This window comes from Corynebacterium anserum (genome assembly GCF_014262665.1).
Lineage (GTDB): Bacteria > Actinomycetota > Actinomycetes > Mycobacteriales > Mycobacteriaceae > Corynebacterium > Corynebacterium anserum.
Window position 1 is genome coordinate 57,672 of the sequence record NZ_CP046883.1, and the last position, 57,671, is coordinate 115,342.

Annotated in this window: 41 protein-coding genes and 2 rRNA genes (1 of these 43 only partly in view); 28 read left to right on the forward strand and 15 right to left on the reverse strand. The window is 55.2% G+C overall.

Annotated features, from left to right (window positions below):
- The first annotated feature begins 8 nt into the window (after nucleotides 1-8).
- A complete protein-coding gene (locus tag GP473_RS00235; RefSeq protein WP_246394806.1) occupies nucleotides 9-350 on the forward strand; it encodes a transglycosylase family protein in 342 nt (113 codons plus the stop codon).
- Nucleotides 351-786: 436 nt separating this feature from the next.
- Nucleotides 787-1,506, forward strand: a complete 720-nt coding sequence (locus tag GP473_RS00240; RefSeq protein ID WP_186276923.1) for a hypothetical protein — start codon at nucleotides 787-789, stop codon at nucleotides 1,504-1,506.
- A gap of 142 nt (nucleotides 1,507-1,648) precedes the next feature.
- On the opposite strand, the gene GP473_RS00245 is transcribed toward GP473_RS00240, so the two are convergent.
- The gene (locus GP473_RS00245) at nucleotides 1,649-2,461 is read right to left on the reverse strand and encodes a PaaI family thioesterase (protein WP_246394807.1); all 813 of its coding nucleotides are present in this window, start codon (nucleotides 2,459-2,461) and stop codon (nucleotides 1,649-1,651) included.
- Between the two features lie 16 nt (nucleotides 2,462-2,477).
- Complete coding sequence (locus tag GP473_RS00250) at nucleotides 2,478-3,500, reverse strand: ABC transporter substrate-binding protein (protein ID WP_186276924.1); 1,023 nt, start codon at nucleotides 3,498-3,500, stop codon at nucleotides 2,478-2,480.
- 114 nt (nucleotides 3,501-3,614) lie between these two features.
- On the opposite strand from GP473_RS00250, the gene GP473_RS00255 reads away from it, so the two are divergent.
- Together GP473_RS00255 and GP473_RS09600 are read left to right on the forward strand one after the other, a co-directional pair.
- Entirely contained in the window at nucleotides 3,615-4,832 is a 1,218-nt protein-coding gene (locus tag GP473_RS00255; RefSeq protein WP_186276925.1) for a glycosyltransferase family 87 protein, read from the forward strand.
- A 43-nt stretch (nucleotides 4,833-4,875) separates the two neighbouring features.
- Nucleotides 4,876-5,712 (forward strand): HNH endonuclease family protein, encoded by an 837-nt coding sequence (locus tag GP473_RS09600; protein WP_343061440.1) that lies wholly within the window; start codon nucleotides 4,876-4,878, stop codon nucleotides 5,710-5,712.
- A 149-nt stretch (nucleotides 5,713-5,861) separates the two neighbouring features.
- Here GP473_RS09600 and GP473_RS09535 read toward each other — a convergent pair whose 3' ends face one another.
- Entirely contained in the window at nucleotides 5,862-6,518 is a 657-nt protein-coding gene (locus tag GP473_RS09535) for a sugar O-acetyltransferase (RefSeq protein WP_281381131.1), read from the reverse strand.
- A gap of 260 nt (nucleotides 6,519-6,778) precedes the next feature.
- On the opposite strand from GP473_RS09535, the gene GP473_RS00270 reads away from it, so the two are divergent.
- The 5 genes from GP473_RS00270 to GP473_RS00290 all read left to right on the forward strand — a co-directional run bounded on the left by GP473_RS00270 (nucleotide 6,779) and on the right by GP473_RS00290 (nucleotide 11,516).
- The gene (locus GP473_RS00270) at nucleotides 6,779-8,005 is read left to right on the forward strand and encodes a cystathionine gamma-synthase (RefSeq protein WP_186276926.1); all 1,227 of its coding nucleotides are present in this window, start codon (nucleotides 6,779-6,781) and stop codon (nucleotides 8,003-8,005) included.
- A gap of 181 nt (nucleotides 8,006-8,186) precedes the next feature.
- Complete coding sequence (locus tag GP473_RS00275) at nucleotides 8,187-8,753, forward strand: GNAT family N-acetyltransferase (RefSeq protein ID WP_185770620.1); 567 nt, start codon at nucleotides 8,187-8,189, stop codon at nucleotides 8,751-8,753.
- Between the two features lie 36 nt (nucleotides 8,754-8,789).
- On the forward strand, nucleotides 8,790-9,779 hold the full coding sequence (locus GP473_RS00280; RefSeq protein ID WP_185770820.1) for a quinone oxidoreductase family protein: 990 nt from the start codon (nucleotides 8,790-8,792) through the stop codon (nucleotides 9,777-9,779).
- Between the two features lie 201 nt (nucleotides 9,780-9,980).
- The gene (locus GP473_RS00285; protein ID WP_185770621.1) at nucleotides 9,981-10,751 is read left to right on the forward strand and encodes an SDR family oxidoreductase; all 771 of its coding nucleotides are present in this window, start codon (nucleotides 9,981-9,983) and stop codon (nucleotides 10,749-10,751) included.
- An 84-nt stretch (nucleotides 10,752-10,835) separates the two neighbouring features.
- A complete protein-coding gene (locus GP473_RS00290) occupies nucleotides 10,836-11,516 on the forward strand; it encodes a prolipoprotein diacylglyceryl transferase (protein ID WP_186276927.1) in 681 nt (226 codons plus the stop codon).
- A gap of 54 nt (nucleotides 11,517-11,570) precedes the next feature.
- Here GP473_RS00290 and GP473_RS00295 read toward each other — a convergent pair whose 3' ends face one another.
- Nucleotides 11,571-11,894, reverse strand: coding sequence for a YbjQ family protein (locus tag GP473_RS00295; RefSeq protein ID WP_185770623.1), 324 nt, complete (start codon nucleotides 11,892-11,894; stop codon nucleotides 11,571-11,573).
- Nucleotides 11,895-12,206: 312 nt separating this feature from the next.
- On the opposite strand from GP473_RS00295, the gene dcm reads away from it, so the two are divergent.
- Nucleotides 12,207-13,454, forward strand: coding sequence for a DNA (cytosine-5-)-methyltransferase (gene dcm, locus GP473_RS00300; RefSeq protein ID WP_185770624.1), 1,248 nt, complete (start codon nucleotides 12,207-12,209; stop codon nucleotides 13,452-13,454).
- A 13-nt stretch (nucleotides 13,455-13,467) separates the two neighbouring features.
- Here dcm and GP473_RS00305 read toward each other — a convergent pair whose 3' ends face one another.
- Entirely contained in the window at nucleotides 13,468-14,241 is a 774-nt protein-coding gene (locus tag GP473_RS00305; RefSeq protein WP_185770625.1) for an Eco47II family restriction endonuclease, read from the reverse strand.
- 204 nt (nucleotides 14,242-14,445) lie between these two features.
- On the opposite strand from GP473_RS00305, the gene GP473_RS00310 reads away from it, so the two are divergent.
- Nucleotides 14,446-15,279 (forward strand): NAD-dependent protein deacylase, encoded by an 834-nt coding sequence (locus GP473_RS00310; RefSeq protein WP_186276928.1) that lies wholly within the window; start codon nucleotides 14,446-14,448, stop codon nucleotides 15,277-15,279.
- Nucleotides 15,280-15,343: 64 nt separating this feature from the next.
- Here the strand turns inward: GP473_RS00310 and GP473_RS00315 are convergent, their stop codons facing one another.
- The gene (locus GP473_RS00315; RefSeq protein WP_186276929.1) at nucleotides 15,344-18,001 is read right to left on the reverse strand and encodes an acyltransferase family protein; all 2,658 of its coding nucleotides are present in this window, start codon (nucleotides 17,999-18,001) and stop codon (nucleotides 15,344-15,346) included.
- Nucleotides 18,002-18,032: 31 nt separating this feature from the next.
- On the reverse strand, nucleotides 18,033-18,593 hold the full coding sequence (locus GP473_RS00320) for a gamma carbonic anhydrase family protein (RefSeq protein ID WP_185770821.1): 561 nt from the start codon (nucleotides 18,591-18,593) through the stop codon (nucleotides 18,033-18,035).
- Nucleotides 18,594-18,636: 43 nt separating this feature from the next.
- On the opposite strand from GP473_RS00320, the gene GP473_RS00325 reads away from it, so the two are divergent.
- Nucleotides 18,637-19,116, forward strand: a complete 480-nt coding sequence (locus GP473_RS00325) for a flavodoxin family protein (RefSeq protein ID WP_186276930.1) — start codon at nucleotides 18,637-18,639, stop codon at nucleotides 19,114-19,116.
- A 146-nt stretch (nucleotides 19,117-19,262) separates the two neighbouring features.
- Here the strand turns inward: GP473_RS00325 and GP473_RS00330 are convergent, their stop codons facing one another.
- Nucleotides 19,263-19,592: a hypothetical protein gene (locus GP473_RS00330; protein WP_185770629.1), complete on the reverse strand. Its 330-nt coding sequence runs from the start codon at nucleotides 19,590-19,592 to the stop codon at nucleotides 19,263-19,265.
- Between the two features lie 263 nt (nucleotides 19,593-19,855).
- Here GP473_RS00330 and GP473_RS00335 point away from each other — a divergent pair, with 263 nt between their 5' ends.
- The gene (locus tag GP473_RS00335) at nucleotides 19,856-20,947 is read left to right on the forward strand and encodes an NAD(P)H-dependent flavin oxidoreductase (protein ID WP_185770630.1); all 1,092 of its coding nucleotides are present in this window, start codon (nucleotides 19,856-19,858) and stop codon (nucleotides 20,945-20,947) included.
- A 300-nt stretch (nucleotides 20,948-21,247) separates the two neighbouring features.
- Nucleotides 21,248-21,544, forward strand: coding sequence for a GlsB/YeaQ/YmgE family stress response membrane protein (locus GP473_RS00340; RefSeq protein WP_185770631.1), 297 nt, complete (start codon nucleotides 21,248-21,250; stop codon nucleotides 21,542-21,544).
- A 204-nt stretch (nucleotides 21,545-21,748) separates the two neighbouring features.
- Here GP473_RS00340 and GP473_RS00345 read toward each other — a convergent pair whose 3' ends face one another.
- Nucleotides 21,749-22,477: a LuxR C-terminal-related transcriptional regulator gene (locus GP473_RS00345; protein ID WP_186276931.1), complete on the reverse strand. Its 729-nt coding sequence runs from the start codon at nucleotides 22,475-22,477 to the stop codon at nucleotides 21,749-21,751.
- Nucleotides 22,478-22,480: 3 nt separating this feature from the next.
- Here GP473_RS00345 and GP473_RS09540 point away from each other — a divergent pair, with 3 nt between their 5' ends.
- Nucleotides 22,481-22,615 carry a hypothetical protein gene (locus GP473_RS09540; RefSeq protein WP_281381132.1) on the forward strand — a complete coding sequence of 45 codons (135 nt, stop codon included), beginning with the start codon at nucleotides 22,481-22,483 and terminating at the stop codon, nucleotides 22,613-22,615.
- 2 nt (nucleotides 22,616-22,617) lie between these two features.
- On the opposite strand, the gene GP473_RS00350 is transcribed toward GP473_RS09540, so the two are convergent.
- Entirely contained in the window at nucleotides 22,618-23,913 is a 1,296-nt protein-coding gene (locus tag GP473_RS00350) for an ATP-binding protein (RefSeq protein ID WP_186276932.1), read from the reverse strand.
- A 196-nt stretch (nucleotides 23,914-24,109) separates the two neighbouring features.
- Between GP473_RS00350 and GP473_RS00355 the strand changes: the two genes are divergently transcribed.
- Nucleotides 24,110-25,375 carry a PspC domain-containing protein gene (locus GP473_RS00355; protein ID WP_222104955.1) on the forward strand — a complete coding sequence of 422 codons (1,266 nt, stop codon included), beginning with the start codon at nucleotides 24,110-24,112 and terminating at the stop codon, nucleotides 25,373-25,375.
- A gap of 73 nt (nucleotides 25,376-25,448) precedes the next feature.
- Here the strand turns inward: GP473_RS00355 and GP473_RS00360 are convergent, their stop codons facing one another.
- The gene (locus tag GP473_RS00360; RefSeq protein WP_186276934.1) at nucleotides 25,449-28,334 is read right to left on the reverse strand and encodes an ATP-dependent helicase C-terminal domain-containing protein; all 2,886 of its coding nucleotides are present in this window, start codon (nucleotides 28,332-28,334) and stop codon (nucleotides 25,449-25,451) included.
- Nucleotides 28,335-28,447: 113 nt separating this feature from the next.
- Between GP473_RS00360 and GP473_RS00365 the strand changes: the two genes are divergently transcribed.
- The 6 genes from GP473_RS00365 (at nucleotide 28,448) to GP473_RS00390 (ending at nucleotide 37,733) form a co-directional block, all read left to right on the forward strand.
- Nucleotides 28,448-29,125, forward strand: coding sequence for a DNA-3-methyladenine glycosylase I (locus GP473_RS00365; protein ID WP_185770636.1), 678 nt, complete (start codon nucleotides 28,448-28,450; stop codon nucleotides 29,123-29,125).
- 400 nt (nucleotides 29,126-29,525) lie between these two features.
- Nucleotides 29,526-34,115, forward strand: coding sequence for a glutamate synthase large subunit (gene gltB, locus GP473_RS00370; RefSeq protein WP_186276935.1), 4,590 nt, complete (start codon nucleotides 29,526-29,528; stop codon nucleotides 34,113-34,115).
- Nucleotides 34,115-35,659 (forward strand): glutamate synthase subunit beta, encoded by a 1,545-nt coding sequence (locus GP473_RS00375; RefSeq protein WP_186276936.1) that lies wholly within the window; start codon nucleotides 34,115-34,117, stop codon nucleotides 35,657-35,659. The genes gltB and GP473_RS00375 overlap by 1 nt, the downstream gene beginning before the upstream one ends.
- Nucleotides 35,660-35,738: 79 nt before the next feature.
- Nucleotides 35,739-36,476: a LysE family translocator gene (locus GP473_RS00380; RefSeq protein WP_246394808.1), complete on the forward strand. Its 738-nt coding sequence runs from the start codon at nucleotides 35,739-35,741 to the stop codon at nucleotides 36,474-36,476.
- A 10-nt stretch (nucleotides 36,477-36,486) separates the two neighbouring features.
- A complete protein-coding gene (locus GP473_RS00385; protein WP_185770640.1) occupies nucleotides 36,487-36,819 on the forward strand; it encodes an RNA-binding S4 domain-containing protein in 333 nt (110 codons plus the stop codon).
- Nucleotides 36,819-37,733: a VOC family protein gene (locus tag GP473_RS00390; protein ID WP_185770641.1), complete on the forward strand. Its 915-nt coding sequence runs from the start codon at nucleotides 36,819-36,821 to the stop codon at nucleotides 37,731-37,733. Before GP473_RS00385 ends, GP473_RS00390 begins: the two co-directional genes overlap by 1 nt.
- Nucleotides 37,734-37,791: 58 nt before the next feature.
- Here GP473_RS00390 and GP473_RS00395 read toward each other — a convergent pair whose 3' ends face one another.
- A complete protein-coding gene (locus tag GP473_RS00395; RefSeq protein ID WP_186277222.1) occupies nucleotides 37,792-39,885 on the reverse strand; it encodes a M13 family metallopeptidase in 2,094 nt (697 codons plus the stop codon).
- A gap of 362 nt (nucleotides 39,886-40,247) precedes the next feature.
- On the opposite strand from GP473_RS00395, the gene GP473_RS00400 reads away from it, so the two are divergent.
- The 3 genes from GP473_RS00400 (at nucleotide 40,248) to GP473_RS00410 (ending at nucleotide 44,120) form a co-directional block, all read left to right on the forward strand.
- Nucleotides 40,248-41,048: a hypothetical protein gene (locus GP473_RS00400; RefSeq protein ID WP_185770642.1), complete on the forward strand. Its 801-nt coding sequence runs from the start codon at nucleotides 40,248-40,250 to the stop codon at nucleotides 41,046-41,048.
- The gene (locus GP473_RS00405; RefSeq protein WP_186276937.1) at nucleotides 41,041-42,363 is read left to right on the forward strand and encodes a PrsW family intramembrane metalloprotease; all 1,323 of its coding nucleotides are present in this window, start codon (nucleotides 41,041-41,043) and stop codon (nucleotides 42,361-42,363) included. Before GP473_RS00400 ends, GP473_RS00405 begins: the two co-directional genes overlap by 8 nt.
- A gap of 227 nt (nucleotides 42,364-42,590) precedes the next feature.
- Entirely contained in the window at nucleotides 42,591-44,120 is a 1,530-nt protein-coding gene (locus GP473_RS00410; protein WP_185770644.1) for a glycoside hydrolase family 25 protein, read from the forward strand.
- Nucleotides 44,121-44,781: 661 nt separating this feature from the next.
- Here the strand turns inward: GP473_RS00410 and GP473_RS00415 are convergent.
- The 3 genes from GP473_RS00415 to GP473_RS00425 form a co-directional block, all read right to left on the reverse strand.
- Nucleotides 44,782-48,267, reverse strand: a complete 3,486-nt coding sequence (locus GP473_RS00415) for an arabinosyltransferase domain-containing protein (protein WP_246394809.1) — start codon at nucleotides 48,265-48,267, stop codon at nucleotides 44,782-44,784.
- A 455-nt stretch (nucleotides 48,268-48,722) separates the two neighbouring features.
- Nucleotides 48,723-50,789 carry a galactan 5-O-arabinofuranosyltransferase gene (locus tag GP473_RS00420; RefSeq protein ID WP_186276938.1) on the reverse strand — a complete coding sequence of 689 codons (2,067 nt, stop codon included), beginning with the start codon at nucleotides 50,787-50,789 and terminating at the stop codon, nucleotides 48,723-48,725.
- 211 nt (nucleotides 50,790-51,000) lie between these two features.
- Nucleotides 51,001-52,341 (reverse strand): NYN domain-containing protein, encoded by a 1,341-nt coding sequence (locus GP473_RS00425; protein ID WP_186276939.1) that lies wholly within the window; start codon nucleotides 52,339-52,341, stop codon nucleotides 51,001-51,003.
- Between the two features lie 171 nt (nucleotides 52,342-52,512).
- On the opposite strand from GP473_RS00425, the gene GP473_RS00430 reads away from it, so the two are divergent.
- The 3 genes from GP473_RS00430 to GP473_RS00440 form a co-directional block, all read left to right on the forward strand.
- Complete coding sequence (locus GP473_RS00430) at nucleotides 52,513-52,887, forward strand: GntR family transcriptional regulator (RefSeq protein ID WP_186277224.1); 375 nt, start codon at nucleotides 52,513-52,515, stop codon at nucleotides 52,885-52,887.
- 876 nt (nucleotides 52,888-53,763) lie between these two features.
- Nucleotides 53,764-55,290 (forward strand): 16S ribosomal RNA (locus GP473_RS00435).
- Between the two features lie 301 nt (nucleotides 55,291-55,591).
- Nucleotides 55,592-57,671: ribosomal RNA gene (locus GP473_RS00440) — 23S ribosomal RNA — on the forward strand (it continues 1,000 nt past the right edge of the window).
- The 16S and 23S rRNA genes sit together here, the layout of an rRNA operon.

Here is a 57,671-nt window from a genome sequence, read left to right on the forward strand (position 1 = left end):
ATAACCTGATGACTTCCATAAAGACTGCACGCAATCTGTTAATCGGTACAGGAATTGCAGCCGGCGCAGCACTCGCAGTAGCACCAGGCGCTAGCGCGGCAACTGTCTCACAATGGGATCAAGTGGCAGCATGTGAGTCCGGTGGCGATTGGCACATCAACACCGGCAACGGTTACTACGGTGGTCTGCAGTTTTCCGCTAGTACATGGAGTGGTTTTGGTGGCCAGCAGTATGCGCCAACCGCTGACCAGGCAACTAAGGAACAACAGATTGAAATTGCCGAAAAGGTTTTGGCATCACAGGGAGCTGGCGCGTGGCCCAATTGTGGTGGTCCCGTAGCAGGTGGCTAATTTACACAGCGAGTGAGAGGCACCTGGCTACCAAATGAGAGTTGGCTGTTTCTGCTCAGTCTGAGTTTCGTCGACGCTCGACAAGAGATTCACACCCGTGGGAGACAGAGGTGTGAGAATCTCTTGCCGAGCGTTTTACTTGGTGCAGGGCGTATGCCCCGCGCAACGGGTAGGGAAAGCTGTCAGGAGCATGAGCGAGAGTTTCGCGATGGTTTCCACCCTCCTTCTAGCTGCATTTGTGCGATGGCGAAACTGGCATGTGTGTGGTGACTTGTGGGACGGAAGTTACAACTGCCGGAGGAATCGGTAGCATCGGAGGACGAACGCGAGGCGAACGCCGGTGTATAAGCACGTGGAAACGTGTGAACGTAGAAACCAAACATGGTAACTGCGATATTGGCGTAGATGACTTCCTCATGAAAGGAACGCGAAGACAATGAGTAACCCACATAACTACGATCGCTACGCCGATTATGACGACCAGACTCGGCAGTTCAACCCTCATCAGGGAGGCTCGGGTGACTATCAGGGTCAGGGTCGGGAATATCCTCAGCAAAACTATGATGGCTATAACGGGTACGGCAATGGTCGCCCAAACTACGGTGGATCACGGAATGGGTATCCGCAGAATTACGGTCCTGGCCCCCAGGGTGCCCCGCGGAGCCCACAGGGTGTTCCTCAGGGAGGGTCTCAAGGGCGTCCACAAAACTGGGGTAAGCAGGATCGTTCCGGTTTGATCGCTGGGCGTTTTGATGCCAAGAAGGTCATCGTCAACCTCATCGTGCTTGGCATCTTGGCTGCGGCTGTCACGTTCGCTGCCGTTTTTGTGGTGGATCTCATCGTGAGTCAATTCAGCGGCTCCTACAGTATGGGCACTCCAGGTGAGGCAATCGTGGTTGGAGCTATTGCTGGGTTGGTTGGTGTATTTGCTGGTCTGCTCTACATACCGGTTGTGGGCACTGGTAATGAGCACCTATTCGGTTTGGCCGTGATCGCCTTAGCCGTGGTAGCCGCGGTGGTGTGGGTATTATTCGGTGGGTTACTTGATGGCGATTGGACTACTCTCATCACACTGACTGGGATCATCGGTACAGCGACTACAGCACTGGCGACGCGTGCTCGCATCGAAGCCGCCGATGTGACAATACGCCGCTAATTCCGATGTGACTATGCCTCATCCGTGTCGTCCGTAGGTATCCGGTATGAACTAGGGTGTAAGCCGATACGGACTAGGGGCTGTATTCAATACAACTCTGTAGCCGGGAGCCGCCGGGGGGAGCGGCTCGCCTATGGAACCCCTACGGCAGGTATTCCTCCGGAATATCCAGCGCCAGCAGATCGTCCCGGGTCTTGTTGGATTTTTCCAGCACAGCTTTGCAGACGTGTTTCATTTGTTCTTTAGGGTGAGGGATGCGTCGCTGTTCTGACATCAAAACGGTCAGCACCTCTGGCTGTTCTTTGAACGCGTGCCAGATGAGAGTGGTTGCCATCGCTTCCAGCACCATTCCGCGAGGTCGTTTCGCCTGCTGCGGTTGTTCTGCGCGTTGACCACCACCGCGCGGACGGACGTGCATATCCTGCTGCCCGATGCCTGCCACAGACCCATCGCGATTCATCACCATACAGGTGTAGGCAACGTTGCAGTACCCATCTTGTTCGATGGTTTCGCGTACCCACTGTTCATGCTCTGAAGTGAACTCGATATCCATGTAGGCTCCATCGCGCCCAGGAGCCAGGTATTGGAACTTACCTGTCCGAGTCCATACTTCGAATTCCTTGCCCATAATGCGTGCGGCGATGCCGCCGAAAAGGAAATCAGTCATGGAATAGAGCGCGCCGCCGAATGCCGCTCCATGCATGTTGGCGTTCCAGAATTTCAGGTTCAGCTCCACCCTTGCCCGACGCCAATCTTCCGAAATCTCAGTGATCCGAATACCTGAGCCAAGTAATGGTGGCCAGATGTTCATCAGACGCTGCAGCTTCTTCGGATCTTCCATTGCCTGAGCGGTGAGTGTGCCGGGAAGGTCATGGAGCGCCGCTTGAACATCCGTGATGAGCTTCTTCGGCTTATTCAGCAGTGAGTGGAGAAAAGTGTTATTTGTGGAATTCATGGGTAGAGCCCCTTGATCAGAGAGATGCAACATCGGGGAGTTGCTGCACCGCCGTGCCGTCATTGATGGACTTTAGCGCAGGGATGATGCGATCCATTGCCCACATCAGGGATGCCGCAGATGACAGGGAAGTGGCGTTCGATTCATTTTCGCCGATACGTAAGGTGCGCTTGTCTTTCACCACGGGCAATTCTTTATAGCCGGGGACATTATCTGGGTTGCCGTCAATAGCCCACATGAGCATGAAATCTGCGTTGAGCAGGTCGACGTTTTCCGCGGAGATGGAGGTGCGTGCATCACCCTTCGCCGCCTGAACTTGCTTCTCTGGCACCTTCATACCCAAGGAGGAGAGGATTTCGTTGGATGGGTCGTTTTGATCAGCCACCACGCTGAAAGATCCACCGACGTACATTCCCCAGGTGAAGGTCTTGCCTTGAAGGTTTGGCAAGTCTTTCTTATTCTCGGCAAATTTGTCGTCGACGGTTTTTACGAGTTGTTCGGCTTGCTCCTCCTTGCCGGTGATGCGACCGGCTAGCCGAGTGATCTCGTGCCAATCATCCACACCAGTATCCTTTTGAAGCACAGGCACTGTGGGGGCAATGTCGCTGAGCCGGTCATAGAACTTCTTGTCCGGTACCCAACCCGCGAGGATCACGTCAGGTTTCAAAGCCAGGATCTTCTCGATGGAGACGTCGTTCATATCCATGCCGTATTCGATCCGTTCCGTGTCCGTGAACGCGGAAGCATCTTGCCATGGGAAGCGCTGCGTACCATTCATGGAGGTGGATACCACTTCAGCGGTGATCGGTACGTCAAGAGACATGAGGGCGTCTGTCCATGTCGAAGACATCGTCACGATGCGCTTGGGATTCTTAGGAACGTCGGTTTGTCCCATGCTATGCGTGATCGTGATGGTGGAGTTGTTGGCTTCGGCGTTGGTGTGGTTGGTGGCGTCGCTGCAGGCCACAGTGCCGAAGGTGACGGCGCTGACAGCGAGCGCGGCGGCGAGTGCGCGGCGTGTTTTGGAAGCAAAAGTCATGCTGGGATTATATCTACTTGCTGTGTGTATGACCGTTGAACCTGAAAAGATTCACAGGTTTACTCCGGCCGAATAGATCGCTAGATAGATCCGGCTGTGGTTATTGTTGCTGATATGCCAAGTAGATTTTCGGTTGATGAACAGGCCGCCGCACTGGGAACGTATCCGCGTTGGCTGCGCCTGGTACAGCCCCTCATTCTGATCGCGGGAGTGATTATTGGCGCAATCATGGTGACCCGCGGTGTTCGGCACGCTGAAACTCAGTATCTGCTGGATGTTGGTGTGTTCCAGGATGCCGGCCGTGCATTGCTCAACGGAGATCCTTTTTATTCGGATGCTTTCCCCACGCGCAGTGGTTTCCGCTTCATCTATCCTCCGTTTGCCGCCCTACTGTTTGTGCCTCTGGCATGGATGGATGAAGAGACGATGGAGTTTGTGTGGACACTGTGCACGTATGCGGCGGTGTTCCTCGTTGTGTGGATGGGGACGAAGCGAATGGGTTTGCGGGGCTCCTTCCTATGGGCACTGGGACTGGCTGGTTGTGCTTTTGCTTTGGAGCCGATTCGCTCGCACGTGATGTATGGCCAGATCAATATTTTTCTGATCTTGTTCGTTACCGCAGATGTGCTGGGGTTCACGCCACGGAAGATTCGTGGTATTGGCATCGGAGTTGCGGCGGGAATCAAGATCACCCCGGCAGCGTTTGCGTTGGTTTTTTTGGTGCGTAAGGATTATTGGTCACTGCTGCGCTCTTTCCTGTTCTTCTTCCTCACGGCTGTGATTGGTTTTGTGGTTCGTGTGAACGACTCGGTGTACTTCTGGACCACTGAGTTCTTTTCATCGGAGCGTGGCGGACCTCCTCCATATCCACCGAACCAGTCTTTGACTGGACTAATTGCTCGTCTAGGTGTAGACGAGCATGTCGCTTTGGCCATCATGAAGCCGGGCTTTGTTCTTATTGCCGTTCTGTGCGTGTGGGGGGCATGGCGTTTTGAACGAGCGGGACATCCAATGCATGCGTTGGTGCTGGTGATCCTGGGGATCGTATTGGCTGGACCGTTGGCTGTGACGCATCACTGGGCTGGAATTGTCTTGCTGCTGCCATTGCTGTTCCGCCCGATCAATAGGTGGGTGGCTTTGTTCATTGTGATCAGCCTTGTTGCCCACTTTTGTGGCTTCCACGATGTGTATCCGGAAGGACAGCCGTTTTATAGTTTCAAGTTCCCGCAATATTTCATCGGCAATGCTCAGGGGCTGACTGGCCTGGTGCTGTTTATCGTGTTGTTGTGCTCTGCGGGAAGAGCCAAGCCAGTAGCGAAATGTGACAACTGAGGAGCCCATCGGTGATGTCTTGATGGTTTATTAGGGTGGGTGCATGACGAATAGAAGTCACACACGTTATCGCATGGAAGGCAATAACCCTCTAGGGGCTACGTGTATAGCCCTGTGTGCAGCCATTGTCGCCGCCGGCATAGCACTTGCGGGGTGCGGTGAGCGTGAGGGCCAGGTTCCGCCAGACGCTGCGCGGACATCGGCACAGCTATCAGAGCGATCTTCTTTCTCAGAGGGTGGCGGCGAAGCGATGGGTGTGGGGGAGGCTTCAGAAGATCCGGAAGGTAGCGCTGCTGAGCAGAACGGCCCAGAGCAGCCTGCTTCGGGGGATCCTGGTGCCTTGGCACGTCAAGAGTTGGGCACGTTGCAAATTAAAGGCCGCGCACCAAAGCAGGGATATTCGCGTGATCAGTTTGGTCAGCGGTGGAAAGACATTGACCATAATGGCTGTGATCAGCGCAATGATGTGCTTGCGCGTGATTTACAGGATGTGGATGCGCCGGGCGGTTGCAAGGTGCTGAGTGGCGTGCTGCATGATCCGTACACGGGGCAGACCATTAACTTCGTCCGTGGACAGGAAACCTCCGCGTTGGTGCAAATTGATCATGTGGTGGCGATGGCTGATGCGTGGCAAAAGGGGGCTCAGGGGTGGACGCCCGAGCGGAGGGAGGAGTTCGGCAATGATCTAGAGAATTTGCTGGCGGTCGATGGGCCGCAGAATCAGAAGAAGGGTGCAGGAGACGCGGCGACTTGGCTTCCGCCGAACAAGAATTTCCGCTGCCAGTACGTGAGTAGGCAGATTCATGTAAAAGCCAAGTATGGCTTATGGGTTACCCCTGCGGAACACGACGCAATGATTCGCGAGTTGGATCAGTGCTGACGGTTGGTAGTGGCCGACTTTCTTGAGAGAGTTGGCCTTTACTTTTATCTACAGTGGCTCCGGCGCTTGTCGTGGCCATTATCTGGTCTGGCGGGGTCAGGAGTGGAAAACCGTAGAGGAAAAAATTACCACTGAGTTCCTCGTTCTTTTTAGAGTTTCCTCATCACCTTTGCTGGAGTGCCTGCGGCAAAACAATGATCAGGAATATCGCGTGTCACTACGCTTCCTGCGCCAATGACACTGTTGTTCCCAATGCTTACGCCGGGGCATATCGTTACACCCCCGCCGAGCCACACATTGTCACCGATGGTGATAGGTGCTCCATATTCCCAGCCGGATGCTCGGAGTGCGTGATTATCCATGGGGTGTAACGCTGCGAGGAATTGTGCCCGAGGACCGATTTGGCAGTCGTTGCCGATCGTGATCGGGCAGATGTCCAGGAAGATTGCGTCGAAGTTGATAAAGACGTTTTCTCCGATATGGATGTTGTGGCCGTAATCTACCGTAAGCGGCGCCATGATTGTTGCTGACCGGGGATAGGTAGCCAGTAATGATTCGAGGGTTGCCTCGCGGCTGTCTGTGTCGGTGAGATCCAGGCGATTGAATTGTTGAGCAGAGGACTTCCCGCGCAAGCTCAATTCCTGGATGTGCGGGTCGCTCGCGTGATAGAGCAACCCGGCGTTCATGCGTGCGAGCATGGCCTGCGGGTTGTCTTCTTTTTCCTTATCGACGCGTGCAGTCAGCTCCTCTGGTGTGAGTTTCAGTTCTTCGGTTAGCTTGCGTGACACGTTTCCGGGAGTGTTCATGCGTGCCATTGTTCCAGAAGGTGGACGGGCGAGAATGGACAGAGCGGTGAGCTTTTGTGCGCGCGGATGGCCATTGCTGCACAACATTGATGTGGGATCGGGCAAAGTGAGCTTTTGTGCGCGCGGATGGCCACAGTGATGTCTTACGCCGTCGGATGTGCCAAAGGAATGCACAAAAGTGAACAGCTTGGTCTATTCTGGGTGGAGTGTTTCCACCGTGGAGACGGTAACAACCACCTTCAAGGAGAATGACGAGAGACATGACCGATCACATCAGCGACACAACTCGCCACGGTGACGACATCACGAAGTGCGGCGGTGGCTTTGATACTGCGGCCATCCACGCCGGTTATGAACCCGATGAGTCTATGGGGTCTATCAACATCCCCATTTACGCTTCCACGACTTTTGCACAAAACGCTCCGAATGACCTTCGCGGAGGTTTTGAATATGGGCGGGTGGCAAATCCGACCGTCGTTTCTCTCGCGAATACAATCGCCGCACTTGAAGGTGCCCAGTACGGCAAGATCTTTGGCTCGGGGATGGCTGCCACTGACCTGCTGTTGCGAGCACTGCTTCGTCCCGGTGATCACTTGATCATGGGGCACGACGCCTATGGAGGTACATATCGGCTGATCGCTTCGGTGTTTGCGGATTGGGGGGTGGAATTCACCGTGGTGGACACCACCAAACCAGAGCAGGTGGGCGCCGCGATTCAACCCAACACGAAGCTGGTGTGGATCGAGACGCCAACGAATCCGCTGCTCGCCATAACGGACATCGCAGCGGTGGCGTCGGTAATAAAGACCAGTAACGCAGTACAGAGCGCCAACGCAAAGCTCATCGTCGACAACACATTTGCTAGCCCGTACCTACAACGTCCGTTGGAGCTGGGCGCGGATGTGGTTTTGCATTCCACAACGAAGTACATTGGCGGCCACTCGGACGTTGTGGGTGGTGCGGTGGTGTCCAACGACTCACAGCTAGACGAACAACTCGACTTTCTGCTGGGCGGAGCTGGACCTATCGCTAGCCCTTTCGATGCGTATCTCACGGCTCGTGGAGTGAAAACCCTCGGCGTACGGATGGACCGTCACTGTTCCAACGCACAGATAATCGCGGAGTATTTGGCTGCCCGGAACGAGGTCGTAGAGGTACTGTACCCGGGCTTACCGTCCCATCCGGGCCACGAGGTGGCCAAAAAGCAGTCCACCGGTAAAGGTTTTGGAGGAATGGTTTCCATCCGTTTGCGGGACGAGGCCACTGCACTGAAGTTCGTACAATCCACCAATCTCATTTGCCTTGCAGAGAGCCTGGGTGGGGTGGAGTCCTTACTGGAACATCCTGCGACGATGACGCATCAGTCTGTAGCAGGTTCTCAACTGGAAGTTCCACGGGATCTGGTGCGTATCTCTGTTGGTATCGAGAATGTAGAGGACTTGATCGCGGACTTGGATACTGCTCTTGAATCCCTGGGTTCGTCCTAACACTACTCCCCACGATCGCGGTGTCACCACGGCGTCACTATAGCGTCCTGAGACGGGTGACCCTGCCTCTGGGATTGCGCGTGATTGAGCTTTGTGAGCCAGCTGACGTGCGGCGGCAGCGTGGCAAAAGCCTGATTGCCCATAGGCAGCGGGTGCGGGGTAATGGGAGTAACGTGGGTGTATGGCTGATCCAAATGAGAACACAAATCTGGCATTTGATCCGACTCATGTGACGCACATTCGCCCGGAGCGTAAAGCGGAGGTTGGCGTGATTAACGCGTTGGTTATGCAGGCCTTCGCAGACCTCCCTGACGGCGACGGTCACCAGAGCTTCGTGGTGGAGAAGCTACGCAACGATGGGGATCTGACGTTTAGTTTCGTATCCATTAATGAAGGCCGTCCGGTGGGGCACATCGCCGTATTCCCCGTGGAGGTCACTGCTGAGGATGGGAAGACCAAGATTGATGGCGTGTATGCACTTGGTCCCGTGGCTGTGCTCCCGGATTTGCAGAGCGCAGGACACGGCTCTGCACTGGTCAATCATGCGATTGGAGCCTTGCACGGACTTGGTGCCAAAGGCGTGGTGGTCTACGGAGACGTAGACTTCTTTGCTCGGTTTGGTTTCTCTAAGGCAGAGACTCTGGTTTACCCAGGCCATGATGCCGATGCTTTCCAAGCTCTGTCCCTCGACGGTGAGAAATTGCCACAGGGCACTGTGAGATTCCCCGCTGCCTATGAAGGTGAGTAGTTTACGATTGGTGTCATGGTTGATCTTCCACAGCACATGACAGCGATCCGCCAGCGTGCTCATGGCGGCCCCGAGGTTCTCCAGGTGGAGCATGAGATTGAGGTTCCTGTTCCTGCTCCGGGGCAGGTTCTGGTTCGTCTGGAAGCCACGGGGGTGAATTTCATCGATACCTATTTCCGCGAGGGACTGTACCCCGCGGAGCTGCCATTTATCCCCGGCCAAGAGGGTGTGGGCGAGGTTGTTGCTCATGGCCCTTCATCCGTGAACAAGACTGAGGAAGACTTTCCGCCGGTGGGCTCGCGCGTAGCGTTTTGCGACGCCATCGGTGGCACCTACTCTGAGTACTGCCTCGTGCGGGCAGACCGTGTGGTGGAAGTACCGGAAGGTATGGATAAGGAAGTTGCGGCGTCGGTGACATTACAGGGGATTACAGCGCATTATTTGGCGCGGGGTGTCTACCCGTTAGAGGAGGGGTCCACGTGTGTGATCACAGCAGGTGCAGGGGGCGTGGGACAGCTACTCACTCAGCTGGCTAAGTACCTGGGCGCCACGGTGATTTCTCTGGTCAGCAACGACGCCAAAGAAGAGATCTCGACGGCGGCTGGCGCGGATCATGTGCTGCGTTACGAGGAGTATTCCGGTGACCGCGTGCGTGAACTCACCGGTGGGGTGGGGGTAGATGTGGTGTACGACGGTGTGGGAGCCACCACTTTCGCCACCAGTTTGGAGTGTATCCGCCCAACGGGAGTGATGTGCTTGTTCGGTGCCGCGAGTGGACCGGTGGATCCCATTGATCCCCAGATTTTGAATAAACACGGCAGCTTGTTCCTCACTCGCCCGGGCATTAACGCGTGGACGTCCCGGAAGGGCGAGTTCGCTATGCGTGCAGGGGAAATTCTACGGTTGATCAACGAGGGTGTGCTGAAGGTGAACGTGGGGGCCACCTATCCATTGGCAGATGCCCGGAAAGCACATGAGGACTTGCAGGGTCGCAAAACTACCGGTTCTGTGGTGCTGATCCCCTAATCTCGTTGTGTACTAGCTCCCTCGTGGGCATTCTTACTGTCTCTTTTGACCCCTGTGCCCCTTTGCGGGGATTTTCTTTTCCGCGGGGGCGGTGTGGCTGTGAGGTAGCCGGTTCTGCAGCGAAGTTGACTGCATCTTCTCTGCATCTTTTCCTCACAATCTTCTCCCCACAGGGCGGGGTTGCTTACTACGATGGGCTCCATGAGCATCAAGAACCGTTATGAGTCCCTGAACACTGCCGATCGTGTGGCTGTTGTCACCGGTGCGAGCGCCGGTATTGGTGCGTCTGCCGCCGAGTTTCTTGCAGCTGATGGTTGGCATGTGGTGCTGGCTGCTCGCCGAGAGGATAAGCTGCACGAGGTGGCGGCACGCATTGAGAATGAGGGTGGTACGGCGAGTGTTCTGCCTCTGGATGTGACAGACCAGAACTCCATCGATTCCTTCGCTAAGCAGCTCAAAGAGATTACCGGTGGCAAGCTGGACTTGTTGGTTAATAACGCGGGTGGGGCGCGTGGTCTCGATTCGGTTCTCGACGCCAACAGTGACGACTGGCGATGGATGTACGAAACGAATGTGATGGGTACCTTGCAGGTGACCCGAGCGCTGTTTGATCTGTTGAAGGCTACCGATGCACCGCAGGTAATCAACGTGGTGTCTATGGCCGGGCGCGCCGCCTACCGTGGCGGAGCCGGATATAACGCTGCTAAGTTCGGTGAGACGGCGTTGACAGACGTGATGCGCATGGAGTTTGCTGAGTATGGGGTGCGTGTCTGCCAACTGGATCCAGGCCGAGTTGCTACGGATTTCTCCCTCAACCGCTTCAAGGGCGATGAAGAAAAAGCTGCTGCGGTCTACGCTGATGTGTTGAATCTTGTGGCTGATGATATGGGTGAGACGGTGCGATGGTTGGCGTCACGGCCACGGCACATGGACGTGGAAACCATATTGATTAAGCCGTTGGATCAGGTATAGGCGCTCGGTGGGTAGGGGATTCGCTTATCAAGCTTCGGTCTGGATGGACGGTAAGCTTTGAGGGCTGCGGTAAAGTTGGGGATCATGTGGAAACGCAAGTCCTCGAAACCTAGCGAAGAAAAGGCGATCAAGGTTTCGCCTACCCACATTAAGCCGGTGGCTAGGCCGGCTAATCGCCCGGCGGCGCACAGCTCGGCAGTGAAGAAAGCCGGTGAGATTTCTGTGGAGAAGCCCGCTGTTGTTGGTGCAGCGAAAACAGCGGGAGGGGAGGGAAAGCCTGCTGAAGAGAAATCCAGCGGTTCTACGGTGAAGATTGAACGTTCTGGTGTGGTTGCCGGTAACGCTCCAGGAGCGCCGAAGGTAGGGGAAGTGATTGCTCCTGCCACGTCTGGCTCTTCGTCAAAGGCGGAGGCAAAGGCATCAAAGGATCCCAAGGTAGAGGGGAAGCCGCACCCTGGGGGACCAAAGGAGGAAGACGCACAAGAGGCCAAGAAACCAAAGGCAGAAGAAAAACCACTGGGTGAGAAACCAAAGGCTGAAGCAAAGCCGAAACCTCAGGAGTCTAAGCCGGAAGAGAAGCTGCAACCCTCTGCTTTAGTTGAGGCGCAGAAGGTGCAGAGCACTCAGATTGAGAAGAAACAAGAGACTGCACCCAGCACCCGGAGGCTTAGCCGCGGGCTTGTTTTTGAGACTACCGTTGGGGTGATCTTCAGCCTGGCAATTGCAGGTTTACTGGGTTTTTTCATGATGGGCGGTTCTTTTTAAACGCTGGACAATAAAGCCATTAGAACCCCCAAATTCAAACCACTGGCCTGGCCATTAAGCTTGGCTCAGCGATACGGCGGTTCCGGATGCAGTAACCATAACCATGCCCCCTTGGCCGAGTGATTCATAGTCGATGTCCACACCGACTACACCGTTAGCGCCGAGCTCGATAGCACGTTGCACCATTTCACCGAGGGCCGCTTCACGGGCTTGGAGAACCTCGCCCTCGTAAGAGCCAGCACGCCCGCCGACGATATTACGAAAACTAGCGCCGATGTCCTTAAACATATTGATACCGACGATTGTTTCGCCAGCGACGACACGAATGTATTGGTCGATCTTGTAGCCCTCAACGGTATTGGTTGTGGTGACGATCATGCAGGTGCTCCTATGGTCTTGCGCTGCCAGATGAGATGGATGGGACTATGCGTCTAATCTTACGCGTGGTGATGCGTACACCGGCGTTGGCCACGGTGACTAAGCGACAACCGACTGTGTTTCGGGTGCATACGACGCGGGACAATCCGAACAATATTAGATAAATCGAACATTAGTTCGATATTGGAAATATCGCGGTCACGGCTATCCTCGAAAATCGAGAGCGTTGGCAGATGGTTTACATCTGATGCTGGTGCACTGTATGGTAACCAATGCATAGGGTAAGGGTTACCATGAAAGTAGGAAGAGAGAATGGTCAAACTTCAAATCTCGGAAGCGGCTGAAAAGCTCGATGTATCAGTGGATACGATTCGTCGTTGGGAAAAGAAGGGGCTTATAAAATCTCAGCGGAATTCTGCTAATTACAGAGAGTTTGATTTCGAAGAAATCAATCGTTTGTATCGAAAGCTAAACGGCGAACCTAGCGGATATCGGTATACTATTCTAAAGAACCCAGTCAGTAAATTTACAGCAGTGGACTTATTTGCGGGAGCTGGAGGTACCGCCCTCGGGTTAGAAAACGCTGGGTTTCGCCATCTTGCGGTCAATGAAATTGATAAATGGGCTGCGGATACCTTGCGAGTGAATCGCCCACATTGGAATGTAATTGAGGGTGATATTCACGAAATATCATTTCCAGACTTAGAGGGAAAAGTAAACCTTGTTGAAGGCGGTTTTCCTTGTCAAGCATTTAGCTACGCTGGAAATAAACTTGGGTTTGCGGATACTAGAGGAACTCTATTTCATGAATTTGCTAGAATTGTGAGTGAATTACGTCCCGAGATCGCTATGGGGGAAAATGTCAGAGGGTTAGTCAATCATGATGGTGGGCGAACTCTAAAGACTATGCTTAAGCAACTTCAGGATATTGGTTACCGAGTGGCTTATAAAATGATAAGGGCACAGTACCTTGATGTTCCTCAAAAAAGAGAACGTTTAATAATCATTGCTGTCAGGAATGATTTAGATTATCCTATATTATTCCCTAAAGAGAAGGACTACACCGTATCGCTCAAGGATTCGATTTCAGATGTTCCCGAAGGGCCGGGAATGGTATATAACGAATGGAAATTTAAAATAATGGATAAGGTTCCGGAGGGAGGAAACTGGCGCGACCTTAAAGACGAAGACCAAAGAGCCTATATGAAGGCAAGTTATTACCTCGGTGGAGGAAAGACAGGTTTAGCTCGTAGGCTGTCTTGGGACGAACCTTCCTTGACTTTGACTTGTAATCCAGCACAGAAACAGACAGAGCGTTGTCACCCGAGTAAGACCAGACCGCTAAACGTTAGGGAGTACGCTAGAATTCAATCTTTTCCGGACGAATGGACGTTCCAAGGAAGCGTTTCTCAACAGTACAAGCAAATTGGTAATGCGGTACCGGTGAACCTAGCTTTCCACGTTGGCACTGGTCTTAGAGCAATGCTAGAGGGAAAAACTTTAGATACACACGAAGAGCAAAAGGCAGTGCCGGCTCTCCAGGAAGCAGACCTGATTTAAAATAGACCAAGTGCTATTCGCTCTGCGTAGTATCTAGAGCAGAGGTTTTCGGTAGTGCAGCTAATAATGCTTTATTGAGATAATCCTCGGGTATTTTCTCACTGATCTCTTCAGAGGCTAGTGAAGTCTCTTCGGAAAGTACCTTCTTGAATATAAAAGGTAGCGTATGGAGTAAGTCGTCGATAGCATTCGGATCACCAGTTATCAGATGATATGCCGTACGCCCATCGATTCGACGTACATAAGGAACTGCCTGTCGGTTTGAGACTTTCCATGGTTCATCATATGGTTCAGGTTTCTTTGGAATAATTTGAATGATATAGGCGACACATTCCCTTACTCCACCACGTGATGCTGCAGCTTCTTTTAACTTATCCCAGGTCTTACACTCATCACTCGCTTTAATAGTGTTATGCCGCATTTTCACCTCCGCAATAACCTTTCGATCCTGCGCAAGCTGAACTGGTTTGATGGATTCGATATCGAACACGCCCCCTGAAGTGCCAGTGCTTCTCCATCCCTCAATACTTCCTAGAATGGACTGATGGAAATTGCCTATCGCATTTTGTAATGACTTTACGATACTAACGCTAATTTGAATACGATCTAGTTCTTCGGGAGATATATTCAAAAAAGAGTTCAAGGCGATTAGTAAAGTCGGATCTGTTTGTAGTTTATCGACCTCCCTTTTCTTAACTTCTTTCAAAGCTTTTGCAAAAGATTTCTTAGTGATTTCGATGAGCTTCTCTTCAGAAATCCATGTGAGATCATAATTATTTTCTGACATTATGTGCGATAACTCCTTAGCATTGATGACTGGATGGCTCTCTGGTGCGAACCAGAGTTTTGGTTATAATAGTTAATCTACCAGTACTAATAGCAAGGATGTCTCTTGACCCCGGGTTCAAGTACGGCTATCACGCTCAGCTGAAGACCAATCGTGCGGTTCGTTGTGTCCTACCCGTGTCGCTGACCCAATTACCCTGGAAACATGACCAACGTTATCGAGTTTCCCTGCACTTCCTCCACCGCTGAGCTTTTCCGGTTACTGCCCCGCAGACTTATCAACACCATTCGTCAGGCGCAAAAAGTAGAGGTTTTCACTGGTGCTGGTATGAGCAAAGATTCCGGCCTGGACACTTTTCGCGATGCACAAACCGGTATTTGGTCTCATGTCGACCCACAAGCCACGGCCACTATCGATTCCTGGGCACGTGACCCTGACCCCATGCTCGCTTGGTATCTCTGGCGCGGTACTCTCTGCCGCCGTGCGAAGCCGAACCCGGGGCACCTCGCGATCGCCCAATGGGCGGGACGAAATGGCGTCGACCTTCACATCACGACACAGAACATCGACGACCTCCACGAGCGCGCATTCGACGATGCGAAACAACCGCGCGCAAATATAGCCCACCTGCATGGAAGTCTCTTCGCCTACCGTTGCTCCATTTGCAGTAAACCAGCCCGCACACCCGAGCTGCCCGAAGAACAAGTCGAACGCATCGTCCCGCCTCAATGCTCACTGTGTGGTAATCCGATTAGACCCGGTGTGGTCTGGTTTGGCGAATCACTCCCACACAAAGAATGGATCGCAGCTGAACACTCAATGCGATCCGCTGACGTGGTGATCATCATAGGTACCTCGGGAGTGATCTGGCCTGCCGCTGGGCTCCCCGCCTTAGCAGCCGAGGCATCAATTCCCATCATCGAGATCAGCCCTGATCGCACCGATCTCACGAGTCTGGCCACCTGGTCGATAAGAACAACCGCTGCGCGCGGGGTGCCTGCTCTCATCGCCGCAATGGAGGGAGGGGCTAGCAGTTAGCAAAAAGGAGGAGCTAGCGCTAGGGCAAGGAAGAGCTAACGCTAGCAAAGGGAGTGACCGGTAGCTAGGGAAGATAGTAGCCCGTATTAGGGTCGTAATACTTGTTCACCGACGGATCCCAATACGGCTTCAACGGTCCATAAGGACTGGTTGGCGGTGTCTGCTGCGGCGCTTTAGTTGAAGCTGGCGCTTCGCCCGCCGCTCCCCCGGCGGTGGCACCACCAGTGTTATTGCCTGCTGGAGCGGAATCTTCCGATTCGACATTAGACCACACGTCAGGGCCGAGCTCACCAAGAATACGGCCGGATTTCGGCGCGTCTGGCACCTGATTCAGCCCAGGATTAGCCGGGGCATCTTCACCCGCCGCACCGTCCAGCTTGGTGCCTGGAACAGCTCCATTTTGTACCTGTTCAGGGACGTCAGGGAAAGTCTCGAACGGTTGCAATGGAGGAAGTGGCGGGTTGTCTGCGCCTAGCTCGTATTGGCGCTGTAACTCCGGAGCTAGGGTTTGGGCGAAGAGATTAGTGAAATGATGACCATCGCGGTATACCAGAACGTTGCCGATCACAGCGGGGCAGCGTCCATCACGGCAGTAGGCATTGGTTAAATCGATATGAGAAACATCCAACCCCTGATAGGCCTGGTACTGAGGGGATACGGGCAACAATGAACGTTCCACAACAGTTCCGCAGATTTCGTTAATCTTTTCGAGCTCTTCGGTGGTAGGGGCATCCGGATCCGCAGCACCGGTGAAGAGCTCATGATCTGCACCTTCGTATGTCCCATCCAGAGACTCACTCACACACTTGCGGACGTTCAACTGGTTCAAAGGTTGATCATGCTGTTGGATCCAGGCGTTATCGCGAACCAAATAAGAGTGAATGCCTGCCTCACTGAAACGGCGCACAGTATCCACATACTCTTCAGGTACCACCTCCGGCCCTGTGCCTCGATAAGAAGAAGGCCGTGTACCGGTCATGATGACGCCCTCAGTCGGAGGAAACTGAAGGATGTGATTGATAGTGAAATCTGACCATTCGCGGCAACTAGGGTAGTCTTCGCCCGTGTACTTCGGGATGGTGGAACCCAGAGGACAGCCCATCTTGATCAGTGGCTTGATCTTAATGCCCAGATTTTTTCCCATGATATCCAGCGCTGGGATCAGGTGTTCGGAGTGGGACCCACCTACTGCGTACAGTGTCCGCTGCGAATTGACATCGCCATATGCGCATTCCTCGGGGGACTCGTTGAAATTTTTGTGCGTCACCATCAGGGCAGAATCGAAGCCAATGTAGCAACCGTCTGTCTGTGAAGGCGGTAACATTCCGTCAAAATCATCCAGAGCAGGAGCCAACGGTAGGCCCTCAGGTGCGCGCTGGTTGTACAAGAACGCCCCGGCACCAGGGTAAAGGCTGCGGTTCTGTGCAGCGGCAGCGAGATCCGCAGAGACCGCTTGGGTGCGTCGTTCAATTACACCCGGAGAGGCCACCACCATGCCGGCCAGTAAAAGGATCACCACAGCGTAGACAGTCTTAGGCCAGATCTTCAGTGAATTCCACCAGTAGCGCGGGTTAATCAATATCCAACTACGGGACGGTTTGCGCTCTTGGCGTAGTGGTTTCTCCACAATCTTCGCAGTGATCCATGCCAGCGCGACGGAGACACACATCACGCCGATTCCCACGATAGGTTTGACGGAAGTTCCACTCACACCCGGATCAGTGGCCTCTGCAGGGTTAGAAGCTGTAGACTGGCCCATGTAGGCAACAACGAGCACCAGAATTGGCCAGTGCCACAAGTAGAGAGCGTAGGAAATGCGCCCCAAGAATTGGAACAGAGGAGTTTCCAATAGACGGGTCACACCCACTGGCTGACCACCAGTGCCTGCCAGCACAACGAGCGTGGCGCCGATTAGTGGAATCAACGTCCACGGTCCGGGGAATTGATGGGCACCATCTAGAAAAATACCCGTGCCGATGATGGCGCACAGACCCACAATGCCTAAGATCCACCGAGGAACGCGGCCCATCGGGGGAACTAGAGGCCGTCCATCGGAACCGCGGCGTAGCAATAGCATGCCCAACAGTCCACCGAGACCAATTTCCCAGAAACGGCTCACAGTGGAGTAGTAGTTCAACGATTGGTCGTCGCCATGTAGAACGCAGGCGTAAATGAATGACAATACTGTGGCAGCTGTCAGTACAACGAGGAGCGCCGCCCTGGAGAACTTACGGAAAATGAAGGCGATGAGCACCACCACTACGAGAGAGGCGGCGTAAATCTGCAACTGGGCGGACATTGACCACAGGTGCTGGAACGGGCTGACGGTATCGCGCACACTGGTGTACTCGCGCCCGGAAAATGCTAACTGCCAGTTGATGTAGTAGCCGAGTGCCGCCAGGGCATCTTCTGCCATTGTGGAATGCACCAGCTTATTCATCACGAACAAGCTACCGGCCAGGGTGGCGGCTACCACTACCGCCAGCAGTGGGAATAGGCGTCTGATGATGCGCATCAGCGATTGGAGAAACGTCAGTCCGTTTTTATTGCGGGCGTTCGCTAACTGGCTGCTGAAGAAGAAAATACCTCCGAGCAGCAGGAAGACGTCCACACCTGCTGATACTTTGCCAACGAAAACATGGAAAAATACAACGAGGGTGATCGCGAGTCCGCGAAGTCCCTCGATGTCGGTGCGAAAATTCGAGCTAGCTGCCTTAGCCATAACGGAACTAGCCTAGTTCACTACGAGGCTTTTAGTCGAAGTGGACACTCGCGAGTGGAAGAGATTTTTCCGTATCTACCTGCTGGTTAGCTGTGACAACATATTTTGCAGCGTGGGTGATGAAACCCCGAGATTCTTCTGGGCTGAGTTGACGCCGCACCTTCGCGGGGATACCCGCGGCTAGGGAGCCTTGGGGAATTTCTTGGCCTTCGAGCACCACGGCTCCGGCGGCTATGAGGCTGCCTTCCCCAATGACAGAACCGGTGAGCAGAGCCGATTTCATGCCCACGAGGGTGCCGTTGCCCACCTGCGCTGCATGCACGAGCGCGAGGTGACCCACGGTGACGTCATCGCCGAGGATGCAAGGGGTGTGTGCTTCGGTGTGGAGCACCGAATTATCTTGAATATTTGTGCGAGCACCCACCCGGATCTTGCCTACATCTCCTCGCAGCACGCAGCCATAGAATACGGATGCGTCCGGTCCAATTTCCACGTCACCAATGATTACTGCGTTCGGTGCTATGTATGCGCTGCGGTGGATGCGCGGTATTTTTCCCTCGTAGGGAAGAATGATCGGTGTTCGCTGACTCATGGTGTTGATGCTAGCGTCCACGCCGCGGGTTATGGTGGGATTCATGTCTACGATTCTTGTCGTCCATCATTCCCCAACCGATACCACCCGCGGTGTGGCCTCTCTTGTTCTCGACGCCACGAGGGAAGCCGCTCGGCAAGTCAATGAAGTGGCCGGTGACTCCAGCGACATGATCGATGTGACGGAGGTTAACGCTCTAGAACCGAGCGTAGGACAGTTACGCGATGCGGATGCCATTATTTTTGGCACCACCGCTAACTTCGGCTACATTTCGGGGGCTCTCAAGCATTACTTCGATTCCACCTTCATGGAGATCGGAGAGGATCTGAAAGGTCTGCCAATGAGCTGGTGGATCCGCGGAGGCTATGACACTACCGGCGCCTCCAAGGTCATGCGTTCCATCACTACCGGTTATGGGTGGTCTCCGGTGGTTCCGCCCATTGAATTTGTGGGAGAAGTGGAGCCCCACACCACCGAGCTACGTGATATGGCTCAAGCTGTGGTGGGGGCTCTCGTTCAGTAGGGCGTTCAGTAGACGAGCTCCGGTTGTTCGGTTAGGGTGCTCGGTTGGTATCCCGTGGGAGTAGCGGAGGGTACTTAAGAGGAGGGTGTCCCATGGGGGCGGCCGTCTGGGTACTGACCGGGGACTATCCGGGGACTATCTGGGGGTTATTTGGCGTCGGATAGAAGATAGGCAGCACCTGCAACGGCGCCGGTGACGGAGAGGACAGAGGGCCACGAACCGATTTTCTTCGCTAGAGGGTGGGAGAGACCGAACGCGGCGATGTAGGCGGCGGTGAGGCCGGCGGCAGTGCCTGCTCCCGCCTTTGCATTCCACGAACGGGCAGCCCAACCGCCAGCTGCGGCCAGGAGAACCCCACCCAAGGGTCGGATGCCAGTTTCACGAGCGGTAAGCCAACCGCCTACCAATCCGGTGGCGACAACGGCTGCCGTATTGACGTCTTGAGCAGGCTTGATATTGATGCTTTGAGAACTCATGGTTCCACCATATAACTGTGCGGAGGTGGGAGACATGGGTAGCGCCTGTGATGATCCGTAGAGGTCCATAACGATGCGATCACATGAGGTGCTACGCAGGCAGAGCCTATGTACGATCGTTTTTCGATAGGGATAACCATTCAACCGATCATCTCCACATCGAGAATCTATCGATGACGACCAACGAAACATCGATGACCACCGATCAACTTCCATCGACCACGATTGTGCGGTGAACCCGCGCGAAGGAGAGCGACACATTCATGGTGAACAATCCAGTACTTAGTACTCGCCTCACTCGACTATGGGATATCGACGTGCCAATCATCGGCGCACCGATGGCTGGACGTTCCGGGGGAGAATTGGCAGCAGCAGTATCCCGCGCCGGGGGGCTAGGAATGTTTGGAGTCGGGGGCAACACAACAGCTCAATGGGTGAAGGACAATGCTCGCATCGCTCGCGAAGGAACCCGACCAACTGCGCGTGCTGAGCACGATGCTGCCCACCGCATCCTCCGCCCCACAGAATCGGGGGAGAAACACAACGAACAAGGCAGTGTTGACGCCGTAGCTGAGCCCCATGGCAACTTTGGTATCGGTGTGATGCTGTGGAGCATCAAAGACAAGCCCGAGGTGTGGCAGGCGGTGCTGGACGCTCGGCCGAAAGTGGTGAGCCTGGGTTTCGGTGATCCTACGGGATATGCGCAGCAAGCTCAGGAGTATGGGATCTCTGTGGTGGTACCCGTCAATGACATTGAACAAGTGCGTCAGGCAGTGGCCGCGGAGGTTGATGCAATCTGCATCCAGGGTACGGATGCGGGTGGCCACACAGGCCACATTGGAACTATGCCGTTGATGCAGCAAGTGTTGGACTACCTCATGCTCAATGCGCCGGGTATTCCCACGGCCGTGGCCGGTGGTATCTGCTCTGGTCGCGGAGTCGCTGCGGCTTTGGCGGCGGGTGCGGACGCCGCGTGGATAGGCACCGCCCTTCTCGCCAGTCCGGAGGCTCTGGGGTCTGAGGAATTGCGAGCGGCGGCGATCAAGGCCAGTAGTAAACAGACGCTCCTCACCGACATTTATGATCGCGCAGAGCAGCAAGCCTGGGATACGGAGAAATGGCCTACCCGCACAGTGGCTAATGGATTTACGGATGTGTACGCGGAGATGTCGCGTAATGGTGAGGTTACGGACGAGGAGCTTATCGTTGCACGCGCACCCGGTGGGGACTTCGCGGATGACATTAAGTTGCATGCTGGGCAAGGTATTGGGATGCTTGTCCAGCAGCAGGCGGCCGGTGATGTGGTGAACAAGTTCGCAGCAGAAGCAACGCGTCTTCTACGGCGCGAGCTTTAGGGGCACCCGTGCGAGGGTATTTTGTTTACCAAAAGCGTAGAGATTGCTGAGAAATAAAACGACACCCTTGACCTCTAAAACAGCCGTGAGTAGTGAAAAATGAGAAATTTCTGAAAAAAGTTTTTCGCTACCCCCATTAGACAGGTGACATGTTCCCAATATGGGGTGTTAAGCGCTAATAAGCTGGTATTTTCTCCTTAATTATCCGGGGGTATTAGAAAATCCGCTACAGGGCTTAACCTGAGGATATTTCTAACTACTTTTAGTCATGCTCTTGCAGTCTCATGTAGACATTGAGGCATGGATACTTTGATTCTCGCAGCAAGCTCTTCTGTTCCTCCGCTTGGTTTCCTCGGTTGGATCATCATCGGTGGTCTGGCTGGCTGGATCGGCTCCAAGATCATGGGCACCGATGCTCAGATGGGTATCGTGGCCAACATCGTTGTCGGTATTATCGGTGGCTTCCTCGGTGGCCTCATCCTTGGGCTCATCTTCGACGTTGGATCCGGTGGTTGGATCTTCTCCTTCATCACCTGCCTGATCGGCGCGTGCATCTTCCTGTGGATCGCCAAGCTGTTCCTGGGTAAAAAGAGCTAAATAGAAGAGCTCAATACAGACAAGCGCCCTTCCCCGTTGTCGGGGAAGGGCGCTTGTGCATGCTGTGACGATCACCATGCCAAACCACAACGTGACGACATGACGATAAACCAAGAAGTGAACACATGATGATAAGCCACGACGGGGCGACATGACGATAAACCAAGAAGTGAACACATGATGATAAGCCACGACGGGGCGACATTATGAAAAGTTGTGGTCACTCACCCAGCGGCTCAAACTATGACGGTTCGTGTGCTGCGTCTTACGTAAAATGTTCGATACATGGGTTTCCACAGTCTTCACGCTGATGAATAGTTTTTCAGCCATCTCACGGTAGGTATAGCCGCGAGCCAAAAGGCGCAACACTTCGCGCTCGCGCTTGGTGAGATCATCCAACAGACTCTCCCCTTCCTGAACTTCCGCAACTTCCTCTGCTGGCACACCCTTGTTCTGCAACTCCTCGGACGAGGTGCTCTTTGTAGGCCCGCCGTTGAGAGCTGAGGGAGCAGGGGTGGCGTCGGACGAAGAAGGCGACCAGCCGGACGAGAAGGCGTCGAGCACATAGCCAGCAAGGCGGGGGGAGAACACTGCATCACCACAGTGGACGCGAACAATGGCATCTACCAGCTCGGTCCCGCTGATGGATTTAGTGACATACCCTCGTGCCCCGGCGCGGATCAAAGCAATGACATCCTCCGCAGAATCTGAGACGGATAAGCATAGGAAGCGGGCACCGAACTGTGATTCACGACATCTGCGGAGAACCGCCAGGCCACCGCCATTCGGCATATGAACGTCCAACAGCACCACATCGGGTTCAGACGCAACAATCCCAGCCTGTGCTTCTGCAACTGAGCCTGCTTCGCCGACCACATCCACAATGCCTTTGCCGCTGGAGGTCAGTTCAGCGCGCACACCTGCACGAAACATGGAATGATCATCGACAATAAAGACCCGAACAAAACAACAGGTACGGCGTCTACGGATTCGCTGAGGCTTACGGAACCTACGGAGTCTGCGGAGCGGCAGGGATCAGAAGCAGTTGGCATAGCGATCATCCTCGATTGACTTTACTCAGGCTTAGGGATTGAAAAGATGACTTCTGTGCCGCGGCTGCTGGTATCGAATTGCACGGTGCCGCCGACACGTTTCATACGAGCGATGATGGATTGACGGACTCCCTGGCGGTCGGCGGGGATGGCGCCGAGATCGAAACCTCGCCCACGGTCACGAACAAAGAGGTTAATCTTTTCCGACTGCGGTGCTGCTTCTACATACACATTGACCTCGTCGCATCCAGAGTGCTTCGCCGAGTTCACCATAGCTTCCCTCGCGGCGAGCACCATGTCCACAATTGCCTCGGTTGAGGCAATATCTTCTCCTACCAGCACCGGGAGGATCGTTATGTCAAACGTATCCTCCACTTCTCCACACGCCACACGCACTGCACCGAAGAGAGTATCCGGAACCACAGATTGTTCCTCCTCAAACAACCACTGGCGCAACTGGCGCTCCTGACTACGGGCCAAAGAAACAGTTGCTGGCTCAGAGGAATTCTTCTGAATCAGCGTCAAAGTCTGGAGAACCGAATCGTGGATACGGGTGGCGATTTTAGCGCGCTCGTTCTCCGCTGCCTTTTCCTGCGCTGTTCGGTTGGCGAAGGACCACAAACGCAACCACAGGGGAACCAACACCACGATTAGACCGAGAATGAGCAGAAGCGATGCCAAAAATGCCCACCCTACCGTGGCGCTGGGGTTTAACGTGCCGTTAGCTAAGCCCAGGAGGAATAGCGCCCCACTTACACTGCCGATGAGCAGTACGATGCCAACAATCAGTGACATCAGATGTGCGGACTTATGCCGACGGGTGAGCGTGGTGTTGGGTAGCCCGAACGTTTCCCATACCAAGTACACACCTACGGCAGCTGCCCCCAACAACAGGCTTAGAAGAGACTGCCCGGCGCTCAACAGTGCACCAAAAACGAGGAACACTGCACCCAAAGCCAGGAAGAGCCAGTCCGTGTTGTTGATGGGTCGGAACACGCTGTCTATACCGCGTACACCCGGTTCGTTGTGGATGATGCGTCGTCGCGAAGATTCGTTCAGAGCTTTGCTGATGTCAGTGGTGGTTTTGCTACATGCCACTAAGGCGACGTACAAAGAGATTCCCAGACCGGGAAGAAGCATGGCTGCAGCAAAAAATAGGCGTACCCAACGCAATTCGACACCGAGGTGAGCAGCCAGCCCTGTGCATACGCCGCTGATCATGCGGTGTTCTCGCATCCGGTAAAAGGTTGGGTACGCAGGCTTCGGCGCAGATACGCCTTCCCAGGGTGTGGGGGGCGTGGGGCTGGAACTGTTCATGATGCTCAGTGTGCCAGGACGGCCGCAGTTCAGGGTATTGGGGTTTACCCTGAAATCCACAGTTCAGGGTAAAGGTTCAGGGTAAACCCCGATGTTTTTTCCCCTCGCGTGGTTCAGAATTGCCGGTATGACCACCGCAGAATCATAATCACCCACCAGGATTCTTCACGATATCTGGCGCACCCGCCCCGTGCGCTTGCCTTCCAAGCAAAACTCGGGAGCATGGTTCGCGGGAGTGGCGGAAGGCATTGCCGTGCGTTATCAGGTGTCCGTTATTCTGATCCGCTTGTTTTTCGCCGCTTTGCTTTTATTCGGGGGCTTTGGAGTGTTGCTCTATGCGGTGCTGATTTTGATTCTTCCGCGTTACTCGGTGCCGTTGTGCCCTGCTGAGGCCATTGTTAAAGGCGGAGGGGATAAGCGGCTATCGCACGATATTACTGTGGGCTGGGTCGTCGGGTTTCTCGTGACAATTGGGCTCATCGCTGCAGTGAACAGCTTCGATGCCGAGGATGGTGCTGTGCTGCTAGTTCTCGCGTTGGTGGTCTTCCTGCTCCACCAGCGCACGCCGCAACCGCCCGGGAATTTCTATGCTTCCGCGTTTACATATGACACTGCGCATGAGACCTTGTCCGCAGAGTCAGCCTCTCCTGTGTCTTCGTCCGACGCTCCGAATGACGGGGGGCGGGTGGCGTCGGATAAGAAAGTGACCCCATCCGCCGACGGTGATTTTTACACTGTTGCCGAAGGTTGGGAGAGTCATGAAGCTGCGCCCAAACCCACACCGAATTGGGATCCGCTGGGCACCACGCTCGTTGACTGGACTCAGCCCAACCCGGCACAGGCGGGGGAGGCCAGCAATGGTCCAGCGGAGACGCCCGAGAGGACAGACACACGTGGTGGGGTGTATAGACCCAAGCCACGCACGGGTCGCGTAATGCGCGCGTTCAGCGGGATGGTCGGAGCGACTGTCGCACTCATCGTGGTGATTGCCCTCGCGATTACGTTCCTTCTCGGGTTTACGCCATTCACCACCAACGATGACGCAGGCAGCTCCTCCTTCAACGCTCTGGATAGTCACATGAACCGCGTAGTTTCTGTGGAAAATGGCTCCCACGAATATCGTCTCTTAGCTACAAATAGCAGGTTAGACTTCGTCAACCCTGGGCAGTCGAAGACTCGGAGCGGGGACATTGATGGGGTGGTGATCACCGTGACTGCCGTGTTATCCAATGTCGATGTGTGGATTCCGGCGACCACCAAAGGCGCGAGCTACACGGTGGATGTAGAATGCCCGCGCATGATTGGCTCTAGAGACAATTGCTCGAGTGCGGACACGTACACAGTGAAGGGAAATGCACCTCTCACTGAGAACACTAAGCGCGGTAGAACTTCTGCCACACTCCCTCACGTCACCCTGAGGGTAAAAGCGACGGGAAGTATCGTCACTATCCACCAGCGCTAGCTCCGGGTAGTGGACACGATGTGACTGTGACGATCTGGCACTGAATGGGTCACTTTAGCGGGGTCATTTGTAGCTACAAGTGTGCTGGGTCTTCCGGCCAGTGGTGTTTTGGGTACCGTCCCCGCATCTCTTTGCGCACCTCGTGGTAGGGGCCAGCCCAAAAGCTAGCCAGGTCATCGGTGACGGCTAACGGTCGCTGCGCCGGAGAGAGCAGATGAAACTGCACTTTCCGGCCAGCAATGACCGGAGACTCGTGTAGGCCAAAAGCATCCTGTAACTTCGTGGCGATAGTCGGGGGAGTATCGTCGGGGGCGTGAACTTCCGGGTAACTCACCGCGGCCCACCGTCCATTGGGCATCGTGTAGCGTTCCGGAGCCAACTGATCCAGGGGTTTATCCCACGGAATCAGCCCGCGAAGTAAGCCAGTGATATCCGGAGACCGTCCGGCAGCCATATCTTCCGCCGCAAAATTCACTACCTCTTCCGGCAGGCCATGCGCGAGATCTGGGTATCCCTCTACCCCCTGCGCATGCAGATAATTCATGCGTGTGATGAGCGAGCGGGCAGTGTCTGTTAACGGTAGTAGGTCTGCGCCGTGCTGGCGTAAAGCCTCCGCGACGGCTTCTTGCGCTTCTTCTGACGTAGCGCGTACTGGGGCGCTGCTCAGTTCGATTGCACCTAGGCGTTTGACTTCCCGCGCCCGCACCTTCTGCGTCTGCTGATCGAATACCGCTGTTCTTATCTTCTCGACGCCACCAACAGCGCCCTCCGCCAATTCCTGCGCCATCGGCAGAGCCGCACGCACTCGTGCGCCAGTGTTATCTGTTGTGCGGGCTCGGGCAAGGTCTGCAATCGCGAACCACTGGGAGGAGGACTGCGCACCGGGAATATCCGAACTAATAATGGCGCCCGTGCCTCCTACTGTGAGTACGCGATTGGTGGGTGAGCCGTCAGACTGAGTCACACGGCGGGCAATCAAATGCGGGAAAGCACACGCGATGGTGTAGGCAATGGCTTCCTCGCCGATGAGTTGTTTCTTCATGTCGACGTTTGCTGGATGGGTGCCGTGTGAGCCGGTGTTTTTCGGATAGAGGTCTTGTGGGTTGGGGTTTTTCAGATGGGTACCTTTCGCGTCGAGGTTGTGGGAGCGAGTGGTCGTGGATGCGGTGTCTTTCATCACATGTATCCCAGGCAAGGTGGCAGCAGTGTGAGCGTGCCGTGCCAAAATAGTTGCTATGCGGCTCACTGCCGGATCGGAGGAACGAAGGGCGTTCACCTCGAGGCACGGGTTGGGGGAGTGAGGAGTGGCGTCGAGAACACAGAGAACCTTGGCCACCAGATCCACATCCACGCGTTGGCAGGCCAGCAGCCCACCGCGAGCCAAATGAGGATCAAGAGGGATGGAGGCGAGAACGCGGCCGAGCTCAGTGACCCTACCAGAGGAATCAACGGCACCCAAGCGCAGCAATGTGTTACCTGCGGCGTCTGCAGCGTGCCGAGGAAAAGGATCGGGAAGCGGCAACCCCTCGCCGCCAGGTGCTCCCCACACCGCGCAATCCAGCAGTGCAGATGTGAGATCCGATGTAGCGATCGCCGGAGGTGAAAACTCAGCAAGTTTTGTCCATTGCTCGGCGGTCACGCACCGGTACACCACACCCGGCCCCTCACGTCCTGCACGGCCGGCACGCTGCGCTGTGGATGCCTGACTGGCGGATTCAGTGACGAGCAAAGACATACCGCGAGATGTATCGCGGCGGGCGACACGAGACAGGCAGCTGTCTACCACAATTCGCACGCCCGGAACGGTCACAGAGGATTCTGCGACATCCGTGGCGATAATAACCCGGCGGGTGACGTTCTGTGCTGAAGATTGCGCTGAAGTCGAGGCTGAATCGTGAGAGCGACCACCGATAATGCGCGACTGCACTTGTGGTGATAAGCGGCCATGCAGCGCATACGCCTCGATAGCGCAACCGCCGATGTGCAGCCCGTGTAGCCGTTCCGCGAGAATGTCACAGCCACGGATGGTCGGAACAAAAGCTAGGAGATCGCCGTAAGCAATATCGGGATTGTTGTGGGTTGCCGTGTCCGATAGCGCGCGTTGAATTGCCCGCTGCATGTGATCCTCTACGGATCCTTCCGTGCCAGCGCGGGCGTAGGGGTCACGTGTGGAGATGGAGTGTGTGCTGGATGCGTAGGAGATCTCTAGGGGATAAATGGGGCTGGGCACATCCACTACTGGGGCGGAAGCTGAGAAGCCGCTAGGGATCGGTTCAGTGTTCGGGCTGGGGAGACTGGCAGGGTTGGGTGTGCCCGCGATGTTGGGCGCATCGGTGGAATTGGGCGTGCTGGTCAGCTCGAGTGCGTCGCCCAAAAGGGAGGCGAAACGTTGAGCATCAACCGTGGCGGACATAACAACCAACAGGAGATCCTCCCGGAGGATGCCCCGTAGCTGTGCGAGCATGCCGAAGAGGAGATCGGATTCTATATGCCGTTCGTGAATTTCATCGATGATGACGGCGCCAACGCCTTCTAGATCCGGATCGCGAAGCAAGCGGCGCAACAGCACGCCGTTGGTGACGAACTCAATGCTGGTGTGTGAGCTGGTGCGGGAGTCACCGCGAACGGTGTACCCGATCTCTGCGCCGAGTACGGTACCTGTGATGTCTGCGACGTGAGCTGCCGCTGCGCGGGCGGCCACGCGGCGAGGCTGTGTGACAACCACCTTGCTGGGAATCTCAGGTGTCGAGACACGATGACGCTCGCTGTCAGTGCTTGCATTTTGAGCACGGTATATGAGGAAATCATGAACGTAGCCCGGGGCCAGGGTAGTTTTTCCGGTGCCCGGTGGGGCTTGGATTACGGCGCATCCTGAGGTTTCTAGCGCGTTGAGCAACGCTTGTCGCCCTTGGGCGAAGGGAAGCGATGAATTGGCGATGGAAAGGGATACGCGTGTCATGCAGTTAAGAGTAGCGGCGGCCTGTGGTGGGATACGCCGTGAAACTTATGCGAACCCCACGGCAGTGTGTGGGGTCTTATAGGCAAGGCAAATATTGAGGTAGAAAGGTCGTTATGACTGCAGAAGCGCGCTCAGTTGATGTTCCCGCGGAGACTACGCCAGGTGGCCAATACGTCGGCACTGACGGCATCGCCCGTCCTCTGTGGGCGTACCGCTCCCCGGAAGAGTTTGATTATTACGAATTGGAATGGGGGCGGCAGATAATCACCGAGTCCGGTGTTCTGGAGCGGATCTGCTTGGAATCTTTTCAATCCGGATTGTCGTGGTCGACTGTGCTGAAGAAGCGCCGTGCGTTCCGTGAGGTGTTCTTTTTATTCGACGCCACGAGGATCGTCGCCATGGACAAGTCCGCCCGTGACGCAGCACTGGCTGATGAGCGCCTGATTCGCAATCGTCTTAAGCAGGAGTCCGTTGTCCACAACGCTCATGCCACCATTGCTTTGCGCGATGATCCACAATTGCAGAAATTGCCCGTGGATTCTCCAGCTCGAGAGATTTTGGGTGGGGTATCGGATCGCGTAGCGCCGGGGCTTCCGGTCCTGGTTTGGTCGTTTGTTCCGGAGTCTCACGTTCGGCCGACATGCGTGGACGAGATTCAGAAGACCTCTCCTGAATCCGTAGCGATGGCCAAGGAGTTGAAGCGTCGAGGCTTTAGTTTCGTGGGCTCTACGACTTGTTATGCGCTGATGCAGGCGATTGGCATGGTCAATGACCGCGTGGTGGAGGGGTAATCTCTGTAGGAATGTTCGGGCGACTGTAGGAATGCGTAGGGGGATGGCATTGGTCACCAGTGGCATGTGAGGTGGCCGCAAATGTTTCAGGCATGTGAACAGAAGGCTAAATAGGTCTTTCTAATTTCAGATGCATATAGGGATGGCGTTAAAATTGAGCATCGCCCCTGCTCGAGAACTCGCCACACCATCACTTATGGCGGGTGGAATGATTAGGTCACCCTAATTTTGCGAGCCTGGGGGAGTGCGCAACTGTAGTAGACCCGCCTTGTCATGTGTGATTGGAGCAGCTCCCAACCATAAGTGGAAGATCCATCACACACTGATGAGACTCGTTGCTTTAGCAACTGCAATTGCTTGTGACGATTGACGTAGTGATGAATAGTAAGGCCACTGAAACATGACGAACTACCCTGCACGCCAAGGTCTTTACGACCCGCAGTTTGAGCACGACGCGTGTGGTGTCGCCTTCGTGGCGGATATGCACGGCCGCCAGACCCGCGACATTGTAGAAAAAGGCATCCAGGCTCTCGTTAACCTGGATCACCGCGGCGCAGCCGGTGCAGAGAAGAACACCGGCGACGGAGCTGGCATCCTTATCCAGGTGCCAGACCGCTTCTACCGTGAAGAAATGGCCAAGCAAGGTGTCGAGCTCCCCCCAGTTGGCGAGTACGCTACCGGTATTGCTTTTCTGCCAAATTCCCGGATGGCAGCGTTGGATGCGATGCGCGATGTGGAACGCATTATCGAAGAAGAAGGCTTGACCCTTCTGGGGTGGCGTGAAGTACCGACGGACGATTCCTCCCTCGGGGCAATTGCACGAGATGCAGAGCCAATCTTCCGCCAACTGTTCATCTCTTGCGGTGGTAAATATGGCCATACACTCTCCGGTCTGGAACTAGACCGTGCTGCGTGGTTCGTTCGCAAGCGTGCGGAACGTGAATTAGGCACCAAGGGCGCCGGCGAAGGCTCTGGTGGAGACACCGTCTACTTCCCCTCCCTGTCGTCTCGCACCATGGTGTACAAGGGAATGCTGACCACCCCTCAGCTGCGTGACTTTTACCTCGACCTGCAAGACGAACGTGTCGAGTCCGCCTTGGCAATTGTGCACTCTCGCTTTTCCACCAATACCTTCCCGTCATGGCCATTGGCGCACCCATATCGCATGATGGCTCACAACGGTGAGATCAATACCGTCCGTGGTAACGAAAACTGGATGCGCGCCCGCGAGTCTCAAATCAATTCCGAGATTTTGGGTGACATCACTCGAGTTTTGCCTATCTGTGACCCAGAGGGTTCCGACACCGGCCGTTTCGATGAAGCTCTTGAGCTTTTGCACCTCGGAGGCCGCCAACTTCCACACGCTGTGCTGATGATGGTTCCGCAAGCGTGGGAGCGCAATGAGAACATCGACCCAGATGTTCGCGCGTTCTACGAATACCACTCCTCCATCATGGAGCCATGGGATGGGCCCGCTGCCCTGGCATTCACCGACGGCACAATCATCGGTTCCGTTCTTGACCGCAACGGTCTACGTCCAGGACGCATCTGGATCACTAAGGATGGCTTGGTGGTCATGGCTTCTGAAGCTGGAGTCTTGGATATTCCCGATTCAGAAATCGTCAAGCGCACCCGCGTAGAGCCCGGCCGCATGTTCTTGGTCGATACCTCCCAGGGCAGGATCATCGAAGACGAAGAGATCAAGTCCCAACTTGCTGCACAGCCTTACAAGCAGTGGGTGGAGGAGAATTTGGTCAACGCGAATGAGCTTCCTGCAGCCGAGACCGTTGAGATGAACCACGAACGCGTTGTTCTACGCCAGCGTGTCTTCGGCTTCACCGAGGAAGAAGTCGAGGGTCTTATCCGCCCAATGGCTCAGACAGGCAACGAGGGCATTGGTTCCATGGGCACCGATACCCCAATCGCAGCACTGTCGAACCGCCCTCGCATGCTCTACGATTTCTTTGCGCAGCGTTTCGCGCAGGTCACCAACCCTCCGCTGGACTCCATCCGAGAAAAGATGGTCACCTCTCTGTTCACCCAACTGGGTGCACAGGAGGACGTGTTGAACCCAACCCCGAAGGCAGTGCACCGTATTCATCTGGATACACCAGTGCTCTCCAACCAGGATTTAGAGAAACTACGTGCTGCCGGAGAGCACGAGAAGTACGCTGCGTTTAAATCTGCACGTATCTCTGGTCTGTACAAGGTGGCTCATGGCGGCCGAGGTATGCAGGAAGCAATTAAGCGCATTCGCCGTGAAGTATCGGATGCTATCGCAGCCGGTGCCACCATCATTGTGCTGACGGACCGCGATTCCGACGAGCGCAATGCACCTATTCCATCCCTGCTGTTGACCTCGGCAGTTCACCACCACCTGGTTCGCGAGAAGACACGTACCCGCGCATCTCTGGTGATCGAATCCGGCGATGCCCGCGAGGTTCATCACCTGGCCATGCTGCTGACCTTCGGTGCAGATGCCATCAACCCATACATGGCACTCATGACCATCGATGAGCTGGCGAAAGCTGGCCGTCTGGGTGATGTTTCTGCCGAACAGGGACAGAAGAACTACATCAATGCCGCTGGCTACTCCATCCTGAAGATCATGTCCAAGATGGGCATCTCCACGGTAGGTTCCTACCGTGGTTCCCAACTGGTCGACATCACCGGTTTGCACCAGGATTTGCTGGACGAGTACTTCACCGGCGCTTTCTCTCCAATTTCCGGTATTGGGCTCAACGAAATTGCCGAGGATGTTAGCGCCCGCCACCGCCTGGCGTTCCTTCCTCGCCCAGAGGAGAAGGCACACCGTGAGTTGGAAATTGGTGGCGAATACAAGTGGCGCCGTGAGGGTGAATACCACCTGTTCAACCCGGAGACTGTCTTCAAGTTGCAGCACGCCACTCGAACTGGGCAGTACCGCATCTTCAAGGAATACACCGACAAGATCAACGACCAGTCACGCAGGCTGGCTACTCTGCGGGGTCTTTTTGAATTTAAGTCCGATCGGGCACCCATCCCTATCGATGAGGTGGAACCAGTATCGGAGATCGTGAAGCGTTTCTCCACGGGCGCCATGTCCTACGGTTCTATTTCTGCGGAGGCTCACGAGACCCTCGCCATCGCCATGAACCGCCTGAAAGGTATGTCGAACTCGGGTGAGGGCGGTGAAGACCCAGCTCGCTTTGAGAAGATGGAAAACGGTGACTGGAAGCGTTCCGCTATTAAGCAGGTCGCATCTGGCCGTTTCGGCGTCACCAGCCACTACTTGAATAACTGCACTGATATCCAGATCAAGATGGCTCAGGGAGCAAAGCCAGGTGAAGGTGGTCAGCTACCACCATCCAAGGTGTACCCGTGGATCGCTGAAGTTCGTGTGACCACTCCAGGCGTGGGTCTCATTTCGCCTCCGCCTCACCACGATATTTACTCGATTGAGGATCTCGCGCAGCTCATCCACGACCTGAAGAATGCCAACCCAGATGCACGTATTCACGTAAAGCTGGTGGCAGAGCAGGGTGTCGGTACCGTTGCTGCAGGTGTGTCTAAGGCTCACGCTGACGTCGTGCTGATTTCCGGCCACGACGGCGGCACCGGCGCATCCCCTCTTACCTCCCTCAAGCACGCAGGCGGCGCGTGGGAACTCGGTCTGGCTGAGACCCAGCAGACGCTGCTGATGAACGGTTTGCGAGATCGCATCACTGTTCAGTGCGATGGTCAGTTGAAGACTGGGCGCGATGTGGTTATCGCTGCATTGCTCGGTGCAGAGGAGTTCGGTTTCGCCACGGCACCGCTCGTGGTTTCTGGCTGCATCATGATGCGCGTATGCCACCTGGACACGTGTCCTGTTGGTGTGGCGACCCAGAACCCGAAGTTGCGTGAGAAGTACACCGGCAAGGCCGATCACATCGTGAACTTCTTCCAGTTCATCGCACAAGAAGTGCGTGAGATCCTCGCCGAGCTGGGCTTCCGCTCTATCGAAGAAGCTGTTGGGCATTCTGAAGTTTTGACCCAGGGCACTATGGCAGTTGAACACAAGACCGCCAACAAACTGGATCTGAGCCCGATTTTCGCTCGCCCGGACAGCCCATTCATGCATCAGGACCTGCACTGCACTAAGGAGCAGGATCACTCGCTGGACAAGGCTCTGGACAACAAGATCCGCGAGGATGCGGAGGACACCATTCGCCGCGCAGCAGCCGGCGAGGACGTATCCATCCACCTCTCTTACCCAATCACTAACGTGAACCGCACTGTGGGCACCATGACTGGTTCCCTGGTCTCCCGCGTGGCTGGTCGCGATGGGCTGCCGCTGAATACCGTGAACCTCGAATTCACAGGCTCTGCAGGTAACTCCTTTGGTGCTTTCGTGCCAGCCGGCATGACCCTGACTTTAAATGGCGACGCCAACGACTACGTAGGTAAGGGCCTGTCCGGTGGCCGTATCGTGGTGCGCCCGACAGACGACGACGCCGCTGAAGACCTGCGTAGCGATGTAGTCGCGGGCAACGTCCTTGGATTCGGTGGAGTATCCGGAGAGATGTACATTCACGGTGCAGTGGGTGAACGTTTTTGTGTCCGCAACTCCGGCGTGACTGCCGTAGTCGAGGGCGTGGGCAACCACGGCTGTGAATACATGACCGGTGGACGAGTTCTCGTTTTGGGCAAGATCGGCTTGAACTTCGCCGCAGGTATGTCCGGTGGTATCGCATATGTGCTGGACGACGGTAGTGGTGTCGAAGAAAGAATTAACAAGGAGCTCGTGGACCTGGAGAAGGTCACCGACCCCGAAGAAATCGCATGGCTCGAAGAGACCATCGCAACCCACAAGAACCTGACCGGATCCGATGTGGAAGTCGAGCCTTCCCAGCTGATCAAGGTCATGCCACGTGACTATGCACGCGTGCTCAATGCCATCGCGCGCGCTGAAGAAGCCGGCCTCGACAAGGACGGCATCGCCGCGGCAATCATGGAGGAAGTGAACTAATGGCTGATCCACACGGTTTCCAAAAATACGGCCGCGAAGAGGCGGCTCACCGCCCAGTCCCGCTACGCCTGCTGGACTACGGAGAGGCCTATGAAGACTTCTCCGACGATAAAGTGCAGACCCAGGCAACCCGATGCATGGACTGCGGAATCCCGTTCTGCCACGATGGTTGCCCATTGGGGAACATCATCCCTGAATGGAATGACCTCGTACGCCAGGGACGCTGGGAGGAGGCGTATGACCGTCTTCACGCCACCAACAACTTCCCGGAATTCACCGGTCGTCTGTGCCCAGCACCGTGTGAAGGCGCATGTGTTCTGGGGATCGGCAACGATCCGGTGTCCATCAAATCCGTTGAGCTCACCATTGTGGAGCACGCCTATAAGGAAGGCTGGATCACACCCATCAAGCCGACCTTTAAAACAGGACAGTCCGTGGCGATCGTCGGTTCCGGTCCAGCAGGTCTGGCAGCGGCACAGCAGCTAACCCGCGCGGGTCACGATGTCACAGTCTTTGAGCGTGCAGACCGTATCGGCGGTCTCATGCGCTACGGAGTGCCCGAATACAAGATGGAAAAGAAATGGATTGACCGCCGCCTTGAGCAAATGGAAGCCGAAGGCACAAAGTTCGTGGTCAATACTGCGCCGACGGGTGAAGACCTCAAAGATTTTGATGCCATCCTCCTCGCCATTGGCTCCACGGTAGGCCGTGACTTGCCAGTCCCAGGCCGCGAATTGGACGGCGTGTACCAGGCTATGGAGTACCTGCCGCCCGCGAACCGGGTGGGATATGGCGACATCGATGTCTCCACCATTGACGCAAAAGATAAGCGCGTGGTCATCATTGGTGGTGGTGATACAGGTACCGACTGCTTCGGAACTGCGTTGCGACAGGGCGCCAAGTCCGTCCACCAATTCGACATTGGGCCGAAGCCTCCGAAGACCCGAGCAGCATCCACACCATGGCCTACATACCCGCTGCAGATGCGCTTAGCAACCGCCCATGAAGAGGGTGAATACGCGGTCACGGGTGAGGAAGCTCCTGAGGTTGCCGAAAAGCTCGGGCTGAAGTACCGCCAGAAGGGCGAAGTGCTGGGGCACCGCGCATGGCAGATGAACACGGTGGAACTGTTCGGAGAAAACGGCAAAGTCACTGGCTTGAAGGGTGCTAAGTGCCAATTCGGAGAAAACGGATTGGAGAACATCGAGGGCACTGATTTTGAAATGGAAGCGGACCTGGTTCTGCTTGCCATGGGGTTTGTCTCCGTAGAAAAGACCGCCTGTGTCACTGACCTAGATTTGGAGATTGATGCTCGTGGTCGTCTAGTGCGCGATGATAACTTCCGCGCCACTCCGAAGACTCCGGAATTCGTGCGCAAGAAGGTATTCGTTGCAGGCGACGCAGGTCGTGGCCAGTCTCTGATCGTGTGGGGTATCTCCGAAGGCCGTGCTGCCGCTGCTGAAATTGACCGCGCATTGATGGGAGAAACCGCATTGCCACGTCCGATTAACCCGACGGATGTCGCATTAGGCCGCAAGTTCTAGTAGACGCGTGCCGTAGACACATCCCTGGAATCTGCGGCACGTACCTTTGATTCCGCCTTGGTGTCGGGGTTTAGCTAACATGGCATCCATGACTTTCGCAGCGTATATGGGGCTGGCGAGTGCTTGGCTGGCCGCTATCGTCTCGCCAGGCCCAGACACTGTACAGCTCATTCGCCTCGGCTCGCGATCTCGCCGCAACGCCATGTATGCAGCACTCGGCATCAGCTGCGGAAATGTCATCTGGCCCATCGTGACAATGGTGGGCCTCGCTGCGCTGATCACTGCTTTCCCCTGGATCCTCGCGCTACTCTACCTTGGGGGAGGTCTATTCCTGCTGCGGATGGGCGTTGGTAGCTTCCGCGGGGGATGTGCCGACTACAGGCAACACGCCACGTTTTCGGTGGGTGAAGAGGGGGATGGTGGCGTCGCTAGTCAATCAGACCACAGTGTTAGCGCGGACAGTGAGCCAACACATCAAGGATCTCACAACACTCTAACCGATCTCCACGCATGGAAACTAGGGCTGGCCACCAACCTGTCCAACCCCAAAGCACTGTTGTTTTTCGGTGCGGTATTCGCGCAATTCCTACCGGTGGACATCAGCATTGGTGAGCGGCTCATAGTCCTCCTCATCATGACAATCATCGGAGTGATGTGGTTTTGCGGTTTTTCATGGGCCGTTAGCCTGCCCGTGTGGGCAGAGAAGCTGCAGCGCGCTAACCCGATCATCGAAATGTTGGCCGGAGCGATATTTGCTTTGCTGGCATTATTCCTCCTCTATGAGGGCATAAGCACCGTTGTAGATTCTGTTCACTAGACTGGCAGCCATGCAGATTCAAGATGTCACCATCCGTGACCAGGAAATCCGCCTCGGCCAATTCGTCAAACTCGCCAATCTCGTGGAAACCGGTGGCGTTGCCAAAGAACTCATCGCATCTGGAGCAGTCACCGTCAATGGGCAGGTGGATACCCGGCGCGGCAAAGTTCTCCATATCGGTGACGAAGTCGGAGTGCTGGACTTAGACACGCAGAAGATCATTGCCGCAGCCCGGGTAGTTAGTGAGCATGGCGCCGACTATGACGACGATGAACTCGGCGAGTATTTCGACGAAGCTACCGCCGATGACGATTTTGACCCTGAAAAGTGGAGGAATATGTAATGCCAGCTCTCGTTGCCGAACCGGGCATGCCTATCTGGCTGGATTTAGCAACTACGGATATAGAAAAAGCCAAAGCTTTCTATGGGCCATTGCTTGGCTGGGAATTCGAAGACTCTGCCGTCGATGATGGCAGTGACGAGACTGCCGCCATGGATGAGGGTATCCCCGCTGCCGCGAGTGAAGACGGAGAGTCTGCGGCAACGGCCTCCCGCCCGTCCTACACGGTGGCCAAGCGCTCTGGTATGCCGGTTGCGGGCATTGCGCAGATTCCCCCAGAGAACACGTCTATCTGGAGCCTGATGGTTTACACCCCGGAGTTAGCTAATGCGCACGAGAAAGCTGTGAAAGCTGGAGCAACATCAGTACTGGAACCTCGGCATTTAGATGATCAGCGCGGCGACATGTCAGTGCTAGTGGATCCCTCGGGTGCGACCGTGGGATTGAAAAAGCCCGCAGGCGAACAAGCATTCTTCGCTGCGGGAGAGCCCGGCACTCCCGTGTGGCACGAGCTGCTGATCGGTAAGAATTGGGATGAGACCGTGAAGTTCTACCATGAACTTTGTGGTTGGGACATCAAACAGGTGAGCGCCACTGAGGACTTTCATTACGCCGTGGGAGAGTGGGAGAGCAACCCGCTTGTTGGTTTGTGGGATACTTCCTCACTCCCTGAAACCCCGAGTCTGTGGACCCTATATATGGGTGTGAACAGTGTAGATGAAGCGCTGGAGAAGGTGCAGAATCTGGGCGGCACTATTATCCGCCCAGCGTGGAACAGTGATTTCGGGCGTGTAGCTACCATCCAAGACCCTACGGGTGCCGTGCTCAATATCTCTGAGGTGGATGATTACACCCCGGAGATGGACGAGGTACATGAGCCGGATCTCTTCGCTCCAGAAGAATTCACCCCCTTCTAGCGTGGTAAACCCAACGCTCGCCGAGTCGAGTTGAGACTATCGCAGCGTAGGGCTGCGACTACCAGATCGTGACGCGGTCTTTTTCATCGAGCCACATTGCGTCTTCCGGGGTGATGCTGAATGCCTCGTAGAATTCGGCAATATTCGAGCTCACCACATTGCAGCGGAATTCTGCAGGGGAGTGTGGGTCGATGGAGACGTATTGCACAGCCATTTGCGGACGGATTGCAGTCTGCCAGATGCATGCCCAACGCAGGAACACCCGCTGTAGAGCGGAGTATTCCGTAGTATCCGCAATGCCTTCGTTATCGACTAATCCATCGATGGGAAGTGCCGGTGTTGACTGGAAATCTTCTCCTTGATCTGCAAGGTAGCGGCGTAGCGCCACGATGGCTATACCCAGCCCACCAAGGTCGCCGATATTCTCACCGAGAGTGAAGGAACCGTTGACCTTATGCTCCTCGATTCCGCGCTGCTTCAATCCGGTGGGCACCAGACCCTGGTATTGTGCGACAAGTTTGTCTGTTAGTTCGGTGAAGGCTGCGCGATCCTCGTCTGTCCACCAGGAATTGAGGTTGCCGTCGCCGTCGTATTTGGAGCCCTGGTCATCGAAGCCGTGGCCAATCTCGTGTCCGATGACTGCACCGATTGCACCGAAGTTTCCAGCCATGTCTGCGTCTGGGTCAAAGAAGGGTGGGCGCAGGATGGCAGCGGGGAAGGTGATGTCGTTGGTGACCGGGTTGTAGAACGCATTGACGGTCTGCGGCGTGCAGAACCATTTTTCCGGATCAGATGGTTTACCTAACCTGCTCACCTGATAGTCATGGTTGAATTCAGCGGCTTTGCGTACGTTATCCAGCAAATCGGCGCCTTGCGCGCCGAATTCTAGCCCCTCAAAGCTGCGCCATTTATCCGGGTAACCGATTTTGGCAGTGAATTTCCCTAGTTTCACCAGTGCTTTTTCGCGAGTGGCTGGAGTCATCCACTCCAGCTTTTCGATGCGTTCGCGGTATGCGTCGATGAGGTAATCGACGAGAGTCAGCATAGTTTCTTTGTACGACGCAGGAAAATGCTCAGCTACAAATTTCTTGCCGATTTCCTCACCGATTGCGCCTTCAACAAGCCCCACGCCGCGCTTCCAACGAGCACGCTGCTGCTCGGAGCCGGACAATGTGCGACCGTAGAAGTCGAAGTTGAGGTCTCCGATAGCTTTCGGCAGTAGTGTGGCGCGGGAAATGATGACGTGCCAATAAGCCCATAGTTTCCAGGTGTCCAGATCTACGGCATCGTCGCCGGTGGCCATGGCTGCGACGTGTTCGAGGTAGCTCGGCATGCAGACTACGATTATCTTCCCGCCAGCACTGGAGGTGTCAATGTGCGTTGCTTCTAACCAGGCCCTGAAGGGGAAACCGGTAGGTAAGTGGTTTACGTCTGTAGGGTTATAGGTTTTATCTGAGTCGCGGCTGGTGACTTGATCCCAGTGCCCTTCGGCCAGTCGCGTTTCGAAGTTCATGATTGCTTCAGCAGCTTCTGTCGCAGAGGTTTGTGCGAAACGACCCGGACGTTCTTGCTCTTCTGTGAGTTCCAGCATGCGTGTAACGAACTGCTGGTATGCGTCGCGGGTTTGCTTGTGCTGTTCTTCGCGGTAGTAGGCTTCATCGGGTAGTCCCAGGCCGGATTGCACCAGGTAGGCGCGTTCGATGTCCCCGCCGGAATCTTTCTCTACCCAGTAGCCCACTACTCCGCCGACGCCTCTGACATCCAGTTCTCCAAGCACGGTAGCTAAGTCTGTTATGTTTTTCGCATCGCGGATGGGGGTTAGGTCGGCGTCGAGAACAGAAAGGCCAGCGTCCTCGATCCCGCGTTCATCCATGAATGAGGAGTACAACGCCCCGATGCGGCCTTGGGGCTCATCTTTCGCAGCGGTCTCGACGATAGCGCGGACATCCTTTTCCGCGCGGTCGCGTAATGTGTGGAAAGTGCCATCCACTGCACGGTCTGCTGGAATCTCGTGGGTGGCTAGCCAGTGGCCGTTGACATGGCGGTATAGATCCTGGGCCACGCTTACCTGGCCACAGGGCGCTTCGGAGATATTGTCTGGGATATTGTTCAGAATGGCGTCTGCGGGGGTGATGCCTTCGGTAGTGTTCATCGTCTGATTTTCAGCCATGCCCACCACCATAGACGCATTAGTACCGTCATTGGCAGAGGTATTGACAGAGGGATTGGTGGATGTTCCAAGGGCAAGATTAATACCTGCGTTTTAGCCGGATGCGTGAAATCCGTGTGTAAAAGTTGTGTGTAAAAGTTTCGTGCTGAGCAGGTACCTAGAATCAGTAGCACTATCCGAATCAGTAGCGCTATCCGGCCTGATGAGATCGCTAAGCGATATAAATACGGCCGTCGGCTGCTACAAAATATGTCTGCTGGGTAAAGCAAATGTTAGAGTCCAGCGGTGAATGACCTAGGCCTTTAGCCGGGGCAAACAAAACAGCCGTACTAACCTGTGTACTGATGAACGATTTTCACCACCCGGCGCAGCCACTTCGCGCCCCGCACGCCGACCCACTCGGTCGATTTCGTGGTGCCCCCCTCAACGGGAAAAGGCGCGCCAAATACAGCATGGTTGTGGTTCTCATATTGGTGATGCTGGGGGTTGTTCCCTTTCTTATCGACGCCAGCCTTCCTCGACCACAAAGTCCCCAGATGACCACTGACGATGCCTACACGAGTTTCGTGAATACAGACACCGACTGGCCTCTTCGCTTTTCTTTTCTTGAAGAATGTGATGTGGTGCGTGACCCGATCGCGTTCTATTACGCACAATTTGATTGTGGTGACGTGGATGTGCGCGTGATGGGTATGCCTCAGGTGGATAAGGACCTACCGGCAATGGCCTTAGCCATGAACCGCAGTATTCGAGCTATGGAGAAAGCCCAGGTAGACGACTTATCTCCCCATGAGGTCACCAGGAATATGGAGTCAACGCATCATCAGCTACTGGAATCAACTGGGGTGGACACCATACTGATGACCGATCCGTTTCAATTGGGTTGGATATCTAGCAACGGTGCTCACGGCGGATTCACCATGAATTATGCGGTGGGTTTCTTCCGGGGTCATAACTCCACAGGTTCGAACCAAGGTTCTTTAGTTACTGTTGATGTTTCTACCAAGCCATTGGCGAGGGGATCCGGACCGGGCGACGCAGTCTTGATGGACACCGCACTCTCCTATGCCATGACAATTGTTGAGAGCGCACATACTACGAGTGGAGCCGATGACAGTGAATCGAAGGGGGTGAGCAATGTCTAAGAGCGGGTCGCGTGAGCATGGAGCGTCTGAGCAGGGTATGCCCAATTGGAATTCCTCCGATATTACTGGGGCAGGGCAGAACACAGAGGCTCAGCCTTCACCGGGGCAACGGAGTGGTGCTCGGCTTTCACCTGGGCAGAAACCTAGAAATATCGGAGAGCCTGCGGTAGCTGCAGGTGTGGCGTCGGAAGAGAAGACAAGAGAGGTGAGTCCACAGTTCCGAACCGTAGAGATTTCCCGCCACGGATCGGACGGGGTGAGAGGGCCGAATGCAATGGGATCGAATGCAGCGGAACTGAATGCGGCACGGGTGAACCAGCGGCTCCTGCACCCGGGTGGTAATGCTTTGCCTAAAGCTGCATCACGTTGGGTGGTGATTCATACACCGGCGAATTTCTATAAATCCTTCCCAGCACAGGCTCGACCACGGCTCAAACTGTTCAAAGATTATTGGTTTTGGGTATACCTCGTGCTGACAATACCCTCGGCCGGCATGGCAGTAGCCAACATTGCGTTCAGCGGAGGTGGGGACGCTCTTTTCAATGGCAGTGCGGTTATCGCAGCAGGTCTGGGTATGATCCAGGTACTGGTTGGAGTGCTGGGGGTGCTGCTGCTGAAGATCTCTCGAGGCACACCTAAGCGACTGATCATCATGGCGCTATGTTGGGGAGCTTTCGCCTCGCCCGCCATTGCTGGCGGTCTGCTATCAAGCCCGTGGTTGAATGTTGCGGAGAAGATGGGTTGGTATGCGAGTTCTTATTCACTAGCTGCAGCGGTGCCAGAAGAGATGATAAAAGCACTGGGGGTGTTCATTTTGCTCTGGATAGGGCGGACATGGTGGAACCGCCCATGGCACGGGCTTATTGCAGGTCTGCTGGTGGGAACCGGCTTTGAGGTCTATGAAAATACGCTATATGCCGTGAACCTCGCGGTGATCCACCCCGTGTCGGATGTCGACGGTGCGTTACAGGTCTACCTCACGCGAGTCTTATTGGGGCCGTTTCTGCACATGCTCATGACGGGCTTGGCCGGATACGGCATTGGGCGTGCGCTCTACGAAGGTGAAAATTGGGGGCGGCGCAAGCGCGTGCTAAACCTCATTGGATGGATTGGCCTGGCAGTAGCTCTACACTACGGCTGGAATTTCACAACACCGGGCGAGACTGTCACTGCGTGGGAACTGGGTGTGAAGGCCGTGCTGTGGCTGATCATGGCTGGAACGGTGGGAATTGTTGTTATCCGAGAGAAGCGGCGCGTGATGCCCTTGATGCGTGCCGGGGTGGAACCGGCAGTGACTATTTACCAGCGTGGTTAGCTGAGAGGTTCGCGTGACCCGTCTGTGAGTCGTGGTATCGGTGTCGCAACTCGGTGCTTTGGCAGAAATTCAGAGATTTTCGACATTTTTTTGGCGAGTTGACTGAGAGCCATGTACGGCTGTGACCTGCGTATTCTCTACAACACCCTGCAAAATGTGACGAATGTTAAAAAATAGCATGGGTGTTAATGGCGTGATTTGTGTGAGCTTTGAGTAGTGTGTGATTCATGCTTTCTCTGCACAGGCGCCGTTCTGCGCGCAAAACCACTCCAGCCCGCATTACTGCAGCGGCCCTGATCGGTTCTGCAGCAACTGTTGCGACGCTCGTTGCCACCGATATCGTTCCGGTGCCATCATGGGCATTGCCCGGAGTCGATGTGGCATCCCACCAGCACCCAGGTGGAGTTTCTGCAATCGATTGGCAGGCTGTTGCAGCCTCAGGCCAAAAATTTGCATTCATCAAAGCCACCGAAGCCACTGGCTACGTGAATCCCTTCTTCTCCACTGACTCCTTTAAGGCGCAGGAAGCCGGAATCATGCCAGGCAGCTACCACTACGCGAAGCCGAGTATCGGTTCCGCTCGTGCTCAGGCACGCTATTACGCTGCCACCCTAGCTACTGGCCCGCAGCCTTCTCTGCCACCTGTTTTAGATTTGGAGGAGAGCGGAGGGCTAACCGTTGCCCAGCTCCAACAATGGGTACGTGAATTTGTGGATGAGATTCGCGCCCAAACTGGTCGTGACCCGATCATGTACACCTACTACAGCTTCTGGATTGACAAGATGGGAGATACCACCGAGTTTTCCCATCTCCCTCTGTGGCTCGCATATTTCAGCGACACCCTGCCTGATTACATTCCTGGTGGCTGGGATGAGCCGACTTTCTGGCAGTACTCTGATTCGGGTTCCGTCGACGGCATCCAAACCAAGGTCGACCTGAACGAATACAACGGTGATGATGCGCAGCTCCAGGCTCTAGCGAAGAGCTCCCCTTCCGGCACAATGGTTGGTGACGTGGCTCACGACCTCGCCCCTGTGCGCGAAGCAACAGGAGAGGAAGCTCAGGTGGCTAATAAAATTGAGCAAGCCACCGGGGTGGATATCCCTCTGACAAACGATTTCCTCATGCTACTGCTGGGAGTAGCGGGCGGGCGTATCCCGCCAGAGGCTCTCATCGATCAGGGTGCGAAGGAACTGGAAAAGCAGGCGCGGGACATCGACACGGATGAGCTTGCTGCGCAGGGCGCTGAGATGGCCGAGAATGCGCAAACTGCGGGCGGTGAAGCACAAGCAGCGCAGGCGAAAAACAAGACGGCATCTGGTGCGACAGGTGCTGCTGGTGCTGAAACTGGTGCCAAAGCCGCATCTCCACATGCGTCGGCCAACGCCCAGAAAGAATCCCGTTCTCACACCAAAAAAGCTGACAACTCTCGCGCGATTCTGTCTGCTTTGACTGCCCTTTCCGGGGCTCTGAAAGATATCAATGCTAATGGTAAGGAAATCCCTGTCGATGCATTGCTCGCCGTCGTTCAGAAGTCCCCCAACGGCATTAAGGTTGGTGACCTGCTGAAGCTGCTTCAAACTTTCGAGGAATCTCAGGATTGGAATGCAATGCTTTCTAACGGGCAGGTTGAGGCCAACCCGAATGCGCTGCAGAACTTGGCGCAGATTGCTACCCAGGTTAAGGTTGCGCCGGCTGGCACTCCGTTACCGCCCGAAGCAGTACAGCGAGCTATATCTGCAGCTGCAGCTCATTGATGCGCGAGTGTCTCGGGGAAACACCCCAGAATTATCTGGGGTGTTTTCTTGTAGTGTGGGTTAGCCGTGGGTGTATTGATTGATGTCGGCAGCAACAGGTTATGCAGGCTGGAATGTTTGACGCAGGTTGATACTGCTGGGACTCGTCTGTTGCTGATAGTTGCAGGCCTGTGCGTTTTACCGCTGGTAGATACAGCCTGTTATTGGCGCGCGCTTCCACTGATTAGAGTGTGAGGCATTTGGCATGTCTGTCGGAGCCAAAGCGAACAAATTTTCCCAGAGCCGACATTGACAGAAATAATGACCTGGCTTTTTGATAGCCGGTTATGGCTCTGTGGGGAAATTTGTACGCGAGTCAGAGTGCAATCTCCGGCGAGAAGAAAGTTTGCCCAGTTCTGCGTATAAGATCCCCGTCTGAGTGCCAAACAGACGTTCGGCTCTGTATTCAGTGAAATATCACCAGGTTTTCAGCTTGCCGCTGTCTAAAACTCGCTGCATCTGCTAACACTCAGTTGAAAATATCCCCGTAGACACCTGTAGCTGCGAGAGATTGGGCTAACGGGGTTCAGTGGCGCTCAGAGTGCTAGGCACTGAGCTTAAGCCCGCGAGAACCTAGACCTTTAGCCAGCACCCGCAGCCCAAATCCTGAACTAGCTGGCACCTATAGCTTGCCGTAGCGCATAGGTCCTGGGTAGTAGAACCCAGTTTCGGTGGTTTCGTGTTCCTGCAACTCAACTGTCTTTGGCTTTTCTCCTGTCGATACAGTGTATGGCTCCAGGTAATCGAGCACGCCCCAGTCGCGCTGCCAGTCATCACGTAGGTATGTAGACATTTCCATTGCCCGTGAGGTCATTTGTACGAGCCCGAGGGATCCTCCACCGTTGTACCCCATCACTTCACCATGGTCACGGCGTGAAGAGTGGTCGGAGGAAATCCGGAATTGCGCAACTTCGGTCACACCCGAGTTATGGTCGTAGGTGCGTTGACATGGGAATTGGAGTCCAACGGGCCAGTCCAGCAGGCCGGGCTTTTCGGATCCGATGACGTCGTTGAGGGTATCCATTTTCGGTGCCCGCGGCGGCGTGAGTGCTAGCCATTGGTCGGGCGTGAGGTTGGTGTCGTCGGCGACGATGCGGATGACGTTGGCATTGGCTGGTACGGCTTCTTTTGGTACGCGCATGTTGCGCCATTCGGGTCCCGTGCCGATGTCTAGCGGCATGTATTCACCGAGCACTTGGTAGGAGTCTGGGTTGCTTCGGTCGGTGTTGTCGTCGATGTGTCCGAATTCCACCACGAGCTTTTGGCCGTATTTGTGAACGCCATTCATGTCGTAGTGGTTGACTCGTCCGGCGGCGGTGAAGACGATGAGTGGCCGTTCTTCGTTGAGTTCCGGCAGGTTGTACCACTTGGTGATGGTTTTTGCTGGGATTTGTGGGCCGCTTGTGAAAGAGCCGAGTACGGGGACTTTGTTGCGGTCGAGTTCAAATGGCAGTTTGGCGTAGGAGCCGTTGATTCCGCGTTTGGTGGTGACTCCGCCTGTGGATCCGGATGCGTTCGGGTCGTCTGCGGAGGAGGCTTCGTCGGCATCGTCACTGGAGGTTGGCTGGCTGTTGTCGACTGTGGCGTGTGCATCGCCGCCAGCTGCGTTGTTGTCGCCGCCGGCTGGAGCGTTCGCGGTGTCGCCAGCTGCGTTGGTGGAGTTGTTGGAGTCGTGGTTGTTTTGTGCGTTGTCCTCCTTATTGTTCGACGTCGCATTGTCGTGTGGAGTATCGGTGGTGGTGCCAATCTGTTCTTCGCGAACGCTGGATTGACTGTTGGTGCCGGATTTTTCGGTATCGTCCGGGAGGATGTGGGTCGGGAGGTTATTCGGTGCGAATCCTGGGGAGGTGTCGTTGCTGAGGGAGTCTTGTAGTGGGGATCCGTCAGAGACTTGTAGGAAGGATTCGTTGGTGTCTGTCTCGACGAGAACGTCGTTGGCCATCTGGCAGGAGTTTCCGGTGAGGGAGACGAGGTTGCCTTTGGCTACGCTGTAGGCGGGCCATTGGGTTGTGAAACCTTTGGCGAGGGACAGTACAGAGAAGACCATCATGGCTGCTGTGAGCACGCCGATTGGTGCTGTTGCGAGTCCTTGGAATTTGAGGGTTCGGCGGGCTTCGTCGGCGTTGATTTTGCGCTTTTCGGTGCGGGATTCCGCGCGTGCTTTACGGAAATCGGTGAAGTAGCCGACGAGCACGCCCCAGACTAGTACTACGAGCGATAGTGCAAGCATGGCGGTGGATGCTTCGATACCGAAGAGTGAGATTGAGCGGTCGTACCAAGGCACGCCGAGCGCGGAGACATACCACCAGGCATTTTCTCCTGAGAGCGCAAGGGCGAAGACCATGAGGACACCGCCTATGAAGATCCAGCGGTTGCGTGGGGAGCGTAGGGAGAAGTAGGAGGCTGCTACCGCCGAGAGTCCCATCATGGCTGCACCGACGCCAGCGTAGACACCGAAGTGGTGTGTCCACTTAGTGGGGGTGAAGGTCATGAAGAACATGGTTCCGAGCATCACCAGTGCCAGACGCGTGGATGAGCCGCGGGTGGCGCCGGGTACACGTCCGTTTCGCAGGATGGATGCGATGACGACGCCGAAGGAGAAGAACAGGATCAATACTGCGTAGCGGCGGGTGAGCGAACCGTCGGTGGTTGGTTCGAGGAGCGCGGTGTAGCGTATGTACTCCTCGTACCATGGCAAGGATGGGCCGAGTGTGCTGCGAACTCTGGTTGCTTCTACGACGCTACGCAGGGTTTGATCGCCGAATACGCCGATGAGAATGGCGGTGCCAGCTGCCAGGAATGGGGCAATTTGTGCGAGCATTCCGGTGAAGATTTTGCCGAAGGATTCTCCTTTTTCGGCTCCGAGAGCGGGCAGTCGTCGGATTGCGATGCGGACGATGTGGCTCAGGGACACCAGCAATGCGGCAACAGCCATCAGACCTGTCGGACCGGCGCTGAGCGCGAGAGTGGCCAGAATGGTACCGATCGCCGCAGGCAGCAGACGATGGGTGGCGATAGCGCGTTCGAAGGATACCCATGCTAATAGCGAGGTCATGGCGATGATTGGCTCGGGGCGCGTGCCGTTGTTGTAGACGAGCCAGAAGATCAGGAAGCCCGAGGCCATGGTCCAGTGAGTAACCCTGCGTTGGTTGATGCGGGTTCCTAGGCGTGGCAGTACTTCGCGCGATAGGACGAGCCAGGTGATAATGCCTGCGAGGAGGCTCGGTAGGCGTATCCATGGAGATGCTGTGGAGACCTTGGTCATGAGCGCCAGCAGATCATAGAACGGGAATCCGAATGGGGATTCCGGCACGCCGTACCAGCGGTAGTAGTTGGCCATGTAGCCGGAGTGCTCTGCGAGGCGAGTCATGTTCAGAATGTAGCCGTCATCAGCGGTGTTGGCTCCGATGATAAACCAAATCAGTAGTGTGCCAACGACGATGAAGTCCAGGAAACGTGGCTTCCACCAGCGGCGGGGTAGGAAGCGATGAGCGCGCCGGCCGTCTAGTGAGTCGATGCGGTGCAGAGACCACAGAGCGATGATCGTCATGACGATACCCAGGATCATCGCTAGGGATTTGAGGAGAGTTGGGGCGGAGGAGAAGCGAGTGTCGACGGTGACGTGAACGTTGATTCCGTGCGCCTCAGCGGCCTGGTAGGTCTCTGGGGTATTGCGCATCTCTGAGTAGATGCCGGTGATCATTGGGCGGAAGTCGCTGTTGAGTGCACCTTCTAGGGGTTCCCCGTTATCATTTGTTGCGTCTGGAACCCAGGCCCGAGTTTGTTCAAAGTTTGAGGTCAGACGAAGGACGGCGTTGTCCGGCAGCTTCTCAATTTGTTCTTTGGTTAAGCTCAGCGGCACTGAGTTGCGTGTGATGACGTCGATTCCGTCTCCGTTGGAGCGGATAAAGAGGCCACGTAGGGAGGCATCCCGCGCATCTTCTGGGAGTGTTGATAAGGCGGTGGTGGCACCGGGGTTGAGGTCTTGGATTTCCTTGATGGGGAGGGTGATGTCCACATCTTGTGGCATGTAGGAAATTAGTGGTGCGTTGATGCTGGTGAGGTCGTTACCTTGTGGCCAGGTGAACTCCGCGTGAGTTTGCTTCACCGGAAGTATGGGGGTGAGGCAAAAGAGGATGAACCCCATAAGGCCTGTGATGATGGCTAGGCTTTTGAGTCGAGTGATTGAGGAGTTTTTTTGAGTCGACGGTTTTGCGTGCCGACCGTGCTTGTGCACTGACGAAGGCCCTAAGGTTTTTCGGTCGTGTGTTTTCTTTTGAGGTTTCGTCACGGCTGAATATTCTACGGTACCGAAGGCTCAAAACGGGAACACTAGGTATAGGTTCAGGTGTTTTACTTCTAATAAACCCCATGTCGCGGTAGTCGAATGGGGCGGGTGTGACAAGTAACGCTATGTGAGACGAGCTGGAGGATTTTTCGCGGCGGAGGAGAACTGCTCGCTGAATACGGGAATCGCCGGCTAGGTTCGACGGTCGCAATTGATGAGTCACTGGCTATGACAGTGGTTAAAGGGGATATGTCGCCCTGTTGACCGCGCTGGGACTAGCGATCACGCATTGCAACCACCAGCGGACCTACCTGTTTCAGGGTCCATCCTTCAGAGAAGGCTTGTGCCGAGAAGTGCACAGCGCGAAATTCAACATTGGGATATCGAGGGTGGATGTCCTTAGTCATGATGTAACTGAACGTATTGTTGCCGGGTCCTGTCACCTCAGGTAGTTCATCGTCTTCTGTTCCGGGTTTCAGGTCCAGCTTGCCCCGGAAAATCATTACGTCGGGGCTCTTCCAACCATTTTCCTGCTCAGACTTGTCCATAGCCTGCAGCAGCTCCCGTGGGTCTTTGATGTGGGTCCAGGACTCGATGACTTCGTTGCGTCGATCGAATTCTCCCAGAGGGTTGGCATAGTGTGCGGTCATCGCCTGGAAGGCGCGGTAGGGGTAGTAAGACAGCAGATTCATCTCATCGGTGAGAACGACCGTATCCGAAGGGCGTTTACCGGTGTGCTCTTCAATGACGCGCGCCACCAGCGGAAAGTACATTCCGGAGTCCGCCGGGTAGTTATCGGCACGGTTGCCATTGCCGTCCGTGTCTTGATAAGCCCGGTCAATTTCTTCGCGCAGTTCCACCGGCGTACTGGTGGTGAAGTGGATGCAGGTGGCTGCTGCGATGATAGCCAGAACGGCTGTCGTAGTTTTGCCGTGATTCTTGATGAAGCCGTCGGGATAGAACTTTTCGAAACCAAATAGCCGTAGCTCCGCTAGGGCCAGAATGCCACAGGTTCCCATGATGACCCCGATTGGCAAGCTAAGACGGAAACCCAGCAAGGTAGTGCCGGCTAATGGAGCCAGCATTGAAATAAACACCCAGGCGTAACACACGCCAAGACCCACAATTTGAGAATGCACGCTAGGGTCGCGGAAGCGTGAGATCATCCAGATGATGCAGATGGCGCCAAGCACAAACATCGCCGGATTTTCCAGGAAGGGGAAGGGAATCTCGGTGCCTTCGACGGGAAGAAAATGTTGAGCTTTGTCGGTATCGCCGTGAGGGCGAGTCAGCAGCGCTAGGAGATAGGGACCCCATCCGATTGCCGCGATGAGCAGGGAGCTGAACCCAATGACGGTTAGGCGAATTATCGGCTTGAGAGACTTAGTCCCGCCAGCAACGAGAAAAGCCATCACCACAACGGTTAAGGCAGAGGTTGCGGTGAATAGCGTGTAGAGATTCGCCGAGAGGCCGAGATAGACGACGCTGCCTGCCATCGCTGCTTTTCCGCCGTCGAGCGCACGGCGAGCCATGATGAATGCAGCAGGCATACCCATCGCCACGATGGCGGCGTAGGGCTCCTCCGGTTCCATATGGATCACGATCGCGGTGGTGGCCATCGCCACAGCACTAGCGACAGCTAGGGATCCGCATAGGCGTTGCCAAACCGGCACGAGCATGGAACCGGTGACGGCCAGAGTGATGAGAGCCCAGGGTTGGAAAGCTCCCCAGCCTGCCAGGCCGGTTACCTTTGCAAACAGGCCTCCTGTGAAGAACCACAGCCCAGGATAAAAGCTAGGGACATCAGCATAGGCCATGTCGTCATAGCTCAGATGATCCGCCATACGGGTGAGATATTCCGTGCGGAAGCCTTGATCGATACTTATGCCGTCGAGGAACAAGGCTGTTTTTGCTAGTGGTATGGCTAACGTTGCGACAACCAGCATGGCTGGTGCCATGTAGGCGACAAACTGCACGGTGAGCCGTAACCATCGGGATAAAGGCTTGCTTCTTGGGGTGTAGAGCCAGAACCAGAGCGCTACGCCCAAGGCTGCGACGACGAACACGATGACGACCGTGGTCATTGTGCGAGTAAGGAAGCTCATCGGGTAGGGCAGCAGTGGTAGCCGCTTGATCACCAGCCAACAGATCACCGTGAGAACCGCCGCGCTAGCGCCGGCGATAACAAGGCGCAAGAAGAATTGCGGAAGGCTCAGGGTATCTACCAGATAGGAGGTGCTTAAGCCGTGATGACGAGTTATCCCTTTGTGAGCAGCGCGTGGCTTTCTTTCCTTTGCTGCTGCGTTTTGGGCATGCGTAGTAGACGTCGGGCTGGCGTTCATGAGTCCATCTTTGCATATGGGTGGGACAGAACAAGGAAGCACAAGATCCTAGCAGTGGAGATACGTAGGGGATGAGTAATGCCGGGCTAGCACAGCATTGACGAGTGAACTATTGATACGTAACTACTGCGCGGAACCGATCGGTATGTAACTAGCGCACAGGGTTGATTGGAGTTGATTGGTGCGTAACTATTGCGACTATTGCGCGGAGTTAGCGTGGGCGTATCATGATTCCCCGGATTCCTGCGTGGAAGCCGTCACGCAACCCGACACGTTGGCTTTCGGTGAGCGTGTATTCGTGCAGGGTGTCGCAGGCGAATTGGAGAAGCGGACGGTCGATTTCGGGTGGAAGCCCACCGCCGGTAAGCAGATGGGCATTGTCCCTTTGCTCTTCGGTCGCACCGTTGTCGTACCACCAGACGGCATATTGTTGTCCGATGTCGAATGGGTTTTGTTCTCCAGAGCTCGCCCATACCTCGTTTGGAAGTGGAACATAGCGGCTGCGGAGTCTGCGATGGCGAGCCATCATGCCCGGATTGGGGCGCGCTGGGGCTGGGTTTTCTTCCTCCGACGCCTCATTTTTCATTTCGCAGCCCTCCTTTGTAGCGCCGGCAGCTTGCGTGGCCTGAGGGGTTTCCTTCGCTTCTGCTGGAATGGAAGCTTCAGGACTGTCCGGACTTATTGGGCCGGGAATGGTGTTCTTTGCAAGGTCCGCTGGGGTCGGGCTTGACGTGTTATTTCCTGCGGTGGATGGTGTAGCAGTGGGGTTCGGTGCTGCGGAGGGTGTGGTGGCCTCGGAGATTGGAGTCTTGGGCGGGGCGTCGTTCGGGCGGGGTGCCGCGGAGGGGTCGTCGGCTGTAGGGGTGTCTGTGGGCGTGGTGGATTCTGCTGCTGCGTTGCTGGAGGGACTCGGAACGGGGGAAAGGCCGGGTTCCTCGGGTTGTTCGGCATCGCCTAGTGGGCGTTCTACATCCGCGCTCGTGGTTCGGTTTGGGGCGAGTGGTCCTTCGAGGATCTGCAAGCGCATGGTGTCGCGGAAATCTTCGCGGGGATCAAGGATGGTGGTGGTGTCACAGGCGAAGCGTAGGGCAGAGGACATGGAATCCCAGCCGAAGCCGTAGAGGTGGACGCGGACACCGGCGTTTACAGCTTCTTCGACACCGGGAAGCATGTCGGCGTCGCCGGAGACCAGGATGATATCGCTGACATTGCCTTTGACGGAGGCAATGACCATGTCGGCAACGAGGCGTGTATCCACGGCCTTTTGAGTCCGGCGTTCCCCCCATTCGATTAACTGCCCGGAACGTAGCTGTACTCCGGGTTCACTGCGGAGAGATCGCTGGTAACGGTGTGGTCCGGATTCGGGAATACCGTCGTACCAGTATTGTCGGTGTACTGGTTGTTTGAGCTGGTCGTTTGCCATGCGTCCAAGGACATTGACTACTTCCGGTAAGTCAATTTCTAATTGGGCGCGGGCGCCGGTATCCCAGGAGTTGTAGAAGCTAGCTAGAAGGTAGGAGGTATCGACGAAGATAAGTGTGCGTTCAAGCATGGTCGGATCTCTGTCTCTTTCGTTTATTTAAAAGTTCTTAGGTATTGAGGTGCTGTGCCTAAAGGAGCACAGTGCAGTGTTTTATACCCACCAGCATGCCTGAAAACTTTGTTATATGGTTGTCTACACAAGTAATCAACCATGGGTTCGAGTGGAAGGGCGCAGTTCATGATGGATGAAGCCACTGCTCCACTTTTTCAGCAAGTTGCTGATCTTGTCGCCGATGCAATAGTCGACGGTTCCTTACCCGAGGGTGAACGAGCCCCCTCAACTAATGAGCTCGCGGCCTTCCATCACATCAGCCCCGCCACTGCGCGGAAAGGCCTGACGTTGCTCACTAACCAAGGAATACTTGTGAAACGTCGAGGGGTGGGGATGTTTGTAGAAAAGGGGGCAAGAGAACAGATTATCTCTATGCGACGCCGCAACTTCGTACAAAACTACGTAGTGCCCTTGGTTGACGAGGCTGCGAAACTTGGTGTGAAAAGACGGTATCTCAGCACACTTATCCACGACGTCGCTGAAAGTCGGGGGCTTTACGAATAAGCGAAAGATAAGCGGAGTTTTTGCGCGGGGTGAGAGAAACGAATAGACGAGGGAAAAGGGGTAAGCACAGCCGAGAGAAAACGAATAACCAAGGGTGAGGGGTACACACAGCCGAGCGCATACGCATGCCAGCAAAACCGTACCTAATGGAAAAATAAGCATGAAGATTTTCCCGCAGGGCTTCCCCGAATAACACTCACCATAACGCCCCGAAAAATGCCGGTTCAACTGGGAATTTGTAAATTGTCAGGGGGGGTGTGTACATTAAATCGGGTCAGTGCGACCGACATCGAGAGTTCACAACATAACCTCGGAAGGAAAACGGCCCTGACGACTATCGCGATATTCGTATCCGGGTTTGCGTGATGGTCTTGTTCACACGGAATTTGCTTTCAAGTACCGTGTGGTTTAAACTCGGAACTCCGTCATGAAGACTACGCACCTCGTGTTGCGTGACTGTTTTCGTGTGCGATTGTTGTTTGAGAACTCAATAGTGTGATGAACCAAGTTTTTGGATTCCACAGTGCCGCCTGGTGTTTTCTGGGTGGTATCACGGTTTGTGCCATGCGTGGCTGATCCGCTTTTTTGGAAGTGTTCATTGTCTTTGTCATGCAACGGGATGGTGAGTGTGTCGGTTGCGGTTTGTTTGGTGTGCACCCGGTCTGCTGTAGCGAGCAGATTGTTGTTGTGTGGAAACGTGATGTGATGATTCTTTGTTCACCGGTGGTGGTGGGCGAGGGGTTGTTGTCTACTGTGGCTGGTTGTGGGAGACCCCGCCCCGTGGGGTTGGTGATCATGGCCAGGTTTTTGTTTTTTGTCAGTAGTTTTTATTTTTTTGCCAGTTTTTGGCTCTTTGTATTGTAGTGCCGAATGGCTTTTATGGAGAGTTTGATCCTGGCTCAGGACGAACGCTGGCGGCGTGCTTAACACATGCAAGTCGAACGGAAAGGCCTCTAGCTTGCTAGGGGTACTCGAGTGGCGAACGGGTGAGTAACACGTGGGTGATCTGCCCTGCACTTCGGGATAAGCCTGGGAAACTGGGTCTAATACCGGATAGGACTGTTCTTTAGTGTGAATGGTGGAAAGTTTTTTCGGTGTAGGATGAGCCCGCGGCCTATCAGCTTGTTGGTGGGGTAATGGCCTACCAAGGCGACGACGGGTAGCCGGCCTGAGAGGGTGTACGGCCACATTGGGACTGAGACACGGCCCAGACTCCTACGGGAGGCAGCAGTGGGGAATATTGCACAATGGGCGCAAGCCTGATGCAGCGACGCCGCGTGAGGGATGACGGCCTTCGGGTTGTAAACCTCTTTCGCTAGGGAAGAAGCCTGTTGGGTGACGGTACCTGGATAAGAAGCACCGGCTAACTACGTGCCAGCAGCCGCGGTAATACGTAGGGTGCGAGCGTTGTCCGGAATTACTGGGCGTAAAGAGCTCGTAGGTGGTTTGTCGCGTCGCTTGTGAAAACCCGGGGCTTAACTCCGGGCCTGCAGGCGATACGGGCATAACTAGAGTGCTGTAGGGGAGACTGGAATTCCTGGTGTAGCGGTGAAATGCGCAGATATCAGGAGGAACACCGATGGCGAAGGCAGGTCTCTGGGCAGTAACTGACGCTGAGGAGCGAAAGCATGGGTAGCGAACAGGATTAGATACCCTGGTAGTCCATGCCGTAAACGGTGGGCGCTAGGTGTGGGGATTTTTCTACGATTTCCGTGCCGTAGCTAACGCATTAAGCGCCCCGCCTGGGGAGTACGGCCGCAAGGCTAAAACTCAAAGGAATTGACGGGGGCCCGCACAAGCGGCGGAGCATGTGGATTAATTCGATGCAACGCGAAGAACCTTACCTGGGCTTGACATACACCAGATCGCTGCAGAGATGTAGTTTCCCTTGTGGTTGGTGTACAGGTGGTGCATGGTTGTCGTCAGCTCGTGTCGTGAGATGTTGGGTTAAGTCCCGCAACGAGCGCAACCCTTGTCTTGTGTTGCCAGCACGTCGTGGTGGGGACTCGCGAGAGACTGCCGGGGTTAACTCGGAGGAAGGTGGGGATGACGTCAAATCATCATGCCCCTTATGTCCAGGGCTTCACACATGCTACAATGGTCGGTACAGAGGGTCGCGATACCGTGAGGTGGAGCTAATCCCTGAAAGTCGGCCTCAGTTCGGATTGGAGTCTGCAACTCGACTCCATGAAGTCGGAGTCGCTAGTAATCGCAGATCAGCAACGCTGCGGTGAATACGTTCCCGGGCCTTGTACACACCGCCCGTCACGTCATGAAAGTTGGTAACACCCGAAGCCAGTGGCCTAACCTTTGTGGAGGGAGCTGTCGAAGGTGGGACTGGCGATTGGGACGAAGTCGTAACAAGGTAGCCGTACCGGAAGGTGCGGCTGGATCACCTCCTTTCTATGGAGTTTTTATTGTTTTTGTCGGGGTAGTTTGTGCACTGGATGTGTGTGGTGGTGGCTGCTTTGTGTGAGTGGTTGTGGGATTCGTTGGTTTGTCATGTCTGTTGGGTGTCTGGGGCAATGGTTGTGTTGTTCCTGTGAATGTGTGCTGCTGTGTGCGTGTGTGCGTGTGTGGTGGTGCGTGTTGTGTTGTGTGAGAACTGTATAGTGGACGCGAGTATCTTCTTTTTGCATTTGTTTTGTAAGTTCATCGTCGGTGGCTGATGGTCTGTTGTGGCTGTTGGTTGCTGTTGTTGCTTTAGTAATTGTTGTAAGGGCACACGGTGGATGCCTTGGCATAGTGAGCCGATGAAGGACGTGTAAGGCTGCGTTAAGCCTCGGGGAGTTGCCAATAGAGCGTTGATCCGAGGATGTCCGAATGGGGAAACCCGGCCGTGGTTATGTGCGGTCACCTGCCACTGAATTCATAGGTGGTGTGGAGGGAACGCGGGGAAGTGAAACATCTCAGTACCCGTAGGAGAAGAAAATAATAATGATTCTGCTAGTAGTGGCGAACGAACGTGGATTTTTGGCTAAACCATATGCGTGTGATACCTGGCAGGGGTTGCGTGTGTGGGGTTGTGGGGTCTTGATGTGCGGTGCTGCCATGCCGTGCCTTGCGCATGTGTGTTAGCGGAAGTGGTTTGGAATGGCCTGCCGTAGACGGTGAGAGTCCGGTACGTGAAAGCATGTGTGTGTGGGGTTGTTGAGTGTCCCCGAGTAGCAGCGGGCTCGTGGAATCTGCTGTGAATCTGCCGGGACCACCCGGTAAGCCTGAATACTCGACTGTGACCGATAGCGGAGTAGTACCGTGAGGGAATGGTGAAAAGTACCCCGGGAGGGGAGTGAAATAGTACCTGAAACCGTGTGCTTACAATCCGTCAGAGCCTTGTTTGTGGGGTGATGGCGTGCCTTTTGAAGAATGAGCCTGCGAGTCAGCGGCATGTCGCGAGGTTAACCCGTTGTGTGGGGTAGTCGTAGCGAAAGCGAATACTAATTGAGTGTGTTGTGTAGTGGCATGTCCTGGACCCGAAGCGGGGTGATCTACCCATGGCCAGTGTGAAGCAGAGGTAAGACTCTGTGGAGGCGCGAACCCACTTAGGTTGAAAACTGAGGGGATGAGTTGTGGGTAGGGGTGAAAGGCCAATCAAACTCCGTGATAGCTGGTTCTCCCCGAAATGCATTTAGGTGCAGCGTCGTGTGTTTCTTGCCGGAGGTAGAGCTACTGGTTGGTTTAGCGGGACTATCATCTTAGCGACATCAGCCAAACTCCGAATGCCGGTAAGTGAGAGCGCGGCAGTGAGACTGCGGGGGATAAGCTTCGTAGTCGAGAGGGAAACAGCCCAGATCGCCGGTTAAGGCCCCTAAGAGTGTACTAAGTGGAAAAGGATGTGGGATCGCGAAGACAGCCAGGAGGTTGGCTTAGAAGCAGCCATCCTTGAAAGAGTGCGTAATAGCTCACTGGTCGAGTGGTTCTGCGCCGACAATGTAGTGGGGCTCAAGTACACCGCCGAAGCCGCGGCATTCAGTGTTGTGCTGGATGGGTAGGGGAGCGTCGTGTGGCCGTTGAAGGTGCGGGGTGACCTAGTGCTGGAGGCTATGCGAGTGAGAATGCAGGCATGAGTAGCGAATGATGAGTGAGAAACTCATCCGCCGGATGACTAAGGGTTCCTGGGTCAAGCTAATCTTCCCAGGGTGAGTCGGGACCTAAGGCGAGGCCGACAGGCGTAGTCGATGGATAACGGGTTGATATTCCCGTACCCGTGTGTGTGCGACCAATGGTGAATCAGTGATACTAACCACCCAAATGTTTGTGTGCGGCTTTTTTGAAGTTGTGTATGAGCGGCTGCGTGGGACCTGAGCTGGTAGTAGCCAAGCGATGGGGTGACGCAGGAAGGTAGCCAAGCCACTTATTGGATTGTGGTGTAAGCGTGTGGCCCGTGGACAGTGGTAAATCCGGTCCTGTGTGGGTGAGGCGTGATGCGTACCCGTTGTGGGGATGTTGGTGATCCTATGCTGTCGAGAAAAGCCTCTAGTGAGTGCATATTCGGCCCGTACCCGAAACCGACACAGGTGGTCAGGTAGAGAATACTAAGGCGATCGGGTGAACTGTGGTTAAGGAACTCGGCAAAATGCCCCCGTAACTTCGGGAGAAGGGGGACCACTGCTGGTGACAGACTGGTTGAGCTGGTGGTGGTCGCAGAGAGTAGAGGGAAGCGACTGTTTACTAAAAACACAGGTCCGTGCGAAGACGTTGAAGTCGATGTATACGGACTGACGCCTGCCCGGTGCTGGAAGGTTAAGAGGACCTGTTAGATCTTTGTGGTCGAAGCGGAGAAT

Coding starts and splice junctions, on each gene's coding strand:
- GP473_RS00235 (WP_246394806.1), top strand. CDS start 9: ATGACTTCCATAAAGACTGCACGCAATCTGTTAATCGGTACAGGAATT.
- GP473_RS00240 (WP_186276923.1), top strand. CDS start 787: ATGAGTAACCCACATAACTACGATCGCTACGCCGATTATGACGACCAG.
- GP473_RS00245 (WP_246394807.1), bottom strand. CDS start 2,461: ATGAATTCCACAAATAACACTTTTCTCCACTCACTGCTGAATAAGCCG.
- GP473_RS00250 (WP_186276924.1), bottom strand. CDS start 3,500: ATGACTTTTGCTTCCAAAACACGCCGCGCACTCGCCGCCGCGCTCGCT.
- GP473_RS00255 (WP_186276925.1), top strand. CDS start 3,615: ATGCCAAGTAGATTTTCGGTTGATGAACAGGCCGCCGCACTGGGAACG.
- GP473_RS09600 (WP_343061440.1), top strand. CDS start 4,876: ATGACGAATAGAAGTCACACACGTTATCGCATGGAAGGCAATAACCCT.
- GP473_RS09535 (WP_281381131.1), bottom strand. CDS start 6,518: ATGAACACTCCCGGAAACGTGTCACGCAAGCTAACCGAAGAACTGAAA.
- GP473_RS00270 (WP_186276926.1), top strand. CDS start 6,779: ATGACCGATCACATCAGCGACACAACTCGCCACGGTGACGACATCACG.
- GP473_RS00275 (WP_185770620.1), top strand. CDS start 8,187: ATGGCTGATCCAAATGAGAACACAAATCTGGCATTTGATCCGACTCAT.
- GP473_RS00280 (WP_185770820.1), top strand. CDS start 8,790: ATGACAGCGATCCGCCAGCGTGCTCATGGCGGCCCCGAGGTTCTCCAG.
- GP473_RS00285 (WP_185770621.1), top strand. CDS start 9,981: ATGAGCATCAAGAACCGTTATGAGTCCCTGAACACTGCCGATCGTGTG.
- GP473_RS00290 (WP_186276927.1), top strand. CDS start 10,836: ATGTGGAAACGCAAGTCCTCGAAACCTAGCGAAGAAAAGGCGATCAAG.
- GP473_RS00295 (WP_185770623.1), bottom strand. CDS start 11,894: ATGATCGTCACCACAACCAATACCGTTGAGGGCTACAAGATCGACCAA.
- dcm (WP_185770624.1), top strand. CDS start 12,207: ATGGTCAAACTTCAAATCTCGGAAGCGGCTGAAAAGCTCGATGTATCA.
- GP473_RS00305 (WP_185770625.1), bottom strand. CDS start 14,241: ATGTCAGAAAATAATTATGATCTCACATGGATTTCTGAAGAGAAGCTC.
- GP473_RS00310 (WP_186276928.1), top strand. CDS start 14,446: ATGACCAACGTTATCGAGTTTCCCTGCACTTCCTCCACCGCTGAGCTT.
- GP473_RS00315 (WP_186276929.1), bottom strand. CDS start 18,001: ATGGCTAAGGCAGCTAGCTCGAATTTTCGCACCGACATCGAGGGACTT.
- GP473_RS00320 (WP_185770821.1), bottom strand. CDS start 18,593: ATGAGTCAGCGAACACCGATCATTCTTCCCTACGAGGGAAAAATACCG.
- GP473_RS00325 (WP_186276930.1), top strand. CDS start 18,637: ATGTCTACGATTCTTGTCGTCCATCATTCCCCAACCGATACCACCCGC.
- GP473_RS00330 (WP_185770629.1), bottom strand. CDS start 19,592: ATGAGTTCTCAAAGCATCAATATCAAGCCTGCTCAAGACGTCAATACG.
- GP473_RS00335 (WP_185770630.1), top strand. CDS start 19,856: ATGGTGAACAATCCAGTACTTAGTACTCGCCTCACTCGACTATGGGAT.
- GP473_RS00340 (WP_185770631.1), top strand. CDS start 21,248: ATGGATACTTTGATTCTCGCAGCAAGCTCTTCTGTTCCTCCGCTTGGT.
- GP473_RS00345 (WP_186276931.1), bottom strand. CDS start 22,477: ATGTTTCGTGCAGGTGTGCGCGCTGAACTGACCTCCAGCGGCAAAGGC.
- GP473_RS09540 (WP_281381132.1), top strand. CDS start 22,481: ATGATCATCGACAATAAAGACCCGAACAAAACAACAGGTACGGCGTCT.
- GP473_RS00350 (WP_186276932.1), bottom strand. CDS start 23,913: ATGAACAGTTCCAGCCCCACGCCCCCCACACCCTGGGAAGGCGTATCT.
- GP473_RS00360 (WP_186276934.1), bottom strand. CDS start 28,334: ATGACACGCGTATCCCTTTCCATCGCCAATTCATCGCTTCCCTTCGCC.
- GP473_RS00365 (WP_185770636.1), top strand. CDS start 28,448: ATGACTGCAGAAGCGCGCTCAGTTGATGTTCCCGCGGAGACTACGCCA.
- gltB (WP_186276935.1), top strand. CDS start 29,526: ATGACGAACTACCCTGCACGCCAAGGTCTTTACGACCCGCAGTTTGAG.
- GP473_RS00375 (WP_186276936.1), top strand. CDS start 34,115: ATGGCTGATCCACACGGTTTCCAAAAATACGGCCGCGAAGAGGCGGCT.
- GP473_RS00380 (WP_246394808.1), top strand. CDS start 35,739: ATGGCATCCATGACTTTCGCAGCGTATATGGGGCTGGCGAGTGCTTGG.
- GP473_RS00385 (WP_185770640.1), top strand. CDS start 36,487: ATGCAGATTCAAGATGTCACCATCCGTGACCAGGAAATCCGCCTCGGC.
- GP473_RS00390 (WP_185770641.1), top strand. CDS start 36,819: ATGCCAGCTCTCGTTGCCGAACCGGGCATGCCTATCTGGCTGGATTTA.
- GP473_RS00395 (WP_186277222.1), bottom strand. CDS start 39,885: ATGAACACTACCGAAGGCATCACCCCCGCAGACGCCATTCTGAACAAT.
- GP473_RS00400 (WP_185770642.1), top strand. CDS start 40,248: ATGAACGATTTTCACCACCCGGCGCAGCCACTTCGCGCCCCGCACGCC.
- GP473_RS00405 (WP_186276937.1), top strand. CDS start 41,041: ATGTCTAAGAGCGGGTCGCGTGAGCATGGAGCGTCTGAGCAGGGTATG.
- GP473_RS00410 (WP_185770644.1), top strand. CDS start 42,591: ATGCTTTCTCTGCACAGGCGCCGTTCTGCGCGCAAAACCACTCCAGCC.
- GP473_RS00420 (WP_186276938.1), bottom strand. CDS start 50,789: ATGAACGCCAGCCCGACGTCTACTACGCATGCCCAAAACGCAGCAGCA.
- GP473_RS00425 (WP_186276939.1), bottom strand. CDS start 52,341: ATGCTTGAACGCACACTTATCTTCGTCGATACCTCCTACCTTCTAGCT.
- GP473_RS00430 (WP_186277224.1), top strand. CDS start 52,513: ATGGATGAAGCCACTGCTCCACTTTTTCAGCAAGTTGCTGATCTTGTC.